We start from the raw sequence: 56,020 nt of genomic DNA, 5'->3' as shown, positions 1-56,020 counted from the left end.
GATGGTGCCGTGGCCGGAGCCGACCACATGGATGCGGCCGGCCTTGTCGGTGACCGCACTGAGGCCTTCCTGCACCTCGTCCGGGCCGCCGCCCGCGCCGTACTTCGCGCCGGGTCCCCCGCTGCGGGGCCCCTCGGCGAGGCCGCCGAGGCCACCGGGGCCGGCGTTGCCGGAGGCGTCGCGCCGGGGCGTCTGCTCCGAGTCCTCGGTCTCGCCGCCCACGCCGCCGGGCGCCGCGTCGGCGAGCTCCTTCCACTGGCTCCAGCTGCCGTCGGCCTCCTGCCGCCTGGTGCTCACGCCCTTGGCCGCGTTGCGCGCGAACACCTGGGCGCCGCCGTCGGCGTTGCGCGCCACCACCGGTGCGCCCGTGAGGCGGTCGCGCGCCGGGCCTGCGTCGGGCGTGCCGAGGGAGGTCCAGGATCCGAACGCACCACCGGAACGTTCCTGCTCCACCATGACGATCTCGCGGCGGTTGCTCTCCGGTCCGTTGCCCAGCCCGGCGATGCGCTCGCCGAACAGCTGCCAGCGGCCGTCCTTGGTCCGCGAGACCGCCAGGTGCGGCATGAGCGGGCCGCCGCCCAGCAGCTTCGGGTCGCCGAAGCGGCCGCTGCCGGCGGAGGTCTCGGTCCACATCGCCGCCTGCCGGTCGAGCACGCCGAACGCGGTGAGACGGCCGTCGGGGCCCTGCTGCAGCCACGTCGTGGTGCCGGGGTAGCGGTGGACCGTGCTCTGCAGCCAGCCGGTGCCGTAGCTGCGGTCGCGGCCGACGTCGTAGTCGCCGCAGCCCGCGGCGAAGCCGCAGCCCATGTCCGGGGAGCCGCCGTAGGCATTGAGCACGTCGCCCTTGCCGCGCACCGCGGCCGGGGTGAGATTGAACGGCCAGCGCTCGTTGTAGTAGCCGCGGTAGGCGGCGACGGTGAAGTGCTTGCCCCGGCCCGGGCCCTTGTAGCGGTCGAGCGCCGCGTAGGTGAACTGCGCGGCGGCCGTGTGGTCCGGGTGGTCGGAGAAGCCGGGCTGGTCGTGGTGCTTGCGGTTGCGGGCGTCGTGGACCTGCGCGTCCGGGTCCGGGTCCATGGTGCGCACCAGCGTCGGCTTGAACCGTTCCAGCACGGCGGCCAGCGCGTCGACGACCCCGGCGCCGGTGACAGGGGTCGACTCGCGCACGGTCGAACCGGTGGCCACCCGGGTACGGCCGACGGCCTTCGGGTCCGCCCACAGCTTCTGCAGGCGGACGTCGGAACCGGGCTGGTCCGCGGTGTGCTGGGCCACGCCCAGGAAGACCAGGGTGACGCCGGGGTGGTCGACGAGGCTGTCCGTCTCGGCCTTCCAGCCGCCGGGCAGCTCCAGCGTGCTGCGCTTCCACTCGGCCAGCGGCTTGCCGGTCGCCATCAGGGAGTACGCCTGGCGCAGCCCCTGCTGACGGGAGCCGGCGTACCCGCCGAAGTCCGGCTTGGGCTTCACCTTCTGCCCGGGCACGTTGTTGCGCCCGTCGGCCTCACCACTGGTCAGATAGACGCTGACCACACGGTGGTTGGCGTCGATCGACTGACGGACGTCGGGGTTCATGAAGTACAGGTCGTCGTCGGGGTGGGCGACGACCTGCAGGGTGACCGCGCCGGCGGTGCCGTCCTTGCGGGCGGAGACCTCCGCCCGCGGCACGCCGGCCGGGGCGGAGGGCTTGGGCTTGTCACTGCCGGAGGCCGAGCAGCCGGCGACGCTGAGGGCGAGCATGGCCGCGAGCACGCTCCTTCTGCTGGGGCCCGCCACCCCGGTCACCGTGCCCCGTGGACGAGGCGGCTGTTGCGGACCGAACCCTTCTCGTACTGCGAGGCGACCGGGAAGTAGCTTGCCAGGAACACCGCGAGGGCGTCCGCCTGCTCGTCCTCCGGCACGTCGCCGTCGTGGTAGTCGTTGATGCAGAACACGTCGTGGGAGCGGGCCGCCAGCAGGCGGTGCAGCCGGACGTGGTGGTCGCGCAGGCCGACGTTGACGAAGGCGGAGCTGACCGAGCCGGGCATGCTGCGCCCGGTGAAGAGCCCGTACCAGTGGTGCAGCGACGAGGCGACGGCCAGGTCGGTGCGGGCGCGGAACTGCGCGCCCGCGGTCAGCGCCATCTGCTCGGGGAAGCGCTCCTCCAGCTCCGCCAGCACGCTGCGGCGCAGCGGGTGGGGGGTGTGGAGGAAGGTGTTGGAGACGGTCTTGCCGAACTCCTTCTCGATCAGGGCGCGGTTGTTCTTGGCCGCGGCGAAGACGAGGTCGGAGTCGAGCGAGGGGTCGCCGGCCGGCACGGCGGTCGGCGACATGAAGCACTTGGCCGCGCCGGAGCCGTGGAAGAACGACTCGGGCTGCATCGGGCGGCCGAGGAAGACGTCGTCGTTGAAGTACAGGACGTGCTCGGCGAGGCCCTCGATGCGGTGGATGCGGCTCTCGATGGCGTGCGAGTTGAACGAGGGCAGGCGGCCGGTGTCGCCGAACGCCTCGCGGTGGCTGACCACGCGCACCCGGGGGTGGTCGGTGTCCAGCCAGTCGGGCGTCTGGTCGTCGGTCAGCAGGTAGATGTTGCGCACCCAGGGGGCGTGCAGGTCCAACGAGCGCAGGGAGTAGCGCAGTTCGTCGCGGCTGCGGAAGCGGGCGGAGGCGCCCGCGGACTCGGCGGCGAGGATGCCGTGCTCGGCCTGCGTGCGCTCCTTGCGGGCCATCCACGCGGGGTCGGTGCCGTCGACCCAGGTGTAGACGACGTCGATCGGGAAGTCGACCTGCTCCACGAACGTCTTGGTGTACGCCTCGAAGCTGGCGTAGTCGCGCTCGCCGAGCCGGATGGAGGCCGTCTTGGCGAGCTCGGCGCGGGGCAGGGTGCCGCCGTAGCGGTTGCCACCGGGGAAGGTCACCGTGGTCTCGTCGTCCTCGGTGTCCTTCCAGAAGTCGACGTTGCAGCCGTAGACGCCGCTGACGCGCAGCTGGCCGCCGCCGGTGAGGACCGGCTGGAAGACGCGGACCGTGGTGCAGGCGAGCGGGACGGTGTGCGGGCTGACGAAGCCGGCCAGGACGGTGCGCAGGATGGCGCCGCGGGCGTTGAGGAAGGCGACGTAGACGGGCTCGTCGCGGTAGCGCTCGGCCAGCGCCGTCAGGAAGGCGTCGCGGCGGGCGGAGTCGATGGCGATGCTGTGCCGCAGCTGGGTGGTGGGGGTCAGCGCGTAGGGGACGCCGAGGGACTCCAGGACGTCGACGGCGAGGTCGAGGTTGTCCTGCATCACCTCGAAGGGGGTGGTGTCCTCGCGCACCAGGCAGATCTGGCCGCCGGCCCGCTTGACGTCGGGGCGGGCCGCCTCGATGCGTACTTCCTGGGCCTTGTGGGCGACGTCGGACTGCCGGCGGTCGACGCCCTTGGGGACGGGGGCGGCGGGGATGCCGCCCTGGGCGTCGGCGGCGGCCTGGAGGGTGCGGCGGCGGGCCTTGTCGGCCGCGCGGTCGCCGCCGGCGCGGTAGGCGGCGAGCTCCTCGAGGAGGCGGTTCCACTCCTGGCCGACGGTGCTGTCGGTGAAGCGGCCGACGTTGGCGAGGGCGGCGGCGCCCATCTCGTGGCGCAGGGCGTCGTCGTCCATGAGGCGGGCGAGGGCGGCCGCGAGCTCCGTCTCCTCGCCGAGCGGGACGAGGATGCCGTCCTGGCCGTCGGTGAGGATCTCGGCCGGGCCGTTGGGGCAGTCGTAGGCGATGACGGGCAGGCCGGCGGCCTGGGCCTCGACGAGCACCAGGCCGAAGGCCTCGACGCGCGAGGTGAGCATGGCGATGGACGCCTTGGCCCACTCCTCGGCCATGTTGGGGGTGCTGCCGACGAGCTGGACCTGGTCGGCGACGCCGTACTGGCCGGCTATGCCCTTCAGGGCGCGCATGCGGGGGCCGTCGCCCAGGATGCGCAGGTTCCAGCGGGGGCGGTCGCCGGCGACGGAGGCGAAGGCGCGGATCGCGTGCTCGATCTGCTTCTCGGCGGCCAGGCGGGCGCCCAGGACCACGGTCCGCGTCTCCAGGGTGGAGCGGGGGCGGAAGCCGTCGGGCAGGGCGTTGCCGATGGTGGCCAGGCGGGGGGCGCAGTCACCGAGGGTGTCGGCGAACCACTCGCGGGTGCGCTCGGTGAGCGAGACCAGCCCGTCGATGGCCGAGGTGAACATGCGCAGCGGCTCGCCGGAGGTGCCGCGCAGCTCGGAGACGCGGTGGTCCAGGTGGACGGTGAGTACGTGCTCGGGGGCGTACTGCGCCATGTAGGCCATCAGCGCCGGGGTGGTGGAGATCAGCACGTCGGCGTCGATGGTGCGCAGGGCCTCGGCGAGCTCGAGGTCGGTCAGCCGGTTGAAGGCGGACTCCCACTCGGGGCGGATCAGCTCGCTGGGGGTGGCGGCGAGGCGCTTGTGGGCGGCCGTCAGGTCGGGGCCGCCGGCCGGGGCGCTGCGCACGGGGCGCTGCGGGCCCCGCTTGTCGACGAGGTTGCGGACGCGCACGGTGCCGCTGTCGAAGAACGCCTCGCTACGGGTGCGGAAGACGCTCAGGATCTCCACCTCGTGCTGCCGGGCGAGCAGCTCGGCGAGCGTCATGGTGGCGCGTTCCGTGCCGCCCATGGTGTCGGCGGAGGTCAGCAGAAAGGTGATTTTCACGTGCGGCCTTCGAAGTGTGCGGCGGTCCGGATGCGGTGGCCTCGGTGGACTAGACGGGCTGCTGGTCTGCTCGGTTGCCTCAAGGGGCGCCGAGGGCCCTCGGAGTGCAGACGAGCTGGAGCGCGCCGCGGCGGGTGTACTGGGGCTTGACCTGTACGAACGTGCCGTCCTCGGTCCGCACGGTGAACACCGGCGGGGTGAGGACCTTGCGGGGCGCGCTCAGGTCGTTCTCGTGGCGGCCGAGCTCCAGCGGCTTGGCGCCGCGGTGGCCGGGGACGTAGCGGAACGACCAGGTCTGCCGGCCGGAGCCTGCGGTCAGCAGCTTGCCGATCGGCAGGGTGACCTGCCAGGCGCTGTCGTCGCCGGGCAGCGGCTCGGCGGTGCGGCGCTGCACCTGGCGGTGCTGGTCGACCAGCTCGACGACGGGCGGTGCGGCATCGTCGCCGGCCGTGGCCGGCCCGTAGACCGCGAACAGCAGGCGGGCGCCGGTGAACGAACGGTCGATGCGCAGGATCTCGGCCCTGGGCTGGGGCGGTGCGACGGTCAGTCGCAGCTGGCCGGCGGTCGTGAGGCCGAGGCGGTGCCGGCGGCCCGTGCGCGGGCAGGTGGCCAGCGGGCGGGTGGGGCCGGAGTAGTCGGGCGGGCCGTCGCCGAGCAGGCGCAGCCGTACGGGCGCGGGGTGCTCGTCGCGCAGCTCCAGGGCGAGGGTCCAGCGGCCGGCGGTGACGGGCAGGCCGCCGATCTCCTCGCCGAGCAGGACGGTCGCGGCGACGGAGGCGCGGCCGGCGGCGTCGCGCTCGATGCGGGCCTCGGTCCGCAGGCGCGTGTCGCCGTTGACGAGGAGCAGGTGGGCGCGGGCGCCCGGCTCCTCGGCGGCCTCGGTGCCCGCGGGCAGGGCGGCGTGGAGGTTCAGCGTGTGGCCGTCGAGGACGGCGGCGTACTGGACGCGGGCCGCGGTGCCCTGGGAGGCGGGCATGAGGACGGAGTCGACGAAGGTGGTGCGGCCGCTGGCGAGGCCGGAGACGGCACGGCGGCGTACCGTCGCGCCCACCTTCATGACGGGGCTGCGGCGCAGTGCGATGCGTGCGGACTTTTTGATCACGCGCAGGGCGTGACGGGGCGCGGTCACCGGCGCACCCCTCGGCCGCCCGCCGCCGGCACACGGCCGGAATCGTCGCGCGGGCTTCGCCGGTCCCCGGGAGTCATGATCTGGAAGTACACCCAAACAGGGTAAACGGATCTCGGGTGCGCGTGCGGCAGACCGGCACCGTACCGCTGCGGCATTCGACCTCTACAGGCGGGTTACGGACAGGTGAATTTCTTCACAGGCGGCTGGAAATCGCTGATCCGGGCGGACACTGGAGAGGAACGGCCCGTCCCTTGGGGCCAGCGGTGACGCGGGCGCCGACCGGCTTTCGGCCTGTCCCGCTTTGCGGGCATGCGAGAGATTGCTTCCGCATAAATATCTCTGGTAGTTACTTAACTCTCTGTTTTCCGGCGCTGCCGGGTTTCACTGTCGGGCTGGTGACGTGCTGTTCTGAGCGTTCCGGGTAGGAGTTACACCGGGAGAGCGGATGGACACCCATCCAGGACGACCAAGGGGTTGAATCGATCATGTCACGGGAGCCGTCGACCCCAGCCGCCCACGGCGTGCACATTCCTGCCGCCGCAGGCAACGCGGACGCCCCGGCCGCCGTACCCGCCGCACGCACCCCCGCCCCGCGCGCCAACCCCGAGAAGTCCGGGCTGGTCAAGGCCTACCGCCGGGTCCTGCCGGCGAGCGCCCGCCGGGCGATCGCCCAGCGCGTGTCCGTGGAGACCCGCGGCGCCCTGATGCAGCACATGGCGAACTCCCTCGACCTCCAGCAGCGCCGCCAGAAGATCCGCGGCAGGCGGCTCAAGCGCCGCTACGCGAGCCACCTCGACGACGCCCTGCCGCGCGTGGTCCTCGTGGACGGCAAGGCGCACATCGCCCTGGTCGACCCCGCCCTCACCCCGCACGGCACCCGTGCCGACACGCTCGCCCTGGTCTGCTCCACGCTCGAGGACGCCGGCATCGCCCACTTCTGCGTGCGCACCGCGACCGCCGGCACCACTCCCGCCGTCGCCGTGGCCGCCGCCGACCGCCGCCGGGTCCTGCAGCAGCTCGCCCGCCTGTGCGGTCACATACCCGGCTATGTGGCGCCCGTGAACCGGGACAACGTCCCCGGTCAGGCGCTGCCCGGCTTCGTCGCGAACACCTGGCGCCAGGTCGAGAAGAGCGACGTCACCCGCGTCACGTGGTTCCGCACCACCGCCGACGGCGCCCTGGTCCTGGGCCAGGAGCACGGCTGCGACATCCAGTTCTGGACCCGCGAGGAGGGCCCCGGGGGCCCCGTGCTCGTCGCCCCGCGCCGCAACGGCGTGGTCGAGGAGGTGCCGGCCTTCGCGCCGGACGTCGAGGCGCCCATGGAGCTGTTCACGGGCCCGCTGGGGCACACAGCGGACGCGGCGGACGCCGCGCGCGAGTCCGACGGCCCGGCCCGTCGCACGGTCCGCACCCGCCCGGAGCTCACCCTCCGGCTGCCGCAGGACATCACCTTCCCCATCGACGTGGTCTACACCTGGGTCGACGGCAGCGACCCCGTCTGGGCGCAGCGCCGCGCCCAGGCCCAGCGCGACGCGGGCGGCGCGGAGACCCGCCACGAGGAGGCGGCGAACGACGCCCGCTACCTCAGCCGCGACGAGCTGAAGTACTCGCTGCGCTCGCTGCACCAGTTCGCGCCCTGGGTGCGTACGGTCTACCTGGTCACCGACGACCAGACGCCCGAGTGGCTGGACACCTCGGCCCCCGGCATCCGCGTGGTCAGCCACAAGCAGATCTTCTCCGACCCGAGCGCGCTGCCGACGTTCAACTCGCACGCCATCGAGAGCCAGCTGCACCACATCGAGGGCCTGTCGGAGCACTTCCTCTACTTCAACGACGACGTCTTCCTCGGCAGCCCGCTGACGCCGCACACCTTCTTCCTCTCCAACGGACTGACGAAGTTCTTCCCCTCCCCCGCGCTGATACCGCTGGGCGCCCACGACCCCGCCGACCCGCCGGTGGCGGCGGCCGCGAAGAACAACAGAGCGCTGGTGGAGGAGGGCTTCTCCACCACCTTCACGCAGAAGATGCGGCACGTTCCGCACGCCCTGAGCCGCAGTGTGCTCACCGAGATCGAGGAGCGGTACGCAGACGCCCACAAGGCCACCTCGCGCGCCCGCTTCCGCAGCCCCGAGGACCTCTCGGTGGCCTCCTCGCTGCACCACTACTACGCGTACCACCAGGCCCGCGCCATACCGTCCGAGATGCGCTACGTCTACATGGACCTGGCGCACCCGAACACCTCGCGCAGGCTCAACCGCCTGCTGGCGAACCGGGACATGGACGTCTTCTGCATCAACGACACAGTCTCGACGGCCGAGGACATGGAGCGCACCAACGCGCTCATCGCCCCCTTCCTTGAGGGCTACTTCCCCGTCCCGAGCCCGTTCGAGAAGCGCCCCTGAGGCAGGGGCGCCACCGCCCCGCTACTTGAACGGCACGTCGACGCAGGCCAGTCGGGCGCCCGCCATGCCGGCGTGCCCGGGTGCGGTCTCGGTGGCGTGTTCGTGGATGACCACCGAACGGGCCTCATCTGTACGGAAGTTCCACTTCACCGTCGACTCCGCACCGCCGTCGCCGTCCTTGTCGGTGGTCAGGTCCAGCCACACCTCGTTGCGGGCGTTGGCGTACGCCGGGTCCGTGGAAGGCTGCTTGGGGTCCTTGAGGTTCTGGTAGTGCGGCCCCGAGGCGTCGGGGACGGTGCCGCACGCCTGGGTGTGCACATGGGCGCCGAACGTCCGGTTCGCCTCCACCCCTTGCACGCGCAGCTCGACCTGCGTGCCGTCCCGGCCGGTGCGCTCCACCACGGAGACGCGGCTGCCCACCGGAATCGTCTTCGTATCGAACGTCACCGCGGGCTTCGTATCCTCCCCGGCCGCGGCCGACTTGAACTCCGCGTTCACCACCACCCCCGGACAGGCCATGCCGCCCGCGGGCGACGCGACGGCCATCGAGGCGGCGAGCACACACATGAGCAAGGACATCGTCCTGCCCCCTTCCGGCGCACGATCCCACTCTCGTTCCCCCGTGGTTGCGCCCTTCCATCCACCGTAGCCAGCCGGGCCGGACGATGCGCGGCGGGAGCGCGAGCCTTTCGCCTCCGCCGGGTTGAACGCGTTCAAAAACAGGTCTACAGTCACGACCAACAGGGTTTTGAACACGTTCAAGAAAGGGTCGGAACGTGGACCTCACAGTCGTCGCGTACGTCATCTACCTGCTGGTCAGCCTGGGACTCACGGTCTGGGTCGCGCGCACGCTCAGCCGCAACGGGCGGGTCTTCCTCGCCGACGTACTGCACGGGAACGAGAAGCTCGCGGACGCCGTCAACCACCTGCTGGTGGTCGGCTTCTACCTGGTCAACCTGGGATTCATCGCGCTCTACCTGCAGGACGACGCCACGATCGCCGACGCCCGCGGGGTGTTCGAGGCGCTGTCGCAAAAGCTCGGCGTCGTCCTGCTCGTGCTCGGCGTGATGCACCTCGGCAACGTCTACGCCCTCAACAAGTTCCGCCGGCGCGGAATGATGGAGCGCGAGCAGACCCCGCCGGTCGCACCGCAGGGCTACACCTGGGCCGCACCGGCCGGGAAGTGAGCCCCGTGGCCACCGTCGCCACCGCCGGCCGGGACGCCCAGGGCGTCCCGGTCCGCCGGCTGACCGTCCTGTACGACGCGCAGTGCGGGCTCTGTATCTTCCTGCGCGACTGGCTCGTGCGCCAGCGCCGACTCGTGCCGCTCGACCTGGTGCCGGCCGGGTCGCCCGAGGCCCGGCACCGCTTTCCGCGACTCGACCACGGCGCCACCCTCGAGGAGATCACCGTGGTCGGCGACGGCGGCCAGGTGTACCGGGGCGCCGGCGCCTGGGTCGTCTGCCTGTGGGCGCTCGCCGACTACCGGCCGCTCGCGCACAAGTTCAGCACCCCTTCCGGGCAGCGGTTCGCGCGCGGCGCGGTGCTGGCCGCGGCCAAGTACCGCGGGGCGCGGTGGCAGCGAAGCCCGGCGTCCTGCGACAGCGGCTGCGCCGTGCCCGATTAGGCTCTGACCGTGCCAGCAGAGAACGAGCCCCGACCGGCCAAGAGCGAGCAGACGCGCACCCTCATCCTGGAGACCGCGATGAGGCTCTTCCAGGAGCGTGGCTACGACAAGACCACGATGCGGGCCATCGCCAAGGAGGCCGGGGTCTCCGTCGGCAACGCGTACTACTACTTCGCCGGCAAGGAACACCTGATCCAGGGCTTCTACGACCGGATCGCCGCCGAGCACCAGGCGGCGGTCCGCGAAGTACTGGACCGGGAGACCGACCTGGAGGCGAGGCTCTCCGGGGTGCTGCAGGCATGGCTGGACATCGCCACGCCGTACCACGAGTTCGCCGCGCAGTTCTTCAAGAACGCCGCCGACCCGGAGAGCCCCCTCAGCCCCTTCTCCCCCGAGTCCGAGCACGCGCGCGAGGCGGCCATCGACGTCCACCGCGAGGTACTGGCGGGCTCCCGGGCCAAGGTGCCGGCCGAGCTCGCGGACGTACTGCCGGAGCTGCTGTGGCTGTCCCAGATGGGCCTCGTCCTGTACTGGGTCTTCGACCGCTCCCCCGACCGCGAACGCAGCCGCCGCCTGGCCGACCGCGGCGCCCGCCTGACCACCCGCGGCGTGTCCCTGGCCCGCTTCCGGGTGCTGCGCCCGCTCGTCCTCGAAGTGCACGAACTGTTCACGGACTTCCTGCCGGGCATGGCCCAGACGGTCACGGCCCGCAAGAGGCCGTCGGAATAGGGCAGGGCGGGGCCGACGGCCACCAGCCGTTTTCCGGGGCCCGGACCCGCGGTTCATTTCGCCATCGTGCGTGCGTTCGAGACCAAACCTGTCCACGGCCGCAAGGCGGAGATCGCCGGGGCCGCCGGCTTCTCCGACTCCCGCGTGCGCCAGATCCTCAACGAAGCCGCCAAGGCCGGGCAGGACAAGGGGCAGGCCGCGTGAGCGCCCACTCCGCAAGACAGCGGCCCGGTGTTCCCCCCATGCCCGAACGCAACCCGAAGGCTCTCCGGGAAGCGATCGCCGCCCACGCCCCACAGCTCCTCGCCGATTTCGACCGGCACTGGAAGCGGGACATCGCCGACACCTACGACCTCACACCGGTCCCGGCGTTCATGGCCCGCTGGTGGACCGAGTACGCGCTCGCCCGCGACCCGCGGCTGGACACCCGGAGCCCGGCCAGTGCCGTCGCACCGCGGACCCGCAGATCGTGATCGAAGAACTCTTCTGGCAGTGACCAGCGCCAAAAAGAAACCCCGTCGGGCCTGTTTTCACAGGTCAGACGGGGTAAGAGGCGGACGAGCCGGCCTGTACGCCGGGTTCTGTGCGCGCGGTCCCTTGCGGGAGTCGCGGCGGCGGCCATCCATCTAGGCCTGCCGTTGCCGACAGGCTCGTGCGGTCTACCCGCGGACTCGGGCGGGCAGCCCTCGATCGTCCGCGCAGGGCCGCCGCCGTGAAGCGACCGCCCCTCTTGACCTTGCTCCGGGTGGGGTTTACCTAGCCACCTGAGTCACCTCAGGCGCTGGTGGTCTCTTACACCACCGTTTCACCCTTACCGGAAATCCGAAGATCCCCGGCGGTCTGTTTTCTGTGGCACTGTCCCGCGGGTCACCCCGGGTGGGCGTTACCCACCACCCTGCCGTATGGAGCCCGGACGTTCCTCGGGAGATCCGTGAGGATCCCACGCGGCCGCCCGGCCGGCTCGTCCGCCGTGACGACCATGTTACCGGCCGCTCACGCGGGGGCGAACCACACCTTCTCGCGCCCCGGATTCGCCTGGATCGCCCGCACCCGCATGCGCTTGCCCAGCGGCAGCGGCGGCCCGTCGCCGTCACCCTCGACGTGGCCGACGACCGCCGGGTCGTACAGGTGCACCGTGCCCGCCGTCGGCCGGGATTCCACGACGTCGACCACGTACGCGTCGAAGACCTGCCCGATCCGGTCGCGCATCAGCGCCGCCTCCACCAGGTCCACGCACTCCCGCTCCGCCTCGCCGGCCCGCCGGGCGCCGCGTTCCATCTCGCCGGGCAGCTCGTCGAGCGCCGCCCGTACCCACTCGGGGGCGGCGAGCCCCGCCGCCGCCGCGACGCACAGTTCGCTGGTGTAGCGGTCGACCAGGCGCCGCAGCGGGGCGGTGCAGTGGGCGTACGGGGCGGCGAGCGCGGCGTGGCCGGGGTCGGCGGGGGCGGGGAGGGTGGTGGGGCGGTCGCGGTCGAAGGCGGCGTAGCCGGCGCCGCGCAGCAAGGTCGTGCACTCCTGCAGGAACGCGGCGTGCTGCGGGTTCTTCGGGTCGAGGGCCCGCACGACCACCGCGTACGGCATCTCCGCCGGCCATGCCACGCCCAGCGCCTTCGCCACCCGCCGCAGCCTCTCCACCGCGCCCTCGGGCGCGGCCGGCAGCGTGCGCAGGACGCCCGTGCCCGCGCCGAGCATCAGCCGCGCCGCGGCCATCCCCGTCATCAGCGAGATCTGCGCGTTCCAGCCGTCCGCCGGCAGCGGCACCCGGTACGCCAGCGCGTAGTGGCCGTCCCCCCGCCGCACCACCTCCTGCTCCGGCACGTTCAGGGAGATCCCCCCGCGCGTCCGCTCCAGCTCCTCCCGCCGCATGCCTATCTCCCGCAGCAGCGACAGCGGCTCCTCGGCCGTCCCCGCGTCGATGACCCGCTGCACCCCGGCGTACTCCAGCCGCGCCCGGCTCCGTACGACCGCCCGCCGCACGTCCGTCGCCACCACCTGCCCGTCCGTGTCCAGGTCCAGCCGCCACAGCACGGCGGGCCGGTCGTAGTCCGGCAGCAGGCTCGCGGCGCCCTCGCCCAGGCTCTCGGGATACAGCGGAATGCGGACGTCCGGGTAGTACAGGGTCATCACCCGGCTGTGCGCCTCCTCGTCCAGCGCGCCGCCGGGCAGGAGGAAGGCGCCCACGTCCGCGATCGCGTAGTGCACGCGGTAGCCGCCCCGCCGCCGGGCCAGGAACATCGCCTGGTCGAGATCCTTCGACCCCGGCGGGTCGATCGTGAAGAACGGCACGTCCGTCGCGTCGTACGCGGGCATGCGCGGCCGCCGCACGGCCTCTTCGGCCTCCTGCAGCACGCGCTCCGGAAACCGCTCCGGTACGTGCGTCCGCTCGCGCAGCGCACGCAGCGCCGCCAGAAGCGGGGTGCGCTCCGTGTCCGTCACATGGATCGGGCGGCGGGGCATGCCCCGAGCCTAGGGGCGCCACCGGCTCGCGGCACGGCGAGCGCGGCGGACGGCGTTAGGGTGCAGGAGTTGTCCACGCCGTGAGGAGACCGAACCGTGCTCGTGCTGTTGCCGCCGTCCGAGGGGAAGGCCACCGGTGGCGCCGGAAAGCCGCTGGCGGCCGGGGCGCTGTCCTTGCAGGGGCTGAGCGAGGCCCGGGAGGCCGTGCTGGCGGAGCTGGTGGAGCTGAGCCGCGGCGACGAGGACAAGGCCGCCGAGGTCCTGGGCCTGAGCCCCGGCCTGCGGGGCGAGATCGCGAAGAACGCCGAGCTGCGCACGGCGCCGACCCGCCCGGCCGGGGAGATCTACACCGGCGTCCTGTACGACGCCCTGGGCATCGCCACCCTGAGCGGGGCCGCCCGGCAGGCGGCCGACCGCTCGCTGCTGGTCTTCTCCGGCCTGTGGGGCGCGGTGCGCATCGGCGACGCCATCCCCTCCTACCGCTGCTCGATGGGCGTCAAGCTGCCCGGCCTGGGCGCGCTCGGCTCCTACTGGCGCGGCCCCATGGCCGACGTCCTCCCCGAGGCCGCCGGCGACGGGCTGGTCCTGGACCTGCGCTCGGCCGCGTACGCCACCGCCTGGAAGCCGAAGGGCGAGCTCGCCGAGCGCACCGCCACGGTCCGCGTCCTGCAGTCCAAGGTCGTCGACGGCGTCGAGAAGCGGTCCGTCGTCAGCCACTTCAACAAGGCCACCAAGGGGCGCCTCGTCCGCGACCTGCTCACCGCCGGCCACGAGCCCGCCTCCCCGCGCGAGCTGGCGGAGGCCCTGCGCGAGCTGGGGTACGCGGTGGAGGGCGACGCCCCGGCCAAGGGCGGCAAGCCCTGGGCGCTCGACGTCGTGGTGACCGAGCTGTAGCGCGATTGCGCGGAGCGCAACGCCCATTGCGATGACCGCGGCACGTCGGCAGGATGACCGGCGTGCCCGGTCTCCTGGATCTCGCGCCCGTCATCCCCGTCGTCGTCCTGCCCGACGACGCGGACCCCGACGACGCCGTCCCGCTCGCCCGGGCCCTCGTCGCGGGCGGCCTCCCCGCGATCGAGATCACCTTGCGGACGCCCACGGCGCTCACCGCGTTACGGGCGGTCGCGGACACCGTGCCGGAGGCGGTCGTCGGCGCCGGCACGGTCCTGCGCCCCGCGCAGGCGGAGGCCGCCGTCACGGCCGGGGCCCGCTTCCTGGTCAGCCCCGGCTGCACGGCACCCCTGCTCGACGCGGCACGCGCCACGGGAGTGCCCTACCTTCCGGGCGTCTCCACGGCATCGGAGGTGCTGGGCCTGCTGGAGCGCGGAGTACGCGAGATGAAGTTCTTCCCCGCCGAGGCCGCGGGCGGCGCCCCGTACGTACGAGCCCTCGCCGGCCCCCTGCCTGCCGCCCGCTTCTGCCCGACCGGCGGCATCGGACCCGAATCGGCCCGGGCTTATCTTTCGCTGCCGAACGTCGGATGCGTGGGCGGTACGTGGATGGTGCCGGACGAAGCGGTGCGGCGCCAGGACTGGGGGCGGGTGGAACGCCTGGCCCGCCGGGCCGCCGGGCTCGGGGGCTGAACAGCCTGCGCCAGCGGCCGTAGGGGTTCTATAGTGACGCTATGACATCCACGACGATTCAGGTGCCGCGCGAGACCCGCGACCACCTCGCGGAACTCGCGAAGGAGCGCGGCATGAGCATCGGCCAGCTGGTCGAGGCCCTGGCCGCCGGGCAGCCGACCGCCGCGCAGCGGGCCGAACAACTCGCCGCCGACCGGGAAGTCGCGCGGCAGGTCATGGGCGTCGACGTCAGCGACGAGGAGTTCGATCAAGCGCCCGACATTCTCGGCAACATCTACAAGATCGCTGCCGATAAGGTCCGGGCCGCCCGGGGCAGCGCCGCGTGATCATCCTCGACACCAGCGCCGTTGTGGCCCTCGCACAGGGCCACAAGACCCTGAACCTCCTCGCAAGCAACATGGCCCGTACCCCTGGCGAGCATCTCAATATCCCCTCCCTGTGTCTGATGCAGGCGGAAGCGGACGAGGAGAACGCCTCCAGACACGCGCTCGCCTATTCCTCCGTAGCCGTCGACAGCCTCGACACAGTCGCCTCCGTCGGCGTCGGCACGATGATTCGCGACGGCTACGGCAGCCCGGACACGTGCCACGCCCTGTACTGCGCGCTGCCGCGCCCTGAATTCACCGGCATGTCGATCCTGCTGACCGGCAACGAAGGCGCGTACCCGCCCGGCGTGGTCACCGTGGACATCGACTCGCCCGGCATGCTGGGCTTCTACTGACCGTGGGGGCAGGGCGAACTCACAACCCCAAAGAGCGGATCAGGTCGCGCATCTCCTCTCGGTAGAGCCGCTCCGCGTCCCGCGCCTGCCAGCGCAGCCGGCCGTAGACGTCCAGCGACACCAGCCCGTGCATGCGGCCCCACACCCGCAGCGCCAGCGCGACCGCGTCCGGCGGAAGGTCCGGGAACCCCTCACGCACCGATTCCGCGAGCTTGGGGTCGAAGTCCGACCATGCGTACCCCGCCCCGCCGTGCAGCGCCTCCGCCTGCGGCCACGCCGCCGCGACGAGCCCGCTGAGCCCCGCACACGCCCGGTGCTCCGGGCCGGCCGCCGGTCCGTCCCCGGGCGGCTGGTAGCCCGGCACCGGATCCCCGTAAATCAGCCGGAAGCCTTCGGGGTTGGCCAGTGACCAGTCCCTGAACGCCTGCCCCCAGGCCATGATCCGGCCCGCCACGTCCGCGGCCGGCAGCGCGTCGCGCGCGGCCTCCACCGTGTCGACGAGCGAGGTGTAGACGTCGTCGATCAGCGCGGTGACCAGATCGTCGCGGGTCGGGAAGTACCCGTAGATCGCGCCCGCGGTCATGCCCATCTCGCGGGCGATGGCGCGCAACGAGATCGCCCCCGGCCCGCCCTCGGCCATGAGCGCGAGCGCAACCGCCTTGATTTCCGCGGTGGTTTCCGCCCGTAGGCGTTCTCGGCGGGTCTGCGTCGGGGCTCCCATGGGTTGACACTCTACAGGGTTGCGCTACTGTGCGGCGTGGCAAAACTGAACGGTGTGTAGTTTTCCAACGCACCATCACGAAGGGGAGTTCTCCGATGAGTTCAGACAGCCTGTCCCGCCGCGGCTTACTCCGTGGCGCGGGCGGCGCGGGACTGGCCGCGCTGCTCGCCTCCTCCACCCTGCTCTCCCCCGCCCACGCCGCAACCGCACCCCCCATCCGGCACCGCCACATCCGCGTCAACGGCCTGCGCATGCACATCGCCGAGGCCGGCTCGGGGCCGCTGGTCCTGCTGCTGCACGGCTGGCCCGAGTCCTGGTACTCCTGGCGCCACCAGATCCCCGCACTCGCCGCCGCCGGCTACCGCGTCGTGGCCCCCGACCAGCGCGGCTACGGCAGTACGAGCCGCCCGGACCGGGTCGAGGACTACGACATCGCCCACCTGGTCGACGACGTCACCGGCCTCATCGACGCCCTGGGCGAGCAGCGCGCCACGGTCGTGGGCCACGACTGGGGAGCCATCGTCGCCTGGCACACCGCGCTGATGCGCCCGCGCCGGGTGAGAGGCGTGGCAGGGCTCAGCGTTCCGCACCGCTGGGCGGAACCGAAGGGGACGTCGACCCCCGTCGAGGCCCTGCGGGCCGCGAACGGGGACCACTTCTACATCGTCTACTTCCAGCAGCCGGGCCTCTCCGACGCCGACTTCGCCCGCGACCCGCGCGGCTTCCTGCGCGGAATCCTCTACACCGGCTCCGGCGACGGGCCGGGCTGGAACGCCACCATCCCCGCCAGCGGCAGGATCGTCGACTCCCTCACCCAGCCCGACCGGCTGCCCGCCTGGCTGACGGAGCGCGACATCGACACCTACGTCGCGGAGTACCGGCGCTCAGGGTTCACCGGCGGCCTGAACTGGTACCGCAACTTCGACCGCAACTGGGAACTGACCGCGCGGTGGCGTGACGCCCCCATCCAGGTGCCGGCGCTGTACGTCGTCGGCGACCGCGACGGCGTCTTCCACGCCCCCGAGGCCCAGGCCATGCTCGCCGGACCCACGGCGTCCGTTCCGCGCCTGCGACCCGCGGTCCTCCTGAAGGGTGCCGGGCACTGGGCCCAGCAGGAGCGACCTGAGGAGGTCACGGATGCGCTGATCCGGTTCGCGCGGTCGCTGTAGACCTGGTCGCCGCGACGAATGCGTTCCACGCGGGGGCGGAGAAGACCAGGGCGGGGCCGCGAGAGCGCTTACTGTCCCTTACGGGGGCGAAGCCGGGGATATGGGGGGCTATTGCTATGCAGTTCCCGGCGTCGTGCCCAACTCTGGATCGACAACCGGTAGTTGGTCACCCACATGGGGTGTTTCAACGTCAAGCACGAGGAAACCGATGGCGCCCATCCCCTACCCCACCGCCCCCACCCCTCCCCCTCTCGCCCTCCGACGCCGACCTGCGCCGCATCTCCGCCGCCATGGCCGCCGCCATGGGGCGACACCAACGGGCGGCTCATTGACCACATGTGAACGCGGGTGACCGGCGGGGCGATAACCTGCAGCCGCCATGAACGATTTCGTTGACGAAGCACGCTCGCGAGTCGCACATCTGCTCCGGATGGCCAATACGAACGATGACCGCCTCAGGGCGCAGCTCATCGAATACGCGGACACGACCCCGGAACCGCCCGTCATAAGCCCCCGGGCCGGGATCGTGACCAGTGGCTGCTCCCGGTGTCAGCGGACCGCGTGGCGCCAGCACGACTGCGAGGGCCCGCTGTGGGTCTGCGGGACGTGCGGTCACGTGGAGCCGGTCACGGTGGAGTGCCCGCACTGCGCGGTGCCCATGACGCCGCCGGCCCTCGGCACGCCGGACCTGTGGGAGTGCCCCACCTGTCCGAGGGTCGCAGCCACCGGGGACCGCCCGCAGGACATCGAGGACCGGGAACGCAAGCGGCTGGGGGCGGCACGGGTGGGCCCCGCGTGATCGCGGGGCGCACCCGTGCCGGCTACCGCAGGTGCGAGGTGTCGTTGAGCAGCCGCAGCGAGGCGTTGCCGTCCGCGTAGTAGGCCACCGCCGACAGGGAGGCCGCCGAGAGCTCCATGCGGAACAGCGACTCCGGCGGTGCGCCCAGTGCCAGCCGCACCAAGGTCTTGACCGGCGTCACGTGCGTCACGAGCAGGACCGTGCGGCCGGCGTAGCGGGCGAGCATCTTGTCCCGTGCGAGGGCGACCCGCCGGGCCACCGTCGCGAAGCTCTCGCCGCCGCCGGTGGGGGCGGCCTTCGACGAGGCGAGCCAGGCGTCGAGGTCCTCGGGGAAGCGCTCCTTGACCTCGGCGAAGGTCAGGCCCTCCCACGCGCCGAAGTCGGCCTCGCGCAGGCCCTCCTCGACGCGGACCTCCAGCCCGAGCCGGTTCGCGATCGCGTCGGCGGTCTCCCGGCAGCGCCGCATCGGCGAGGTGACGACGGCCTGGATGGTGCCCCGGGCGGCCAGCGCGGCCGCTGCCGCATCGGCCTGCCGGCGGCCGGCGGCCGACAGCTCCGGGTCCGTACCGCCGCTGCCGGAGAAGCGCTTCTGCGGCGTCAGGGCGGTCTCGCCGTGCCGGAGCAGGACGAAGGTCGTGGGCGTGCCGAGGTCGGCCGCGGTGCCCCAGCCGACCGGAGCGGCCTTGGGCTCCGCCAGCGGCTCGGCGGCGGGGACCTCGAGAGCCGCCGGGGCGGCGGCGGAGGCCGCCACCGCGAGTGCGGCCGACGAGCGGCCCGGCTCCCACGTCCGGCCGGCCTTGCCCGCGTCCATGGCCTCGTTGGCCAGCCGGTCCGCGTGCTTGTTCTGCTCGCGCGGGATCCACTGGTACGCGACCCGGCCCGCGGGGAAGATCCCCTGTGCCCGGGCGGCGAGCGGCTTCATGTCCGGGTGCTTGATCTTCCAGCGGCCGGACATCTGCTCGACCACGAGCTTGGAGTCCATGCGGACCTGGATCTCGGCGCCCGGGTCGAGCGCCTTCGCGGCCTCGAGGCCGGCGATCAGGCCCTTGTACTCGGCGACGTTGTTCGTCGCCGTGCCGATGTACTCCGCCGCCTCGGCCAGCGCCTCGCCGGTGGCGGGGTCGAGCACCACCGCGCCGTAGCCGGCGGGGCCCGGGTTGCCCCGGGAACCGCCGTCCGCCTCGACGATGAAGCGATTCGCCATGGTGCTTACAGGCCGGACTCGGGCGTACGGACCAGGATGCGGCGGCAGTTCTCGCACCGGACGATGGCATCGGGGGCGGCCGCGCGGACCTCGTTGACCTCGGTGATGTTCAGCTCCAGGCGGCAGCCCTCGCAGCGGCGCTGGTAGAGGCGGGCCGCGCCGACGCCGCCGGACTGGGCGCGGAGCTTGTCGTACAGCTTGATGAGGTCGGCGGGGATGGAGGCGGCGACGACCTCGCGCTCCTTGGTGACGGTGGCGACCTCGGTGTCGATGACCTCGGTGGCGGCGTCCCGGCGGGCGACGGCGTCGTTGACCTTGGCCTGGACGGACTCGACCCGGCCGGTCAGCTCCTTGACCCGCTCCTGGGCGGCCTCGCGGCGCTCCATGACCTCGAGGACGACGTCCTCCAGGTCGCCCTGGCGCTTGGCGAGGGAGACGACCTCGTGCTGGAGGTTCTCCAGGTCCTTGGGGGACATGCCGGCGCCGGAGTCCAGGCGCTGCTGGTCGCGGGCGGCGCGCTGGCGGACCTGGTCGACGTCCGTCTCGGCCTTCTTCTGCTCGCGGGCGCAGTCGCTCTCCTCGGTCTGCGCGGCGACGAGGAGGTCGCGGTGCTGGGCGAGGTCGCCCTCGAGGGTGGTGATCTCGGCGTGCTCGGGCAGGCTCGTGCGCTTGTGCGAGAGCTGGGTGAGGCGGACGTCCAGGGCCTGGAGGTCGAGAAGGCGGATCTGGTCGGCGGGCGCGGCGTTTATTTGGGGGCTCCTCTTAGTGGTGATGGGCGGACGACGCCGCGTGGGCGGTCCAGGGGTCGGTGACCGTACGGGAGACATGGGTGCGCAGGCCCCAGCCGTGGCGGTCGGAAATCTCGTCGAGCTGGGCCGCGGCCTGCTCGGTCCAGGGCCATTCGGTGGCCCAGTGCGCGGCGTCCACCAGGGCGAGCGGGCTGTGCTGCTGGGCCTCGGAGGCGGGGTGGTGGCGCAGGTCGGCGGTGACGTAGGCGTCGACGCCGGCGGCCCGTACCTCCGCGAAGAGGGAGTCGCCGGAGCCGCCGCAGACGGCGACGGTGCGGACGGTGCGCTCGGGGTCGCCGGCCACGCGGATGCCCTGCGCGGTGGCGGGCAGGCGCTTGGCGGCGCGCTCGGCGAACTCGGCGAGGCTCATCGGCGGGTCGAGCTCGCAGATCCGGCCGAGGCCGCGGCGCCCGGCGGGGTCGCTCGCGTCGGGCACGAGGGGGCCGGTGACGCGCAGGTCGAGGGCGCCGGCGAGGGCGTCGGAGACGCCGGGGTCGGCGCGGTCGGCGTTGGTGTGCGCGACGTGCAGGGCGATGTCGTGCTTGATCAGGGTGTGCACGGCGCGGCCCTTGAACGTGGCGGCCGAGACCGTCGTCGTACCGCGCAGGTACAGCGGATGGTGGGTGACGAGCAGGTCGGCGCCGAGCCGTACGGCCTCGTCGACGACCTCCTGGACGGGGTCGACGGCGAACAGGACCCGGCCGACGGTGGCGTCGGGGTCGCCGCAGACCGTACCGACGGCGTCCCACTGCTCGGCCCGCTCCGGGGGCCACAGGGCGTCGAGGGCGGCGATGACTTCAGACAGTACGGGCACGGGGAAAGGCTACCTGGCTCCCGTGCCCGTACGGCTCTCGCTGTTCGCCGGATCCGTGGGATCCGGTGCGGCGGCCTACTTCACGAGGAAGCCGCGCAGGTCGTCGAGGACGCTGTTCGCGGCCGTGACGCCCAGGCCCAGGTACCAGGTCTCGTCGGGGACGTCCTTGGCCTGGCCCTTCTTGACCGCCTCGAGGTTCTTCCACAGCGGGTTCTCCTCGGCGGAGTTCCGCTTGGTCTTCTCGACGTCGCCGTAGACGCCGGTGAAGATCCAGTCGCCGTCGGCCTTGTCGATGTTCTCGGGGCTGATCTCGACCGCGAGCTTGTCGGCCTGCTGGATCTTGGGCCGGGGCAGGCCGGCGTCCTTCAGGACGGTGCCGATGAAGGACTGCTGGGCGTACAGACGGGTGAACTGCGGGAGGTAGCGGACCATGCTGATGGTCGGCTTCTTCTCGCCGAGGTCCTCGCCCAGCTTCTTCGCCTTGGCCTCGTAGGCGGCGAGCTGCTTCTTGGCGTCGGCCGTCTTGTCGAGGGCGGCCGCGTTGAGGAGGTAGTTCTCCTTCCACGTGAAGCCGGGGCGGACGGAGAAGACGGTCGGGGCGATCTTGGAGAGGTCCTTGTAGCTCTTCTCCGCGCGCAGCTTGCTGCCGAGGATCAGGTCGGGCTTGAGCTCGTTGATGGCCTCGAGGTTGAGGTTGTTGATGGTGCCGACGCTCTTGGGCTCGCCGATGTCCTTCTTCAGGTACTCGGGGATGTCCTTGCTGCCCTCGCTGGGGGCCCAGCCGACGGGCTTGATGCCGAGGGAGACGACGTTGTCGAGCTCGCCGACGTCGAGGACGACGACGCGCTTGGGCATCTCCTTGATCTCGGTCTTGCCGAGCGCGTGGGTGACGGTGCGCGGGAACCGGCCCGGCTGGGCGTCCGTGCCCATCTTCGCCGTCTCCTCGGCGGCCTTGCCGAAGTCCTTGCCGCCCTGCGCGACGCTCTTGGAGCCCGCGCCGCCGTCCTTGCCGGCCTTGTCCTCCGCGTCGCCCGACGATCCGCAGGCGGTGAGCGCGAGCGCGGTGGCTATGGACAGGGCGACGGCGGCGGTGCCGCGGCGGCGCAGGGGCATCGGGGACTCCTGGGGTGGTGCATGAGTGGGGGGATGGCCACTTAGGCTCGCCTTACCTTAAACAGCCGGAACGGACGCAGCACACCCACCCCCCGCCCCTCAGGCGAACCGGCCAAGCAACACCCTTACGCGTGAAGCGCCGGGGGTGGCGGGGTGGAGACGGAGCCGCGATAACTACGTTCTGTGCCGGAGGTGACGTTTCTCATGACGGTCTGTGCTCCCCACAGCGCCCAGAGCGCCGCTCAAACCACCCTGCGGAGTGGCCCGCCGGTGGACGCGCGGCGCCCGGCGTTCACCGTCACCGTGGACGGCTCGTACGCGGCCTGGCTGGCCCTCGGACACGGCACGGACGGCTGGTTCCCGGAGCGCTGGACCCTCGACGGGCCCGAGCCCTACGCCGTGTCCCTGCCCGGCACCCAGCCGGAGGAGCCCGACAGCGAGGTGCTGCCGCTGTCCGACGGCCGGGTGCTGATCCGGCGCCGCGTCGCCGAGCGCTACGCGCTCTCGCTGCTCTACCCCACCGGGCCGGGCACCGGCGAGCTGCCGCTGGGGGCGATCGAGTGCCCCCGGCTGTCGTTGCTGCCGCCCGCGCCCGACGGCTCCTCGGCCTTCGCCCTCGTGCACGGCGAGCGGCAGACCACGCTCTGGCGGGTCTACGGCTGCGTCGGCGGACCCGAGCTGCTGGCCACGGTGCCGGGCCGGTGCGAGGGCGGGGCCTGGCTGGACCGCTCGGGGCGGCTGCTGGCGCTGGACCGGGAGCTGGAGGGGCTGACGAAGGCCGTGGTCGTGGACCTGGGCCGGGGCGGCGAGACCAGCCCGCTGCTGCAGATCACGGAGAAGAGCAACGACCGGCTGCTGCTGGCCGAGCCGGACAGCGGCCTGCTGGTCGTACGCTCCGACGCGCCGGGCATCGACCGGGTGGGCTGGGGCGTGCTCGGCTCGGCCCGGCCGGTGCGCTTCCCCGAGTGCCTGCTGCTGCCGGACGCGACGCTGACGCCGTTCGCGGCGCAGCCCGGACAGGGGCTGGCGCCGGAGGCCAGCTCGGTGGCGTTCCGCATCGACCGGGGGCCGGTGAGCAGCTGGCTCGGGGTGTGGCGGCCGGCGAAGAAGCAGCTGCAGCAGTTCCAGGGCCCGGCGGGCTGGCTGGCGGGGGCGGGGCTGTGGACGGCGGAGGGGGAGCTGAAGCTGCCGTTCGTCACGCCGGGCGTGCCGTGCGGGCTGGCGCGGCTGCGGCTGTCGGAGGACGGCGACGTCCTGGTGGCCGGGGCCGAGGGGCGGACGGCGACGGACACGGACGCCGGCGCGGAGACGGACGCGGATCCGGGCGAGGCCGAGGGGGAGCGCACGGTGCCGGCGCCGCGGCCCGTGCCGCTGCAGCAGGCGCCCTGCGCCCGTACGTCGTGACGACCCGTACGCCGTAACGAGCGGACACACCTGCGAGTGCGGGTGGCTCGGTGATCAAGGTCCCGTTAGACTTGGGCGGGGGCCGCACAGCCGTACCGTCCGGGCACCCGGGTGAACCGAGGTGAGTGGAACGGTCATGCGTGGAAGGCGTGTTGACATCCGGGTTTCCGGTGTTGCCCGCGCCGCCGTGCGCCACTGCTGTGGCCCCGACGCGCAGTGCACGCATCCCCATCCGACGGAGTGACTTTCCCCATGCCCGATGCCCGATCCGACACGACCGAGGCGCGCCCCCTCGAGGCGTCCGCCCAGGCCCCGGCCGCCGGCACCGGCAGGCACCGCGGTCCGGCGTCCCCGGACGAGAACCGCGCCCCCGCCCCCGGCAAGCACCGCCGCGCCGACGCCGGCTGATTCCTTCGAACGCCGGACGGGCTGCGATCGCGGCCCGTCCGGCGTTCGAGGTCTCACCCCCGTCTCAGGCCCAGTACCTCCGGCGCCGCGAAGCCCTCGTGCGACGGCCGCGCCGCGTAATAAGGCGTCAGAGCAGCGTCCAGCTCCGCCACTTCGAACACCTCGCCCTTCGCGTCGAACCTCGCCGCCACCCGGGGGCGCTCCATGACGGCGACCATCCCCCCGTGCACCACGAACACCTGCCCGCTGACGCCCGCCGCGCCCGGCGCCGCGAGATAGGCCACCAGCGGTGACACGTGCTCGGGTGCGAGCGGATCGGTTCCGCCGTCCGCGGGGGCCGCGGTGCCCGCGAAGACGTCCTGCGTCATCCGCGTCCGCGCCCGCGGGCAGATCGCGTTCACCGTGACGCCGTACTTGCGCAGTGCCTCGGCGGTGGAGGTGGTGAGCCCGATGATGCCGCCCTTGGCCGCGGCGTAGTTCGGCTGGCCGGCCGAGCCGGCCAGGAACGCCTCGGAGGAGGTGTTGACGATCCGTCCGTAGACCGGCGCGCCGCCCGCCGCCTTCGACTGTTCCCGCCAGTGCGCGGCCGCGAAGCGGATGGTGTTGAAGTGGCCCTTGAGGTGCACCCGGACGACCGTGTCCCACTCGTCCTCGGTCATGGAGAAGACCATGCGGTCGCGCAGGATGCCGGCGTTGTTGACGAGGACGTCGAGGGAGCCGTAGGTGTCCAGGGCCAGCCGGATCAGCTCCCGGGCCCGGTCGAAGTCGGCCACGTCGCCGACGTGGGCCGTGGCGCGGCCGCCCGCCGCGCGGATCTCCTCGACGACGGCCTCGGCGGGGGCGGCGGACGCCTCGCCGGAGCCGTCGCGGCCCGGCCGGCCGTAGTCGTTGACGACGACGGCGGCGCCGAGGCGGGCGAGGGCGAGGGCCTCGGCGCGGCCGAGGCCGCGTCCGGCGCCGGTGACGACGGCGGTCCGGCCGTGGAGCGGCGGGGCGCCCGCCGTATCGCGGCCGGTCACATCGTGATCCAGGTGCGGAGCGCCTCGCCGGTGCGCATCTGGTCGACGGCGTCGTTGATGTGGGCGAGCGGGACGCGGTGGGTGATCAGCCCTTCGAGGTCGACGCGGCCGGCCCGCCAGAGGGCTATGGCGCGTTCGTAGGCGCGCAGCACGTCGCCGCCGCCGTACAGCGACGGCAGGATCTTCTTCTCGTCGAAGAACAGCTCGAACATGTTGACCTGGAAGTGGTCGTCCATGGCCCCGGCGCCGACGACGCACAGCGTGCCGCCGCGCCGTGTGGCCTCGTAGGCGCTGCGGGCGGTGGCGGACTTGCCGACGGCCTCGAAGACGTAGTCGAAGCCCTCGCCGCCGGTGATGCGCGCCCGGGTGTCCGCGAGGCCCTCGGGCGCGACGGCCTCGGTGGCGCCGAAGCGCAGGGCGGCCTCGCGGCGGGAGGCGACGGGGTCGACGGCGACGATCCGGGCGGCGCCCGAGACCCGTGCGCCCTGGACGGCGGAGATCCCGACGCCGCCGCAGCCGATGACGGCGACCGAGGAACCGGCGGCGACGCGGGCGGTGTCGAGGGCGGCACCGAGGCCGGTGGTGACGCCGCAGCCGATGAGGGCGGCTATCTCGTACGGCACGTCGTCGGGGATCGGCACGGCGCATCCGGCGCCGACGACGACCTCCTCGGCGAAGGCGCCGGTGCCGGCGAAGCCGAAGACGTCGGTGTCGTGGCGGCGGAAGTTGGGGGTGCCGGAGTTCATGAAGCCGGCGAGGCAGAGCCGGCCCTGGCCGCGCCGGCAGGAGGCGCAGCCGCCGCAGGCGGGCAGCCAGCACAGCAGGACCCGGTCGCCGGGCCTGACGTGCGTGACGCCGTCGCCGACCTCAACGACGTCGCCGGCGCCCTCGTGGCCGGGGACGAAGGGCGCGGGCTGGGGCAGGACGCCGGACATCGCGGAGAGGTCGGAGTGGCACAGCCCGGCGGCCCGGATCCGCAGTCTGACCTTGCCGGGGCCGAAGCCCACGGCTTCGACGTCGTCGAGGACCTCGAGCTTGTCCTGTCCTGTCTCGAGCTGTACGGCGGCGCGCATGGGGTGCTCCCTTCGCGGGCGAAGCGGGCTGCGTCAGGGGTGCTGTCAGGGGTGGGGTGCTGGCAGGGGTGCTGTCAGCTGTGCTCGACGACGGTGTCGGTGAGGACCGGCGCGTCCGCCCGCTCGACGGCGGTGACGCTCACCTGGATGCGGCCGGGGCCGGGTGCGTCGCGCCACATGCGCACGCGCAGGGTCTCGCCGGGGTAGACGACGCCGGCGAAGCGGGTGGTGTACGAGCGCACGCGGGCGACGTCGCCGTCGAGCGCGGTGTCGACGACGGCCTTGAGGACGATGCCGTACGAGCACAGGCCGTGCAGGATCGGCTTCTCGAAGCCGGCGAGCTTGGCGAACTCCGGGTCGGCGTGGAGGGGGTTCCAGTCGCCGGAGAGGCGGTAGAGGAGGGCCTGGTCCTCGCGGACGTGCCGCTCGACCGTCAGGTCGGGTGCCGTGGCGGGGGTTTCGGGCCGCGGCGGCCGTGCGGAGGGGCCGCGCTCGCCGCCGAAGCCGCCCTCGCCCTTGACGAAGATGTCGCTGACGCTGGTCCACAGCGGCTGCCCGTCGTCGTCCGTGACGTCCGCGCGCAGCACGATGACCGCGGCCTTGCCCTTGTCGTAGACGGCGGCGACGCGTGAGGTCCGGGTGGCGGCGGTGGCGCGTACGGGCAGGGGGCGGTGGAGGGTGACGGTCTGTCCGCCGTGCAGGACGGCCGAGAGGTCGACGTCGATGCCGGGGGTGCTCAGGCCGGAGCCGGCCATGCCGCCGCCGGCCACGGTCGCGAAGGAGGGCAGGACGTGGAGCCGGCTCTCCAGGGTGTAGCGGAGCTCGTCGGGGTCGGTGGCGGGGATGCCGGCGCCGATGCCGAGGTGGTAGAGCAGGATGTCCTTCGGGCCCCAGGCGAGGGGGGCGACGCGGGGGGCGGCGGCGGTGGCCTTGGCGGGGTCGATGGGCATGGAGGTCCGTACTCCCGTCTGACGGCGACTAGAACGCGTTCTACCCAATCGCCCATGTATAGCCCATGGCACGGGGCGGGGGAAGACAAATGTCAGGCGGGGGAAGACAAATGTCATGAGCAACCGGGGACATACGCGACTGCCCCGCGCCGGTCCCGTTCCTTAGGGTCGAAGCATGAAACACAGCGTGGAGAGGCCCGGGCGCGGCAGGCCCGGCCTCGGGGGGACCGGGCGGCTGAAGTCGCCGACCTGGCGGACGTTCTGTCCCTGGATGTTCATCCTGACCGGGGACGTGATCGATCTCTTCCAGGGGGAGGTGGCACTGCCGTGGCTCGCGGGCGCGGGGGTACTGGCCTTCCTCGCGCTCTACTTCGTCACGGTCGTCACCGGGCTCGACAAGCAGCGCCGCGAGAGCCGCACTCCGCTGTTCACGCTGGGCGCTCTGGCCCTGGTCACCTACGCGATGGCCATCGGCTACGGCGGCGACTGGCTGCTGTGCTTCCCGCTGCTGTCGCTGGCGGCGGGGGTGGTGCTGCGCGACAGGGGCCGCTGGCTGTCGGTGGCGATGGGCTTCTTCGGCACCACGGTCGGGGTCATCCTGTCCGTCCAGAGCGGCACGCAGAACGTCCTGGCCATCGCCTGGGGCACCTCGCTGTCCGGGCTCGTCGCCGCTGCCATCCTCAATCTCTCCGAGATCGTCGCCGAGCTGTCGGCCACGCGCGAGCGGCTGGCCCACGCCGCCGTCGAGCGCGAGCGCCTGCGCTTCTCCCGCGACCTGCACGACCTGCTCGGCCACACCCTGTCCGTGATCGTGGTCAAGGCGGAGGCCGTACGGCGCCTGGCGCCCCGCGATCTGGACGCGGCGCTGGGCCAGGCCGCGGACATCGAGGCCGTGGGCCGCCAGGCCCTCACCGAGATACGCGAGGCCGTGACCGGCTACCGCGAGGGCAGCCTGACCACCGAGCTCGAGCGCGCCCGGTCCCTGCTCGACGCCTCAGGGATAACCGCCGACATCCGTCAGTCCGGTCCCCCGCTGCCGCCCCAGACGGCCGCCCTGCTCGGGTGGGTGGTGCGCGAGGGCGTCACCAACGTCGTACGGCACAGCGGTGCGCAGCGGTGCGCGATAGAGGTGCGGGGTGCGCAGGACCGGGTCCATCTGGAGATCAGCGACGACGGGTGCGGCGTAGGGTCGGACGGGCCCTCCGGTGCGGCGGCCGGCAACGGCGGCAACGGCCTGAAGGGCCTGACCGAGCGCCTGGCCGCGGCCGGTGGCTCCCTGATGTCCGGCCCCGACGGGCGGCGCGGTTTCCGCCTCGTGGCGGAACTTCCGGTGGACGAGAACGACGAGGAGGAGCGGGCCGCGTGAGCAGCGAACTGATCAAGGTACTGCTGGCGGAGGACCAGGGGATGATGCGTGGCGCGCTCGCGCTGCTGCTCGGCCTGGAGGAGGACATCGAGATCGTCGCCCAGGTCGGCAACGGCGACGACATCCTCCCCCAGGCCCTGGCGACGGGCCCCGACGTGGCCCTGCTGGACATCGAACTCCCCGGCCGCAGCGGCCTCGACGCCGCCGCCGACCTGCGCTCCCGGCTGCCCGGCTGCAAGGTGCTGATCCTCACCACCTTCGGCCGCCCCGGCTATCTGCGGCGCGCCATGGAGGCGGGCGCGACCGGCTTCCTGGTCAAGGACGGCCCCGTGGAGGACCTCGCGGCCGCCATCCGCCGCGTGCTGGCCGGCGAACGCGTCATCGACCCCGCCCTGGCCGCCGCCGCCCTGAGCGCCGGCCCCAACCCCCTCACCCAGCGCGAGCGCGACGTCCTCAGCGCCGCGGTCGACGGCGCCACGGTCGCCGACATAGCCGCCCGGGTCCATCTCTCCCCCGCGACCGTCCGCAACTACCTCTCGGCGGCCATAGGCAAGACCCAGACCCGCAACCGCATGGAGGCGGTGCGGGCGGCCCGTCAGAACGGCTGGCTGTAGGGGAGCGGCGGCCCCGCCCCCGCCTCCTCGGGCGCGGTGCGGCAGCATGGGCGGCGTACGCACCCCCCACGCAGCCGGAGGACAGGACAGCCATGGCTCCCACGCCCGAGATACTCGCCGCCTTCGAGACGGCGAAGGGGTTCATGCCCGTGGACGAGGGGCTCGCCCTCTACGCGGCGGCCGAGGAGGCCGGGCGGCTGGGGCTGCCGCTGGTGGAGGTGGGGACCTACTGCGGGCGCTCGACGATCCTGCTCGCCGGGGCCGCCCGCGCCGCGGGCGGCGTGGTGGTGACCGTCGATCACCACCGCGGCAGCGAGGAGCAGCAGCCCGGGTGGGAGTACCACGACGCGTCCCTGGTCGACGACGCGCCGGGGGTGGGGCTGATGGACACGCTGCCGACCTTCCGGCGGACGCTGTACCGGGCCGGGCTCGAGGAGCACGTCGTCGCCGTGGTCGGTCGCTCGCCGCAGGTGGCGCGGGTGTGGGGCCGGCCCGTGGGCCTGGTGTTCATCGACGGCGGGCACACCGACGAGCACGCGAGCGCCGATTACGAGGGCTGGGCCCCGCACGTCGCGCCCGAAGGGCTGCTCGTCATCCACGACGTCTTCCCCGATCCGGCCGACGGCGGCCAGGCCCCGTACCGCGTGTACCGCAGGGCCCTGGAGTCGGGTGCGTTCACCGAGGTCTCTGTGACGCGCTCGCTGCGCGTACTGCGGCGTACGGGTCTCGGAATCTGAGCGGCAGCGCTAGCATCGCCCGCGTGTCCAACGCCAGCGGTTCCCAGATGACCCCGCGTCTCGTCGCCGGGGCGGCAGTGCTGTTCCTGGCGGCCGGGCTGGCGGGCTGTTCCAACGGCTCCGGCGAGGGGGGCGCCGATGACCGGCAGCCCGCGGCCGCGTCGTCCCCCACGGCGCGCCCCGCGCCCCGCCCCCAGCCCTCGCAGTCGCCGGAGCCGATAGCCTCGGCGATTCCTTCGGCATCCGAGCGGACGGAGCCGACGCAGGCCGCGTCGCCGCGGGAGGCCGCCGCGCCCGCCGCCGACGGGCCGCTCAAGGGCAAGGTCGTCGTGGTCGACCCGGGCCACAACACCCGCAACGCCCAGCACACCGCCGAGATCAACCGTCAGGTCGACATCGGCACGGGCCACAAGGAGTGCGACACCACCGGCACCGAGACCAACTCGGGTTACTCCGAGGCCGCCTTCACCCTCGACGTGGCGCACCGGCTGCGCTCGGCCCTGCAGGCGCAGGGTGCCAAGGTCGTGCTGACCCACGACGGGGACCGGCCGTACGGGCCGTGCGTGACCGAGCGGGCCGAGATCGGCAACACGGCGCACGGCGACGCCGCGGTGTCCCTCCACGCCGACGGCGCCGGCGCCGGGGACCGGGGCTTCCATGTGATCCTGCCCGCATCCGTGCGGGGCGGACGGGCCGACACCTCGGCCATCGTCGGGCCGTCGAAGGAACTGGGGGCGCGTATCGCGGGGAACTTCGTCCGCACCACCGGCAGTGCCCCGTCGAATTACATCGGCAAGGGCACGGGACTCGACACGCGCGGTGATCTCGGCGGGCTCAATCTGTCGACGATTCCCAAGGTTTTCATCGAATGCGGCAATATGCGCAACGCGCAGGACGCGGCCCAGCTCACCGACGCGGCATGGCGCGAGAAGGCGGCGCAGGGAATCGCGGACGGCATCAGGGACTTCTTGCGCGGGTAAGTACGGCGGGTAAGTACCGGCAGGCCACGGCCGTGTCACGAGGGTGATACGAAGGGGACGCCCGGGCCGTCCAGGAGATAGGTTCCCCGTACGATGGGTGGCCGCCACCCCCGCGCCCCCGCATCTCGCGTACCGGCGACAGCGACGAATACCGACAGCCCCGACAAGCACTGACAAAGGATTTTAGGTGAACATCCGCTCCCTCACTCGAGGCGACGGCGTGGTGATCGGAGCAGCGGTGTTGCTGTTCATCGCCTCGTTCCTCAGCTTCCGCTCGTACGACTGCGGGTCGGCGATCAACTGCCCCAAGGAGCCGATCGGCTGGAAGCCTGAACTCTTCCCCGTTCTGCCCTCGATCTTCCTCGCCGGAATCATCGCCGCCGCTCTGGTCGTCGTCGCCCGTTTCCAGCCCGAGGGCCGCAAGGTCATCGGTCTGGGCCTCGACCAGTGGGGCATGGCGCTCGCCGTGTTCGCCGCGTGGTCCTCGCTGTGGACGATCTTCGGTGGTCCGGACGTGGACCAGATCTCCCCCGGCGTCGGTCAGATCCTCGGCCTGATCGCGAACCTGGTGCTCGCCGTCGTCGCCGCGCTCACGCCGCGCACCCCGGCGCTCAAGGCCCCGCTGATGGGCGCCCCGCAGCCGGCCGCCGCGCAGCCGTACGGCATGGCCCCCAACCAGGGCTACGGCTACCCCGGTCCGGGCGGTGTGCAGCCGGGTGCCGGCGCGCCCTACGGTGCGCAGGCCCCGCAGCCGTACGGCGGCCAGCCGGCCCCGGCGCAGGCCCAGCCCCAGCAGGGCGGTGCCGCTCCCGCGCCGCAGCCCGCCGCCGCGGGTCAGCCGGCGCCGGCCGCCGGTGGCGACTTCGCCCCGTTCTGGTTCGCGGTGCCGGTCAGCCGTCCGCTGTTCGCGGAGGACGGCTCCGCCGGCCAGATCGCCGAGCTCGCGCCCGGCACCTGGTACCTCGCGGTCGACCAGCGCGGCCCCGCGCTCGTCGCGCAGACGCAGGACGGCCGCCGAGGTCTCCTGCAGGACACCTCGGGGATCCAGCGCGGCTGACGCGTCGCGCTCTTCCCGTACGGCGGCCCGCCGGGTTCTTCCCGGCGGGCCGCCGTCTTGTCGCCCCGCGCCCGGCGGGCCTACCCTCACGAAACTGACGTACCGTCAGATCAATGAGGGAGGCTCCATGCGGCTCGGTCTCGCCCTCGGCTACTGGGGCCGCCGGCCCGGCCCGCGCGACCTGGCGCTCGCCCGGCAGGCCGAACGGCTCGGCTACCACTCCGTGTGGACCTCCGAGTCCTGGGGCTCGGACGCCTTCACCCCGCTGGCCTGGATCGCCGCGCACACCAGCCGCATCCGGCTCGGCACCGCCGTGGCCCAGATGGCGGCCCGTTCGCCCACCGCCACGGCCATGCACGCGCTGACCCTCGACCACCTCTCCGGCGGCCGCGTCCTGCTCGGACTGGGCCTGTCGGGCCCTCAGGTCGTCGAGGGCTGGTACGGACGCCCGTTCCCCCAGAGCCCGCTGACGGCGACCCGGGAGTACGTGGACGTGGTCCGGCAGGTACTGCGCCGGGAGGCCCCCGTGGCCCTCGACGGGCGCTTCCACCCCCTGCCCTACACCGGGCCCGGCGCCACCGGACTCGGCAAGCCGCTCAAGTCCATCACCCACCCCCTGCGCCCGGGGCTGCCCGTCCTGCTCGGCGCCGAGGGGCCCCGCAACGTCGCCCAGACCACCCGCATCGCCGACGGCTGGCTGCCCCTGTACTGGTCGCCCGCGCGCGCCGGCCTCTACGCCGCCGCCCTCGACGGCGTCCCCGAGGGCTTCATGGTCGCCCCGATGGCCCAGGCGCGCCTGTGCGACGACCTCGCCGAGGGGCTGCGGCCGGTGAAGACGATGCTGGCCCTCTACATCGGCGGCATGGGCCACGCCGCCCGCAACTTCCACGCCGACCTCATGGCACGCATGGGGTACGAGGAGGAGGCGCGCCGCATCCAGCGGCTGTTCCTGGCCGGGAGGCGGGAGGAGGCCGTCGCGGCCGTGCCCGACGCCTTCGCCGACGAGATCTCCCTGGTGGGTCCCCGCGAGCGCATCGCCGAGCGGCTGGCGCTGTGGCGCGAGGGCCCGGTCACCGACCTCCTCGTCACCGCGCCGGACCCCGCGACCCTGCGCCTCCTCGCGGAGCTCAACGCCTGACGGCGGGCTTGCCCTTGCCGTACAGCCAGACGTCGAAGACGTCGCCGACGTCCGCCGCGTCCTTGCAGAACTCCACGAACCGCTGCGTTGAGACGTTCTGATGGCGGTACCGCTGCGCCCAGTCGCGCACCAGGGCGAAGAAGGCACGGTCGCCGACCTTCTCGCGGAGCTTGTGCAGCACCATGGCGCCCCGGCCGTACACGGGCAGGTCCGAGACCGTATCCGCCCGGGGGTCGGCCGGCGGGAAGTCCCAGATGCTCTCCCCGTCCTCGCCCCTGCTCTCGGGGTCCTTGCCGTCGTAGTAGTCGTCGAAGATCTGCCGCACGGACCGCCCGCCCCGCTTCTCCTCCCACATCCACTCGGAGTACTGCGCGAAGCCCTCGCTGAGCCACATGTCCCGCCAGGTCGCCGGCGTCAGAGAATTGCCGAACCACTGGTGCGTCAGCTCGTGCACCACGAGCTTGTCGGTGGGGGCGCCGTGGAAGTACGGCTTGGGCTGCGTCTCCAGTTCGTAGCCGACGTACGGATTGCGGTCGACGACCGCGCCCGTCGACGAGAAGGGGTACGGGCCGAACAGGCCGCTCTGCCACTCCAGGACCTCGGGGATCAGCGCGGCCACCTTCGCCGCCGCCTCGCTCTCCTTCGGGTGCGCGGCGACGTACACGGGCAGGCCGCCGCGGGTCCTGGAGGTCGTCACCCGGAACTCCCCCACCGCGACGCTGGCCACATGGCTGGCCACCGGCTCGCCGCTGTGCCAGCTGAAGGTGGTGCGCCGGTCGTCCTCGGGGCCCTTGTCCCGCGTGTCCTTCAGCTCGCCGTTGGCGACGGCCGTGAAGCCCTTGGGCACGGTGATCGCGATGTCGTAGGCGGCCTTGTCGGAGGGGTGGTGGTTGCCGGGGAACCAGGCCATCGAGCCCGTCGGCTGGCCCAGGCCCACCGCGCCGTGGTCGGTCTCGACCCAGCCCTCCGTGGAGCCGTCCGCGTCCTTGACGGGCTGCGGCCGCCCGTCGTAGACGACCGTCGTCTTGAACGTACGGTGCTTGGCCACCGGCTCGGCCGGCTCGACGGTCAGCTCGGTGCCCTTGCGCTCGAAGCGGGCCGGCTCCCCGTCGACGCGGACACCGCGGACGGTCAGGCCCTTGAGGTCGAGGTTGAACGCGCTGAGGTGCTGCGTGGCCCGGGCGGTGATGACGGCGGTGGCGCCGAGGCGGTTGCCCTCCGGCTCGTAGTCGAGCGTCAGGCCGTAGTGGGCGACGTCGTAGCCGCCGTTGCCCAGGCGGGGGAAGAGCGGGTCGTGGGCGCCCGCGGCCCCGGGGCGGGCGCCGCCCCCACCGCCTGTGCCGCATCCGGAGCCGCCGAGCACGGCGAGGAGCAGCAGGGCGGCGGGCAGCGCGGCGCGGCGGGGCAGCGGACGTCCGGTCGCCATCAGAAGCTGGCCCGCTCCAGCCAGGCGTCGAGCACCTCGCGGTCCCCGAGCACCTCGACGCCGCCGTCGTCGACGGACGAGCGCCGGTACATCACCCGCAGGACGGCCGTCATCGGGCCGCGCACCGCGACGGCCGCCTTCTCATGGGTGTTGCGCCAGGTGACCGGCGTCCGGCGGGCGTCGATGAACCACTCGGCGTTCAGCTCGGGGTCGGTGTCCGTGGCGTGCAGGTGCAGCGTGCGGCCCGGGCCGGCGAGCTCGCCGTACGCCGGGCGGTACGCGATCGCCTGCGGGGACGTGACGATCTCCAGCCACTCGTCGAGGCAGTCGGCGGCGAGGACGGCGTCGACGGTGTACTCGGCGCCGACGGCCGCGAAGACGTCGGCGCGGTGCATCACCGTCTCCAGCGTCATGCGACGGGCCCAGAAGGCCGCCGTCTGCTCCGCCCCGAAGGTCCACACCTCCGTCTCGGGCCCCGCCTCGCGCAGCGTCTCCACCAGCTGCCGGGCGCCCTCCGCGAGGTGGGCGTCGAGCGAGTCCGCGTCGAACGCCTCGGCCCCGGCCGTACCGGCGGTCTCATCGGTCGGAACCGTGAATTCCTTGACCCGGTCGCGCACGATCTTCTCGACGCCGCGCTGGGCGCTGGAGACGTGCAGCGCGAGCTGGGCGAGGGTCCAGTCGGGGCAGGTGGGGGTCTTGGCGGTGAGGTCGCCGTGGCGGAGCGCTTCGCGGAGGAGGTCGGTCTGGGTGAGGATCTCTTCGCAGTAACGGTCGTAAGAAAGGCGCGTCATGACGCCACTTTAGGTTGCCGGGCAGGGGGGTTCGAAGGAATTTGCCCCGCCGGACGGGCTGGAAAATCCAGCCCGTCTGGGGGCACCTCCCAGCGGTAGCTGGGGGAGATTGAGGACCGGGGGTCCGGGGGCGGAGCCCCCGGTTACAGCGGGCGGCAGTCGCAGTCCGGCTCCAGCCCCAGCGGCAGGCGTTCGCCGCCGAACACCGCTGTCGTGGCCTCGTCGCCGCCGAGGGCGGCCGTGGCCAGGAGGAGGGAGCCCGCCGTCCAGGTGGTGAGCTCCTCGGGCCAGACCGCCTCGTCCTCGAAGACGTAGCCGGTCCAGTACATGCCGTTCTCGGCGCGCAGGTGCTGGATCCACTGGAGGATCTCCACCGCGCGGTCGGACTCGCCCATCACCCACAGCGCGAGGGCCAGCTCGCAGCTCTCGCCGCCCGTGACCCAGGGGTTGGGCAGGACGCAGCGCACCCCGAGGCCCGGTACGACGAAGTCGTCCCAGTGCCGTTCGATGCGCTCCTTGGCGGCCGTGCCGGTGACGGCGCCGCCGAGGACGGGGTAGTACCAGTCCATGGAGTAGCGGCTCTTGTCCAGGAACCGCTCGGGGTGGTGGCGGATGGCGTGGGCCAGCTGGCCCACGGCCAGCTCCCAGTCGGGCTGGGGCTCCTCGCGGTGCTCGGCGATGGCCAGGGCGCAGCGCAGCGCCTGGTGGATGGAGGAGCAGCCGGTGAGGAGGGCGTCGGCGACGTCCTCGCCGCCGTCCTCGGCGGCCTCGCGCTTCCAGCCGATCTGGCCGCCGGGCTGCTGGAGTTGGAGGACGAACTCCACGGCCGCGAAGACGGTCGGCCACATGCGGTCGAGGAAGGCGTCGTCGCCGGTGGAGAGGTAGTGGTGCCAGACGCCGACGGCGACGTAGGCGACGAAGTTGGTCTCGCGGGCGCGGTCGGTGGGCTCGTCGGCGTCGCCGTCGGCGTAGGCGGCGTACCAGGAGCCGTCCGGGTTCTGGTGGTCGGCGAGCCAGCGGTAGGCGGCCGCGGCGCGCCCGTGCTCGCCGGCCGCGTCCAGGGCCATGGCGGCCTCGACGTGGTCCCAGGGGTCGAGGTGGTGGCCGCGGAACCACGGTATGGCGCCGTCGGGGCGCTGGGCGGCGGCGATGCCGGCCACGGTGCGCTCGGCCTGTTCGGCGGTGAGGACTCCGGGCAGGACGAGGCGTTCGGTGCGGCCGGGGCCCCGGCTGAAAGCGGTCACTCGGCGGCGCCCGCGGGCAGGTGCGGCTTGGTCGCGTAGGCGACGAAGCTCTTGCCGATGACGGGGTTGAGGAGTTGCTCGGCGATGCGCGTGGCCTTGGGCTTCTTCATGATGTCCCAGACGAGCAGCTTGTGGTACGCGCGAACGGGCAAGGCCTTGTCGTTGTCGACTCCGAAGGCGCACTTGAGCCACCAGTAGGGGCTGTGGAGGCCGTGGGCGTGGTGGGTGCCGTAGGGCTTGAGGCCGGCCTCCTCCATCTTGCGGAGCAGTTCGTCGCCCCGGTAGATGCGGATGTGGCCGCCCTCGACCTCGTGGTAGGCGTCGCTGAGCGCCCAGCAGACCTTCTCCGGCCCGTAGCGGGGGACGGTGACGGCTATGCGGCCGCCGGGCTTGAGGACGCGCACCATCTCGGCGAGGACGCCCTTGTCGTCGGGGATGTGCTCCATGACCTCGGAGATGATGACGACGTCGAAGCTGTCGTCGGGGAAGGGCAGCGCGAGGGCGTCGCCCTCCATGGCGGTGGCGGTGGCGCCTTCGGGGGCCTCGCCGGCCTCCTTCATGGCGGCGAACCACTTGGCGACCTCGCGGATCTCCTCGCCGTTGCGGTCGAGGGCGACGACCCGGGCGCCGCGCCGGTAGCACTCGAAGGCGTGCCGGCCCGCGCCGCACCCCAGATCGAGGACGCGGTCGCCTGCGGCGAGCGGGAAGCGGGAGAAATCGACGGTCAGCACGTTTTTGCTTTCGTCCGGCGGGACAGGGTGATGACCCTCGATCGCCGGGCGGGCCGGAATTCAGCCCGTCCGGCGATCGAGGACAAGAAACGGTGAAAGGGAGGGGCAGGGCCTACCCGGGCGGCCACTACGCGCCACCGAGCCGGCGGGCGGCACCCGACCGGGCCATCGCCTCGCGGTAATGCTCGGCCGTACCGATCGCCGCCTGGCGCCAGGTGAACCGGGCGAGCACGCGCTCGCGGCCGGCGGCGCCCAGGCGCCGGCGCAGGTCCTCGTCGCCGAGCAGCCGGGACAGCGCGGCGGCCAGCGCTCCCGCGTCGCCCGGCGGGACGGCGAGGCACGTCTCGCCGTCGGGTCCGGCGACCTCGGGGATGGCGCCGCCGGTGGTGGCCACCAGCGGGGTGCCCGTGGCCATGGCCTCGGCGGCGGGCAGGGAGAAGCCCTCGTACAGGGACGGGACGCAGGCGATCTGGGCCGAGCGGACCAGGTCGACGAGTTCGCGGTCCGTGATGCCCTTGACGAACTCGACGGCGCCCTCGAGCCCGTGCCGCTCGATGGCGGTGGCGACGGGGCCGTTCTCGGCGCGCTTGCCGACGACGACGAGGTGGGCGCCGGGATGGTCCGTACGGACCCGGGCCAGCGCCTCGACGAGGTGGACCAGGCCCTTGAGGGGGACGTCGGCGCTGGAGGTGGTGACGATGCGGCCGGGTATCTCGGGGACGGCGGGGTCGGGCGAGAACAGGCCGGTGTCGGCGCCGATGTGGACGACGTGAATTCGGCCGGGATCCACCCCCAGGTGGTCGACGATCTCCTGCCGGGAGGAGCCGGAGACCGTGAGCACGGACGGCAGCCGCCGGGCGACGCGCTTCTGCATGCGCGTGAACCCGTACCAGCGGCGCACGGAGGCCCGGCGCTTCCAGTCCTGCGCGGCGTCCAGCTCCAGCTGCCGGTCGACGGTGATGGGGTGGTGGATGGTGGTGACCAGGGGGGCGCCGAGGACGCCGGGGCCGCCGAGGAGGCCGTAGCCGAGGGTCTGGTTGTCGTGGACGACGTCGAACCGGCCCCGGTGGGCGGCGAGGTGGCGGCGGGCGCGCAGCGAGAACGTCAGCGGCTCGGGGAAGCCCCCGGTCCACATCGTGCCGACCTCCAGCGCGTCGATCCAGTCGCGGTACTCGTCGCGCCCCGGGGTACGGAAGGGGTCGGGCTGGCGGTAGAGGTCGAGGCTGGGCAGCTCGGTGAGCGTCACACGGCCGGGCGCGTCCTTGACCTCGTCCTCGTCGAGCACGGGGTACGGCTGGGCGCCGATGACCTCGACGGTGTGGCCGAGGCGGGCGAGTTCGCGGGAGAGGTGGCGTATGTAGACGCCCTGACCGCCGCAGAAGGGGTTGCCCTTGTAGGTGAGCATCGCGATGCGCAGCGGTCGTTCGCCGTCCCCGCCGTCGCCCCTGTCCCGGAGGCTGCTGCGGTCTCGCGTGAGCGATGCCTCCGTGGCCTCAGCGGTCACTCCGGCCTCCTTCTCGCTGGCTGTTCCGCCGGAGCGTAACGGGTCGCGCTAATCTAGAACAAGTTTCAGACTGGGTCGTTCAGAGGCTTGAATCTACCGGCATGTCAGAGGGCCGAAAGAGCCGTGCCGGGTGATTCGCGCCACGGCCCGACCCCTGCCATGCTGTGCCGTCCGGGCCGTAGAGGCACCGCTGGATGGATTGCCACGGAATGGGACATACGGACATATGACGACGGAACCCAAGTCGGCCATGGCATCTGTCGCCCCCATGACGGCCGCCGCCCCCTTGACGGCGCGTCAGGAGGCGCGGCGCCGCCGGATCCTGCACGCCACCGCGCGGCTCGCGAGCCGCGGCGGCTTCGACGCCGTGCAGATGCGGGAGGTGGCCGAGTCCTCGAGCGTCGCGCTCGGCACGCTCTACCGCTACTTCCCCTCGAAGGTCCATCTCCTGGTCGCCACCATGCAGGACCAGCTGGAGCACCTCCACGAGACGCTGCGCAAACGCCCGCCGACGGACGAGAACCCCTCGGCCCGCGTCGCCCAGACGCTGATGCGGGCGTTCCGCGCGATGCAGCGCGAGCCGCACCTGGCCGACGCGATGGTGCGCGCCCTCACCTTCGCCGACCGCTCGGTGAGCGCCGAGGTCGACACGGTCTCCCGGCTCACCACCGCGATCATCCTGGACGCCATGGGCCCGGTGGGACCGCCCACCCCCGAGCAGCTGTCGGCCGTGCGCGTCATCGAGCACACCTGGCACTCCGCACTGATCACCTGGCTGTCGGGGCGGGCGTCCATCGCCCAGGTGAAGATCGACATCGAGACGGTCTGCGGACTCATCGGCCGGCCGCCGGTGGCGGTGGCGGGCCCTCGGTAGGCGCAAGACCTCCGGAGTTGAGGCGGGCCACGGTAGCCGACCGCGTCCTTGCGCCCCCGGCGGACGGGGTAACCGCCCCCGTGACAGTGGGTCGCGCCGGTATGAATTTATCGACGTGCCCGAGGTTGCTTGCTACATGAAGCGGGGAGAGACGTACGTGACCCGAGTTCTGCTGATACACGACACCTATCTGCTGCGCATGGCTCTGGCGGTACTGATCGGCAGAGAGCCGGACCTCGAGGTCTCCTCGGCGTCCTGGCCGGGAGCCGTCGCCACCTCCCGGGCGCTGCGCCCCGATGTCTGCGTGGTGGACATGGACAGCCCGCAGGCGGGTGAGGAGTGCGGGATCGGGGAGTTGGGGAGGCGATGTCGTGAGGGAGGCGAGGGGGGCGAACCCGGTGCGCTGCTGGCGCTGGCGACCGCCGGGCGGCCCGGCCCACTGCGTCGGGCCTATGAGGTGGGGGCCTTGGGCTACTTGAGCAAAAACGCTTCGCCGGACCGGCTCGTCGACGGCATACGGCATGTGGCGAAGGGGGAGCGTTTCATCGACGAGTCGCTCGGGTTCGGCTTTCTGCAGGCCGCCGAGATCCCGCTGACGCGGCGGGAGTTAAGCGTGCTCTCACTCGCGGCCGAGGGCGCTTCCGTCGGCGAGATCGCCCGGAGCCTGCACCTGTCCAACGGGACGGTGCGCAATTACATGGCCGCCATCACCCGCAAGACCGGGGCCCGCAACCGCGTCGACGCGATCCGCATCTCGCAGGGGGCCGGGTGGGTGTGAGGGGGTGACGGGTGAGGGGTGCGCACAGCAGGCCGCCGGCCTCGGGTGTCCTTCCGCCGTCGCGCACGCCTCCCCCACCAGGTCGCGGTAGAGCGCCGAGCGCGCCGGCAGATCCCGGTGCGTTCCGGCGAGCGTGCCGGGGCCGTCCATGACCAGCACGCGATCCGCGCGGCGGGCCGAGCCCGCGCGGTGGGCGATGACCACGAGCGTGCCGCCGGGCCGCGCCGCGAAGGCGCGCTCGGCGCGCGCTTCGGCGGCCGGGTCGAGATGACAGGCCGCCTCGTCGAGCAGCGCCACGGGAGCGGGCGAGAGGTACGCGCGAACCAGCGCGATCAGCTGCCGCTCCCCCGCCGACAGCTCGCCCGGCACCACGAGGGCTTCCAGTCCGCCGTCCGCCCGGCGCAGGAGTGCGCCGGCGCCGATCGCCCCGACGGCGGCCATGACCTCGTGGTCGGGGACGGGATCGGCGCGCAGGTAGCGGAAGTTGTCGCCGAGGGTGCCGGAGAAGACGTACGCCTCCTGCGGGATCAGCACCCGGCGCCGCGCCGCGTCCCCGGCCCGGGCCGCCGCCCCGCCCACGCTCACCTCGCCGGCCGAGGGCACCAGCAGGCCCGCGATCAGAGCGGCGAGCGTGGACTTCCCCACGCCGCTCGGCCCGACGACCGCCAGGTGCGTGCCGGGCGCGAGGCTCAGGTCCAGCTCCCGCACGACGGGCTCGGCGTGTGCGCCGTACCCGAAGGTGACGCCGCGCAGCTCGACGGCGGGGGCGGCGGCCGGGACGGGACACCGGTCCGGGCGGGGTGATGGTGGCGGCGGCAGTGGCGGTGCGGCCGGGGGCGCGGTGAGGCGGCGTACGACCACGGCCAGCCGGGCGCCGCTCGCGCCCAGGCCGTGGATGAGGCCCTGCAGGGCGGGAAGCAGCGACTGCGTCAGATAGGCGAGGGCGCCGACGAGCGCGCCCGCCGAGACGCCGTGGTCGAGCAGCCACGGCGTGGCCACCAGGAGCGGGACGACGGGGAAGCGGCCGGCGACGGCGAGCGCCGCGACGCGGACGACCGACCAGCGGGCGAGGGCGTTCGCGGCGCGCAGCTCGGCGTCGACCAGGGCGCCCGCATCGGCGCGCACGGCCCGCTCGGCGCCGCCGGCGGCGATGTCGCGCAGCCCGGCGCAGACGTCGCCCAGCGACTGGGCGACGGCCTCGTCGGCGGCCAGGAACGCCTCCTGGCGGCGGGCCATCGGCCGCAGCGTGGCCAGGAACAGGGCCAGGCCCAGCACGAGGGGCGGCACGACGACCGCCAGCAGCACGGGGGCCAGCAGGAACAGCCCCACCAGGGCCCCGGCGGCGGTGAAGACGAAGGAGCGCGCCACCATCACGAGGCCGGCGAACGCGTCGCGGGCGATCTCCACCTGGTGGGTGAGCCGGGACACGGCGGCGCCGTCCCCGTCGCTCAGCGCCCGCCCGACCACGCGCCGCACGAGCGCGTCCCGGAACGGCTCCACGAGCGCGGCCACTCCCCCGTACGTCCGCCCCGTCCCATAGGCCCCGACGGCCACGGCGACGGCGGCGACACCCAGCCAGCCGAGCCCCGTGCCGGCCCGCCCCACGAGGAACCCGGCGTCCAGCGCCCGCGCGAGCGCGTACCCGGTGGCGAACGTCTGCACCGCCTCGACAGCCGACCACCCCACGAGCCCCAGGAGCACCCGCCGCCGCCTCAGCAGGAAGGCGAGCCCTTGGCGGATCATCCTTCGAACACCGCCCTGTACTCCGGCAGGTGCCACAGCTCCTCGTGGCTGCCCACCGCGCGGATGCGGCCGTCGTCGAGCCAGGCGACGCGGTCGGCGCGGGATGCCGTGGCGGGGCGGTGGGCGACGATGAGGCGGGTGTGGGGGGTGAGGTCGTGGAGGAGGGCGTGGGAGACCTTGCGTTCGGTGGCCGAGTCCAGGCTCGAGGTGGCGTCGTCGAGGATGAGCAGCCGTCCCGCGTGGGCGAAGGCGCGGGCCAGGCCCAGGCGTTGGGTCTCGCCGCCGGAGAGGGGGGCGGCGGTCAGGGGCGTGTCGTAGCCGTCGGGCAGGCGGCGTACGAAGTCGTCGGCGCAGGCCGCGCGCGCCGCGGCCGTCATGGCGCCCGGCGCCGGGGTGAAGGAGCCGAAGGCGACGGTGCCGCCGATCGTGCCGCCGAGCAGCGCGGGGCGTTCGAAGGCGTACCCCACCTCGCGGCGCAGCTCCTCGTGGGTGAGGTCGCGCAGGGCGACGCCGTCGAGCGTGACGTCGCCGGCGTCGGGGTCGGCCAGGCGCCCTGCGACGGCGGCCAGGACGGACTTGCCGGTGCCGGAGCGGCCCACGAGGGCCAGGGTCGTGCCGCCCGGCACGGTCAGGTCCACGTCGTGCAGGACCTGCCGTCCGCCCCGCCGGGCGCAGACGCCGCGCAGCCGCAGCGTGCCGTCGCCGGGCGGCAGCCGCCGGGTGCCGTGGCGGGTCGGGGCGAGGGCGTGGACCTCCGCCAGGCGGCGGACGGCGGTGCGGCCGTGCACGAGGGCGTTGAGGTGGCCGACCAGCATGCCGACGCCCGCCGCCAGCACCGCGTAGCGGGAGGCCGCCAGCAGGTCGCCGACGCTGAGCCGGCCGCGGGACAGTTCGAGCCCGGCGACGGCGAGGACGGCGATCTGCAGCAGCGGTACGAGCGTGGCGGCCTGGGCGGTGGCGCGGCCCTGCACCTTCCATATGCGGTGCCCGTGGCGCGCGAGGGAGGCCAAGGGCTCCAGGATGCGGGCCCGTTCGCGGCCGGCGGTGCCGGCCGCGGCGATGGTGCGGGCGCCGGCCAGGGCCTCGACCAGGCGCCCGGCGATCTCGCCTTGGAGCCGCTGGTAGCCGGTGAGGCTGTCGGTGGAGGCGCGGGTGAAGGACCGCAGCAGCAGGGCGAGTACGGGGGCGCCGGCGAGGAAGGCGGCGGCGAGCCAGGGGTCGATCAGGGCGAGGGCGGCGATGCCGCCGAGCGGTCCGGCGACGGCGGCGACGGTCCCCGCGAGGGAGCCGGGGGCGGTGCCCGCGTGGGCGGCGTTGCCGACGAGGCGGGTGACGAGGTCGCCCTGGGGGATGCGGGCGGTGGCCCGCGGGCCCGTCGCGAGGACGTGGCGCAGCGCGCGGTGGCGCAGCCACGCCGTGGTGCGCGCGGCGGTGGTGGCGGTGAGCAGTTCGTCGCAGGCGTCCAGGACGACGGGGGCGCAGACCAGGCCCGTGCACAGCAGGACCCACCGCGTCGCGTCGGCGCCGCGGCGGGCGAGCAGCAGGTCGAGGGTGTGGCCGAGAACGGCCGGCAGCAGCAGCGCGGCGGCGGTGCTCGCGGTGGCGACGAGGGCGAGGGCGACGGTACGGGCGGCGCTGTGCCGGACGGCGCCGGACAGGATCCCGCGGCCGGTGGGGGCGGCGGCGTCCGGGCTCGGTTCGCGGGGCGGGGCCGTAACTGCCATGGGTGAGGGACCTCGTGAAGTCGTGCCGGCTTCCGTGGCCGAACCGGTGGGCCCTCCCCGCGGGGAGGGCCCACCAGGAGCGGTTACCCGCGGGGGTGGATCACAGACACAGCGCGACGCTGGCCGTGCTCCAGCACAGGAGCAGGCTCACGTTGCTGCCGCCACCGCCTCCGCCGTGGGACAGCTCGTCGGACTCCATGCTCTGCAGGTCGAGAAGCGCCATGGTTCTTCCTTTCATGGGGACGGAACTGAGGTGATTGGTTGGGTCACGGCTCCACGACGCGGTGGAACCGGCTCTGGGGCGCCCGCAAGGGCGGCAGGAAGGGCAGCTGTGCGGGCCGTTCCGACGAGCGACCGCCGCCGAGGGCGGCGCCGAGCGCGAGCAGGCAGCCTGCCGTTCCGGTGGCGAGGTCCATGGACAGCCGCATCATCTGGTGTCCGGGGAAGGCGAGGTGCCCTTGGTAGGGCATGGCGTGCCAGGACAGGGCGGCGATCTGGTCGGCCGTCCACGCGCCGGTGTCGTCCGCGGCGGTGGTGCGGCTCAGGTGCCAGATCATTCCGGCGCGGCCCTGGAGGAGGCCGGGCTGGGCGTAGAACCGGGACCGGGCGGTCAGCAGGATGGCCTCGCGCGCCTCGGCGAGGTCCTCGTCGCCGGCGGCGCCGCCGCGGTGGGCGAGGTAGTCGTCGAGCACCGCACCGATCCCGACGCTGCCGTCGCCGAGGTACGGCATGGTCCGCCAGCCCTCGTCGACGTCGAGGGAGCCGGCCGGGGTGCGCACGCAGCGCTCGAGGTCCGCGCGCAGGGCCGTGCCGGCCAGGTCGAGGAGGTCGGGCGCGCCGGTGCGTTCGTACAGCCTGAGGAAGAGCAGCGCCGGCCCGGTGGCTCCGTGCATCAGCCCGGCGCGCCGGTGGGCGGTGGGGGCGGCGCGGTCGGCGGCGAGCCGGTCGGCGAGGACCTGGGCGGCCTCGACGGCCCGTTCGTGCAGGGCACGGTCGCCGGTGGCGTCGCCGAGGTGGTCCAGGACGAGGCCGACGCCGGCCAGGCCGCCGTGCAGGCCGGGGGCCAGGCGCTGCCACTTCTCCGCGAGCAGCGAGCCGGTGATGTCGAGGGCGCGCCGGGTGTGGCCCAGGCGGTGGAGGCCGTAGGCGATGCCGGCGAGGCCGTCGTAGAGGCCGAGGGGGGTGCCGGGCGGCACCGGGTCGGTGCGCTCCAGCAGCCACTTCTCGCCCTCTTCGTAGGGCTCGGCGCCGGTTTCCGCCAGCGCGTAGAGCACTCCGGCGGCGCCGTGCGCCAGGCCCAGTCCGCCGCCGTCGGTGAACTGGGCGATGTCGCCCGGGAAGAGCCGGTCGTCGCGCCCGGGTGTGGCGGAGGCGAGCAGGGCCCGGACCATGGAGTCCCGGCTGCGCGGCCAGTCGGCCGGCTCGGGCACGCCGCCGGGAAGGCCGCGGGGACGGCTCGCCGCCGCCCGCGCGCCGCGGTCCGCCGGCTCGCCCCGCCGGTCCGTGCCGCGGGTGATCTCGGCGACGGCCTCGTCGAGGAACTCGCCCGGCACGGGGAAGTATGCGGCGATGACGTCGGCCAGGTGCGCGGCCTTGGCCCGGTCGATGGCCAGGAGCGTGGTGACGGGCAGGAACAGGGCCAGCCGCAGGCAGGCCAGCGCGTACCGGTCGACGTCGGTGCCCGTGCGGTCGGGCGGGGCGACGAAGCCGGGGTGGGCGACGATCTGCCGGCCGCGCTCGGAGGCGGGGGCGGCGGCCTCGAAGTCGATGAGGGTGACGGACTGTTCGTCCGGTGCGACCAGGATGTTGAACATGTGCAGGTCGTTGAAGACCACTCCCCTGGCGTGCACCGCCTCGACCGCTTCCTCGACGGCCCGGTGGATGCGCAGCGCCCACGCGGTGTAGCCGGCGAGGGCGCCGGGGTCGGGGTCGGCGGTGAGCAGCGGGTGGCGCTCGGCGAAGAAGGAGTTCAGGGGGCGGCCCTCGACGAAGTCCATGACGAGGAAGCGGTGGTCGCCGACACTGAACCAGTCGCGGACGCCGGGGGCGACGCCGAGGCCGGCGAGCTTCTCCAGCGCGTCCTTCTCCCGCTTCAGCCGGGCGATGGCGTCGGCGCCGTCGGCCGCCAGCCCGGCGTGCGGCCGGCCTTCCTTGAGGACGACCGCGCCGCCGTCGCGGCTGTCGGTGCCGCGGTAGACGCCGCCGCCGTTGGAGAAGTGCAGGGCCTTCTCGATGCGGTAGGGCAGTTCGCCGACGGTGGTGGCGTTGCGGGCGGCCAGGTGGGGCTCGAGGAAGGCGGGCAGGGTCACCCACTCGGGCGTCTGGAAGGCGGGGTTGCGCAGGTCCGGCACGAGGGTGCCGGTGGGGTCCTCGACCGCGGGGACGAGCGCGCCCCTGGCGTCGGCGCAGTAACGGCGGGCGAAGGCGCCGTAGCGTACGTAGAGCGGGCCTTCGTGCCAGCGCAGGTCGGTGAGGATGTAGGGGCCCGGGCCGCCGCCGAGGACGGCGTGGAGGTCGGTGAGGACGGTGTGCAGGCCGTCCTCGTCCGCTGGGTAGATGGTGACGAACTTTCCGCTGCCGTCGCGGGCGGCGTACTTGCTGTTGCGCAGGTGCAGCTGGTGCGGCGCGGGGACGAACTTGAACGGCACGGCCCGCGGTACGCAGTAGTCCCAGACGGCGGCGGCTGTCCGGTCCGCGGTCTCCACGGTGGCGGACACATGGATCTTCCAGCCCTGCGGCGGCTGCCCGGGGCGCGGGGCGCCGGTGGCGTCCACGGGGGTGAGGCTGAGCCAGTCCCCGCTGCGGGAGCTCTTCCAGCCCTCGGGCACGGGGCGGCGCGCCGTCTCGAACAGGACGCTGCCGCCGTGGGCCCCGGCCGGGGCGGACAGCCGCTCGGGGATCTCGTAGAAGTGCCTGTCTGCCAGGCAGTAGACCTCGTACCGCTTCTCCATCGAACCCCCCTCGGCGGCGACGGGAAGAGATTTCCACGCCGCAGGGGGCCGGGACAGTCACATGTGTCATGAACAGTCCGTGCGGAACGCATGAGTAAACAAATGTACGGACCAGTTGTTCGAAAGGACGTTACTCCTCGGGCGGGAACACCGCCTCGCCCGTTTTGGCCAGATGGATGGAGACGGCCTCGGTGGGGCAGTTCTCGGCCGCCTCCAGCACCTCCGGACAGGCCTCCGTCTCCTCCGCCACCGGGCGCGCGCGGCGGGCGGCGTCGAGCCGGAACGCGCCGGGCGCGGCGGCGGCGCACATGCCCGAGCCGACGCACACGCTCCGGTCGACCGCCACCCGCCAGCGCCGCTCCCCGCTCACCGGCCGGCCCCGGGCTGCCGGCCGTACCCGGCGGGCAGGTGGATCGTCTTCTGCTCGAGGTACTCGGCGTAGCCCTCCGGCCCGCCCTCCCGGCCCAGGCCCGAGTCCTTGTAGCCGCCGAACGGGCCGAACATGTCGAGGCTGAAGGTGTTCACGCAGTAGGTGCCGGTGCGCACCCGGCGGGCGACGGCGATGCCGCGCTCGACGTCGCCCGTCCACACGCTGCCGGAGAGCCCGTAGTCGGAGTCGTCGGCGATCCGGACCGCCTCCTCCTCGTCCTCGTACGGCAGGAGGCAGACGACGGGGCCGAAGATCTCCTCGCGGGCGATCCGCATGGTGTTGGCGACGTCGCCGAACAGCGTCGGCTCGACGTACCAGCCGGTGTCCCTCCCGGCCGGGCGGCCGCCGCCCGCCAGGACCTTGGCGCCCTCGCGCTGTCCGAGGGCGATGTACTCCAGCGAGCGCTCGCGCTGGCGGCGTGCGACGAGCGGGCCGACCTGGGTGGCCGCGTCGAGCGGGTCGCCGACGACCAGCGCGGAGGCGGCGGCGGCCAGGCGGTCGGCGAGCTCGTCGTAGTGCGAACGCGGGGCGAGGACGCGGGTCTGGGCCACGCACGCCTGGCCGTTGTTCATCCAGGCGCTGGGGACGATGCCGGCGACGGCGGCGTCGAGGTCGGCGTCCGGCAGGACGATGGCGGCGGACTTGCCGCCCAGTTCGAGGGTGACCCGGGTCAGGTTCCGGGCGGCGACCTCCATGACGCGCCGGCCGGCCGCGACGGAGCCGGTGAAGGAGACCTTGTCGAGGCCGGGGTGGCCGACCAGGTACTCGCCGACCTCGCGGTCGGCGGGCAGGATCGACAGCACGCCTTCGGGCAGGCCCGCGGCCGTGACGATCTCGGCGAGGAGGTAGGAGTCGAGCGGCGTCTCCGGTGACGGCTTGAGCACCACCGAGCAGCCGGCCAGCAGCGCGGGCGCCAGCTTCGCGGCCGCGACGAACTGGGGCACGTTCCAGGGCACGACGGCCGCCACGACGCCGACCGGCTCGCGCCGTACGAGCAGGGGGCCGAGGACGCCGGCGCGCCGTTCCTCGTGGGGGAAGTCCCGCGCGACGGCGATGGCGGAGTCCCACACCATCACGGCGCCCAGGGCCTGGGCCAGGACGCTCCAGGAGTACGGGGAGCCGTTCTGGGCGGAGACGAGCCGGGCGATCTCCTCGTACCGGGCGGCGAGGCCGTCCTTGATGCGGGTGACGACCTCGATCCGCTCCGCCAGGGGCAGCCCCGCCCACACCTCCGACTCGAAGGACGCGCGGGCCGCGGCCACGGCCCGGTCGACGTCCGCGCGCGAGGCGTGCGGGACGCGCCCGATGACGGCCTCGGTGTGCGGCGAGACGACCTCGATGACGCCCCCGCCGGGGCCGGCGGCCGGGGCGGCGTACCTGCCGCCGATGAAAAGGTGTCCGTACTCGACGAGTTCGCTCATCGCGGTGGCCTCCCCGCCCGATTCTGACGCTGTATCAGAAATGCTTTGGATTCCGTTGTAGTGCGCGAACGCGGGCACCGGAAGGCGGGCGGCGCGGCAGGATGGTCATACACATGTCCGCATCACCGGCGGTGCGCGGGCATGTACCCGGCGGTATGAGTCGCCGGAAATGGGCCGGATAAAGTGTTCAGCCCCCGCCAAAGCGACCCTCGGCACCCCGCCGGGAACCCACCGAGAGGCACCACTCACATGGCCCCCTCCTTCGCCGTCCACGCGCGCCGCGGCGCCGCCGCCCTGGCCACCGCCGCCGTCCTGGGCACGGCCGTGGCCCCCGCCGCCTTCGCCGACGGCTCGCCGTCCCCGGCCACCACGGGCCTCTACGGCGCGGGCGACCCGAAGTTCGACGGTGTGTTCCGGCAGTCCCTCGCCTTCCTCGCGCAGGACGCCATGGGCGTGCGCCCGGCGAACTCCGCCGTGGACTGGCTCACCGGGCAGCAGTGCGCGGACGGCGGCTTCCCCGGCTACCGGGCCGACACCTCCAAGGCGTGCGACCCGAAGAAGGACGAGTTCACCGACGCGACCGCCGCCGCCGTGCAGGGCCTGGCGGCCGTCGGCGGCCGCGGCGAGGCGGTGACGAAGGGCCTCGACTGGCTCAAGGCCCACCAGAACGACGACGGCGGCTGGGGCTACCAGGCCGGCAGCCCCACCGACGCCAACTCCACCTCCATCGCCCTCGGCGCGTTCGCGGCCGCGGGCCAGGACCCGGCGAAGGCGGCCGTCAAGAACGGCAAGAACCCCATGGAGGCGCTGCTCGCCTTCCAGCTCGGCTGCGACGCGAAGGAGGGCGAGCGCGGCGCCTTCTCGTACCTGAAGGACAAGGACAACCTGCGCGCCGACAACCTCGCCGGCGCCGCCGCCGGCCTCGCCACGCGCGGCAAGGGCTACCAGGTCGAGCCGCTGAAGAAGGGCTCCGACGTGGCCCTGAAGCCGCTGGACTGCGCCGGGGACGACAAGGCCCGCCCGCAGAACGCCGCGGCCGCCGCCGAGGCCGTGGACGGCTACCTCTCGGCGACCCTCGCCAAGAACGGCGGCTACCTCCTGCCCTCCATGCCCGGCGCCCCGGCCAAGCCCGACCACGGCAACACCGCCGACGCCGCGCTCGCCCTCGCCGCGGGCGGCCACCGCGAGGCCGCGGAGAAGCCGCTGACGTGGCTGCGTTCCAAGGAGAGCGGCACCGCCGAGTGGGCCAAGGGCAACCCCGGCAAGCTCGCCAAGCTGATCCTGGCCACCCGCGCCGCCGGAGACGACCCGCGCGACTTCGCCGGCACCGACCTGGTGGCGCAGCTGAACGAGACCGGCCCCAAGCCGGAGGCCGCCGCGTCGGGCTCCGCCGAGAAGGACGACGAGAAGAAGAAGGACAGCGACGACGGCCTCGGCATCTGGTGGTTCGTCGCCGTCTTCTTCGTCGCGAGCGTCGGCGTCGGCTTCCTGATCAGCGGCCGCAAGAAGAAGACCCAGCTGTGACCCGTACGGGCACCCGCACCTCGGTCGCCGTCCTGCTCGCCGGCCTGCTGGCCGCGCTCGGCGCGGCGCCCGCGCACGCGGACGGCTACCGCTACTGGTCGTTCTGGCAGCAGGCCGCCGGCTCCGGCCAGGACTGGGCGTACGCCACGCAGGGCCCGGCCACGCTGCGGCCCGGCGACGGCAAGGTCGTCGGCTTCCGCTTCGCGGTGAGCAAGGACTCCGCCGAGGCCGCCAAGCCGCGCGCGGCGGCCGACTTCGGCGCGGTGTGCGACCGCACGCCCGCCAAGGACGGCACCAAGCGCGTCGCCGTCGTCCTCGACTTCGGCACCCCGTCCGACGCCCCGGGCGGCGAGAACCCGCCCGCGGCCCGTACGGCGTGCGCCCTTCTCGCCCCGGACGCGAGCGCCGCCGAGGCGCTCGCGGCGGTCGCGAAGCCGCTGCGCTACAACTCCGACGCCCTGCTGTGCGCCATCGCGGGGTACCCGAGGACCGGGTGCGGGGAGAAGGTCGACGGCGGAAGCGGTACGTCCACGCAGCGGCCCGCGGAGAAGAAGGACGGGCCGGAGGCGGACGACGAGGGCGACGGCGGCCCGTCTGCCGGCCTGATCGGCGGCATCGCGGTCGTGGCCGCGCTCGGCGCCGCGGCGGTGTGGCAGACACGGCGGCGCCGGCGCGGATGAGCCGCGCGAGCGGGCCCTGCGGGGCCCGGCAGGACGGAACGGGCGGGACGAGTGGCCGGACAGGCGAGGCAGGTCGGGCGAGCCGGGCGGACCGGCATGGCGGGGCAAGCCGAATGGACGGGCCGGGCAGGTGGGCGGGACGAGCAGGGCGAGTGAAGTGAGCGGTATGGGTGGGGTGAGCGGGGCCGGGGCGGCCGCGCCGGCGGCCGTACGCGCCGGCGCGCTGCACGCCGGGGCGTGGTGGGTGTGGGCCCTGGGCCTGGCCACCGCCGCCTCGCGCACCACCAACCCGCTGCTGCTGGCGCTGCTGGTCGGCGTCGCCGGGTACGTCGTCGCCGTCTGCCGCACGGACGCGCCGTGGGCGCGCTCGTACGGGGCGTTCCTCAAGCTCGGGCTGGCGGTCATCGGCATCCGGCTCGTCTTCGCGATCGTCCTCGGCTCGCCCATCCCCGGCACGCACGTCCTGGCCACCCTCCCGGAGGTTCCGCTGCCGGAGTGGGCGCGCGGGGTGCGGATCGGCGGCCGCGTGACCGCCGAGGGGCTGGTCTTCGCGCTGTACGACGGCCTGAAGCTGGCCACGCTGCTGGGCTGCGTCGGCGCGGCCAACGCCCTCGCCAACCCGGCCCGGCTGCTGAAGTCGCTGCCGGGCGCGCTGTACGAGGCGGGCGTGGCGGTCGTCGTCGCGATGACGTTCGCCCCGAACCTCGTCGCGGACGTCCAGCGGCTGCGCGCGGCACGGCGGCTGCGCGGCCGCCCGGACCGGGGCCTGAAGGCCCTGCTCCAGGTGGGGCTGCCGGTGCTGGAGGGCGCGCTGGAGCGCTCCGTCGCCCTGGCGGCGGCCATGGACGCCCGCGGCTACGGCCGCACCGCCGAGGTCCCGCGCGCCGTACGGCACACGACGAGCGCGCTGACGCTGGGCGGGCTGCTGGGCGTGTGCGCGGGCACGTACGGCCTGCTCGGCGACACCGGGGCCGGGTACGGGACGCCGCTGCTGGTCGCGGGCCTGGCCGCCGCGCTGGCCGGCCTCCGGCTGGGCGGCCGCCGCTCGGTCCGTACGCGCTACCGCCCGGACCGCTGGGGCGCCCGGGCCTGGCTGGTCTCGGCCTCGGGCGCGGCGGTGGCGGCCCTGATGATCTGGGCCGGCGCCTACGCCCCGGCCGCCCTCCACCCCCCGGCAGTCCCCCTGACACCCCCGACCCTCCCCCTATGGCCGGCGGCCTCGATCCTGATCGGGCTGCTGCCGGCCCTGGTTGTGGGCAATCGTTCCGCAGGGCGGAACGGGTGGGCACAACCGGAACGCGGCGCCCAGCCCGCTCCCCAAGCCACCACGGACGTCAAGGAGACCCTCCGGTGATCCACTTCAAACAGGTCTCGGTCTCCTACGACGACGCCGCCCACCCAGCCATCGCCGACGTAGACCTCACCGTCCCCGAAGGCGAACTGTGCCTCCTGGTCGGCCCCTCGGGCGTCGGCAAGTCGACCCTGCTGGGCACCGTCAGCGGCCTCGTCCCCCACTTCACGGGCGGCACCCTCCACGGCAGGGTCACCGTCGCCGGCCGCGACACACGCACGCACAAGCCGCGCGAGCTGGCCGACGTCGTCGGGACCGTCGGGCAGGACCCGCTGGCCCACTTCGTCACCGACACCGTCGAGGACGAGCTCGCCTACGGCATGGAGTCCCTCGGCATCGCACCCGCCACCATGCGCCGCCGCGTCGAGGAGACCCTGGACCTGCTGGGCCTGGCCTCCTTGCGCGACCGCCCCCTGGCCACCCTCTCCGGCGGCCAGCAGCAGCGCGTCGCCATCGGGTCCGTGCTGACCACGCACCCGAAGGTGCTGGTCCTGGACGAACCGACGTCGGCGCTGGACCCGGCGGCGGCCGAGGAGGTCCTGGCCGTGCTGCAGCGCCTGGTCCACGACCTGGGCACCACCGTGCTGCTCGCCGAGCACCGGCTGGAGCGCGTGGTGCAGTACGCGGACCAGGTGATCCTGCTGCCCGCTCCCGGCGCCGCCCCCGTCGTCGGGGAGCCCGCCGAGGTCATGGCCGTCTCGCCCGTGCACCCACCGGTCGTCGACCTCGGCCGGCTCGCCGGCTGGTCGCCGCTGCCGCTGTCCGTGCGGGACGCCCGCCGCAAGGCCGCCTCCCTGCGGGAGCGGCTGGCGCCGCTGACCCCGCCGGACGGAGCCCCGCCCGCCGCCGGCGCCCCGGAGCCGGCTCCGCGCCCCCGCGGGGCCCGGCTGCTGCGCGGGGCCGGCCGGCCCGCCCCGTCCGCCGGGGCCGCGCCCGCCGCCGCGGCCGTGGACGGCCTGGCCGTCCGGCACGGCCGCGTCGACGCGCTGCGCGACGTCACGCTGTCCGTACGCGGCGGGGAGACCATCGCCCTCATGGGCCGCAACGGCGCCGGAAAGTCCACGCTACTGCGCACCCTCGTCGGCATGCACCGGCCGGCCCGCGGCTCGGTGCACGTGGGCGGCGCGGTCCCGCACCGCGCGGGCCCGCGCGAGCTGCTGCGGCACGTGGGCCTCGTCCCCCAGGAGCCGCGCGACCTGCTGTACGCCGACACCGTCGCCGCCGAGTGCGCGGCGGCCGACCACGACGCGGGCGCCGATGCCGGCACCTGCCGCACCCTGGTCGGCGAGCTGCTGCCGGGCGTGGCGGACGCGACGCACCCACGCGACCTGTCCGAGGGCCAGCGTCTGGCGCTCGCGCTCGCCGTGGTCCTCACGGCCCGCCCGCCGCTGATCCTCCTGGACGAGCCGACGCGCGGCCTCGACTACGCGGCGAAGGCCCGCCTCGTCGAGATCCTGCGCGACCTGGCGGGCCGGGGCCATGCGATCGTCCTGGCCACGCACGACGTGGAACTGGCCGCCGAGCTGGCCCACCGGGTGGTGATCATCGCCGAGGGCGAGGTGGTGGCCGACGGCCCGACGGCGGAGGTCGTGGTCTCCTCCCCGGCCTTCGCCCCCCAGGTGGCCAAGGTCCTCTCCCCCCTCCCCTGGCTCACGGTCCCCCAGGTCCGGGACGCGCTGGAGACGACCTCGTGACCCGGGTTGTGGGCAATCGTCCCGCTGGGCGGGACGGGTGGGCACAACCCACCCACGGCCGCACGCGCGCGATCCGCCTCGGCCCCCGGTCCGTCATCGCCCTGGCACTGATCACCGCCATAGGCGTAGCCGCATTCGGCTGGCCCCTGCTAGCCGACTCCGCATCCGGCCTAGCCCACTCCCAGGACGCCCCGTACCTGTTCGCGGCCCTGCTGCCGCTCCTGCTCGCCGTCGTCGTCGCGACGATCGCGGACGCGGGCCTGGACGCCAAGGCCATCGCCATGCTCGGCGTCCTCGCGGCGGCCGGGGCCGCGCTGCGGCCCCTCGGCGCGGGGACGGCCGGCATCGAGCCGATGTTCTTCCTGATGGTGCTGTCCGGGCGGGTGCTCGGCCCCGGGTTCGGGTTCGTGCTCGGGGCGGTGTCGATGTTCGCGTCCGCGCTGCTGACCGGCGGGGTCGGGCCGTGGATGCCGTTCCAGATGCTGGCCATGGGGTGGGTCTCCATGGGTGCGGGCCTGCTGCCGGGCCCGGACCGGCTGCGGGGGCGGCGCGAGCTGGCGATGCTCGCGGGGTACGGGGCCGTGGCCTCCGTCCTCTACGGGACGGTCATGAACCTCCAGGGCTGGCCCTACATCGGCACCCTCGTCTCCGGCGTCGCCTTCGTGCCCGGCGACCCCGTGCCCGAGAACCTCGCCCGGTTCATCGCGTACTGCCTGGCCACCTCCCTGGGCTGGGACCTGCCCCGGGCCCTGGTCACGGTCGTCGCCACCCTCACCGTGGGGCCCACCGTGCTCAAGGCGCTGCGCCGGGCCACGCGGCGGGCGGCCTTCGACGCGCCGGTGGCCTTCAAGGACGCGTGACCCGCTCCACACCCGCCACCCTCAGTAAGAGATCAAAGGGCAACCGCCCCTTACGCATCCGGTGAGGCGGGGCACATGGCCCCCGTCACATACGATCGCGGGCCGTAGCCGCGCGCCCCATGCCCGCCCCGGAAGGCCCGGCCGCCACGGCCCCGGTGCGAAGGTCCTTCGTGCACAGGGGTCGTTGCCATCGCTTCCCGCGTCGGTCAGGTTGGTTGAGCCGCCAGGGAGCACGACTCCCCGGCGGCGCGCTACTGCCCCCGACGGAAGGTCCTCCTTCGTGACGTTCTCGACCATCAGCCGTATCGCCTCCCGCAAGCTCGTCGCCGTCGCCGGCGCCGCCCTGGCCCTCGGTACCGCGGGTGCCGTCCTGACCGCCGTTCCGGCGCAGGCCGCCGCCCCCTCGACGAGCGCCACGCAGGAGATCGCGCGGAAGATGATCTCGAACGAGGCGCAGTTCCAGTGCTTCAGCAAGATCGTCGAGCATGAGAGCGGCTGGAAGCACACCGCCACCAACGCCTCCAGCGGTGCGTACGGCCTGGTCCAGGCCCTGCCCGGCTCGAAGATGGCCTCGGCCGGCGCCGACTGGCAGACCAACCCCGCCACCCAGATCAAGTGGGGCATGGACTACATGAAGGACCGCTACGGCAGCCCCTGTGGCGCCTGGGCCTTCTGGCAGGCCCACAACTGGTACTGATCGAACCGATCGGCCCACTGACACGCGAGCGGCCGGCACCCCTTCCCGGGGTGCCGGCCGCTTCCGTGTGCCCGCGGCGTGCCCGCGGCCCCTCCTGGAGCCGCCGGCCCTAGAGCCGCTGGATGATCGTCGCCGTCGCCTGCGCCCCGCCCGCGCACATCGTGATCAGCGCCAGCTCCCCGTCGCGGCGTTCCAGCTCGTGCAGCGCGGTCGTGATCAGCCGTGCGCCGGTGGCCCCGACCGGGTGGCCGAGCGCTATCGCGCCGCCGTTGACGTTGACCTTCTCCAGGTCCTGCTCGAAGACCTGGGCCCAGGAGAGCACCACCGAGGCGAAGGCCTCGTTGACCTCCACCAGGTCGATGTCCCGCAGGGACATGCCCGCCTTGCCCAGCACGGCCCGGGTGGCGTCGATGGGGCCGTCCAGATGGAAGTGCGGATCGGCGCCGACGAGCGCCTGGGCGACGATGCGGGCCCTCGGGCGCAGCCGCAGGGCCCGGGCCATGCGTTTGGAGGCCCACATCAGGGCCGCGGCGCCGTCGGAGATCTGGGAGGAGTTGCCGGCGGTGTGGACGGCGGTCGGCATGACGGGCTTGAGGCCCGCCAGGGCCTCCGTGCTCGTGTCGCGCAGTCCCTCGTCGCGGTCGACCAGCCGCCACATGCCCTGGCCGGCGAGCTGCTCCTCCTCGGTCGTGGGCACCTGCACGGCGAAGGTCTCCCGCTTGAAACGTTCCTCCGCCCAGGCGCGGGCCGCCCGCTCCTGGGAGAGCAGGCCGAGCGCGTCGACCCGCTCGCGGGTCAGGCCGCGCCTGCGGGCGATGCGCTCGGCGGCCTCGAACTGGTTGGGCAGGTCCACGTTCCACTCGTCGGGGAAGGGCTTGCCCGGCCCGTGCTTGGAGCCGCTGCCCAGCGGCACCCGGGACATGGCCTCGACGCCGCAGGCGATGCCGAC

Annotated in this window: 51 protein-coding genes, 1 other RNA gene and 3 pseudogenes (2 of these 55 cut by a window edge); 28 read left to right on the top strand and 27 right to left on the bottom strand. The window is 73.6% G+C overall.

Going from position 1 to position 56,020, the window contains the following annotated elements; all coding sequences use genetic code 11:
* From ACIGXW_RS21870 to ACIGXW_RS21860, 3 genes are all read right to left on the bottom strand, one after another.
* Positions 1-1,731, bottom strand: the 5' portion of a protein-coding gene (locus ACIGXW_RS21870) for a PIG-L family deacetylase (RefSeq protein WP_399574549.1). The gene continues 462 nt to the left of window position 1, outside the view; the window shows 1,731 of its 2,193 coding nt (coding positions 1-1,731); it begins with the start codon at positions 1,729-1,731; the stop codon falls past the left edge of the window.
* A 41-nt stretch (positions 1,732-1,772) separates the two neighbouring features.
* Entirely contained in the window at positions 1,773-4,646 is a 2,874-nt protein-coding gene (locus tag ACIGXW_RS21865) for a stealth conserved region 3 domain-containing protein (protein WP_399574546.1), read from the bottom strand.
* A gap of 79 nt (positions 4,647-4,725) precedes the next feature.
* Positions 4,726-5,775 (bottom strand): hypothetical protein, encoded by a 1,050-nt coding sequence (locus ACIGXW_RS21860; protein ID WP_360914393.1) that lies wholly within the window; start codon positions 5,773-5,775, stop codon positions 4,726-4,728.
* 485 nt (positions 5,776-6,260) lie between these two features.
* On the opposite strand from ACIGXW_RS21860, the gene ACIGXW_RS21855 reads away from it, so the two are divergent.
* Entirely contained in the window at positions 6,261-8,177 is a 1,917-nt protein-coding gene (locus tag ACIGXW_RS21855; protein WP_399574544.1) for a stealth family protein, read from the top strand.
* A 21-nt stretch (positions 8,178-8,198) separates the two neighbouring features.
* Here ACIGXW_RS21855 and ACIGXW_RS21850 read toward each other — a convergent pair whose 3' ends face one another.
* Positions 8,199-8,756, bottom strand: coding sequence for a superoxide dismutase family protein (locus ACIGXW_RS21850; protein ID WP_399574542.1), 558 nt, complete (start codon positions 8,754-8,756; stop codon positions 8,199-8,201).
* A gap of 197 nt (positions 8,757-8,953) precedes the next feature.
* Here ACIGXW_RS21850 and ACIGXW_RS21845 point away from each other — a divergent pair, with 197 nt between their 5' ends.
* From ACIGXW_RS21845 to ACIGXW_RS21825, 5 genes and pseudogenes are all read left to right on the top strand, one after another.
* Positions 8,954-9,364 carry a hypothetical protein gene (locus tag ACIGXW_RS21845; protein ID WP_399574540.1) on the top strand — a complete coding sequence of 137 codons (411 nt, stop codon included), beginning with the start codon at positions 8,954-8,956 and terminating at the stop codon, positions 9,362-9,364.
* 5 nt (positions 9,365-9,369) lie between these two features.
* Positions 9,370-9,804, top strand: coding sequence for a thiol-disulfide oxidoreductase DCC family protein (locus ACIGXW_RS21840; protein ID WP_399574538.1), 435 nt, complete (start codon positions 9,370-9,372; stop codon positions 9,802-9,804).
* Positions 9,805-9,882: 78 nt separating this feature from the next.
* Positions 9,883-10,533: a TetR family transcriptional regulator gene (locus ACIGXW_RS21835; RefSeq protein WP_399574666.1), complete on the top strand. Its 651-nt coding sequence runs from the start codon at positions 9,883-9,885 to the stop codon at positions 10,531-10,533.
* 66 nt (positions 10,534-10,599) lie between these two features.
* Positions 10,600-10,737, top strand: a complete 138-nt coding sequence (locus tag ACIGXW_RS21830) for a hypothetical protein (protein WP_399574536.1) — start codon at positions 10,600-10,602, stop codon at positions 10,735-10,737.
* Positions 10,738-10,775: 38 nt separating this feature from the next.
* Positions 10,776-10,958 (top strand): annotated as a pseudogene (locus ACIGXW_RS21825) (hypothetical protein); the annotation flags it as partial.
* Between the two features lie 129 nt (positions 10,959-11,087).
* Here the strand turns inward: ACIGXW_RS21825 and rnpB are convergent.
* Positions 11,088-11,497, bottom strand: an RNA gene (rnpB, locus tag ACIGXW_RS21820) — RNase P RNA component class A.
* Between the two features lie 29 nt (positions 11,498-11,526).
* The gene (locus ACIGXW_RS21815; RefSeq protein ID WP_399574534.1) at positions 11,527-12,990 is read right to left on the bottom strand and encodes an RNB domain-containing ribonuclease; all 1,464 of its coding nucleotides are present in this window, start codon (positions 12,988-12,990) and stop codon (positions 11,527-11,529) included.
* Between the two features lie 96 nt (positions 12,991-13,086).
* On the opposite strand from ACIGXW_RS21815, the gene yaaA reads away from it, so the two are divergent.
* Genes yaaA through ACIGXW_RS21795 form a run of 4 tightly spaced genes read left to right on the top strand, consistent with a single transcriptional unit; the run spans position 13,087 to position 15,294 of the window.
* Complete coding sequence (yaaA, locus tag ACIGXW_RS21810) at positions 13,087-13,884, top strand: peroxide stress protein YaaA (RefSeq protein ID WP_399574532.1); 798 nt, start codon at positions 13,087-13,089, stop codon at positions 13,882-13,884.
* 53 nt (positions 13,885-13,937) lie between these two features.
* Positions 13,938-14,573 carry a bifunctional 4-hydroxy-2-oxoglutarate aldolase/2-dehydro-3-deoxy-phosphogluconate aldolase gene (eda, locus tag ACIGXW_RS21805; protein WP_399574530.1) on the top strand — a complete coding sequence of 212 codons (636 nt, stop codon included), beginning with the start codon at positions 13,938-13,940 and terminating at the stop codon, positions 14,571-14,573.
* 41 nt (positions 14,574-14,614) lie between these two features.
* Positions 14,615-14,899 carry a hypothetical protein gene (locus tag ACIGXW_RS21800; protein ID WP_399574528.1) on the top strand — a complete coding sequence of 95 codons (285 nt, stop codon included), beginning with the start codon at positions 14,615-14,617 and terminating at the stop codon, positions 14,897-14,899.
* The gene (locus tag ACIGXW_RS21795) at positions 14,896-15,294 is read left to right on the top strand and encodes a hypothetical protein (RefSeq protein WP_399574526.1); all 399 of its coding nucleotides are present in this window, start codon (positions 14,896-14,898) and stop codon (positions 15,292-15,294) included. The genes ACIGXW_RS21800 and ACIGXW_RS21795 overlap by 4 nt, the downstream gene beginning before the upstream one ends.
* A gap of 19 nt (positions 15,295-15,313) precedes the next feature.
* Here the strand turns inward: ACIGXW_RS21795 and ACIGXW_RS21790 are convergent, their stop codons facing one another.
* Positions 15,314-16,015 (bottom strand): TetR/AcrR family transcriptional regulator, encoded by a 702-nt coding sequence (locus tag ACIGXW_RS21790; protein WP_399574524.1) that lies wholly within the window; start codon positions 16,013-16,015, stop codon positions 15,314-15,316.
* A 251-nt stretch (positions 16,016-16,266) separates the two neighbouring features.
* On the opposite strand from ACIGXW_RS21790, the gene ACIGXW_RS21785 reads away from it, so the two are divergent.
* Positions 16,267-17,184, top strand: coding sequence for an alpha/beta fold hydrolase (locus tag ACIGXW_RS21785; RefSeq protein WP_399574665.1), 918 nt, complete (start codon positions 16,267-16,269; stop codon positions 17,182-17,184).
* Here the strand turns inward: ACIGXW_RS21785 and ACIGXW_RS21780 are convergent.
* Positions 17,147-17,317, bottom strand: a pseudogene (locus ACIGXW_RS21780) (DUF397 domain-containing protein); the annotation flags it as partial. The gene ACIGXW_RS21785 and the pseudogene ACIGXW_RS21780 sit on opposite strands and share 38 nt — an antisense overlap.
* Positions 17,318-17,614: 297 nt before the next feature.
* Between ACIGXW_RS21780 and ACIGXW_RS21775 the strand changes: the two are divergent.
* Positions 17,615-17,983, top strand: a complete 369-nt coding sequence (locus ACIGXW_RS21775; RefSeq protein ID WP_399574522.1) for a hypothetical protein — start codon at positions 17,615-17,617, stop codon at positions 17,981-17,983.
* A gap of 22 nt (positions 17,984-18,005) precedes the next feature.
* Here ACIGXW_RS21775 and ACIGXW_RS21770 read toward each other — a convergent pair whose 3' ends face one another.
* The 4 genes from ACIGXW_RS21770 to ACIGXW_RS21755 all read right to left on the bottom strand — a co-directional run bounded on the left by ACIGXW_RS21770 (position 18,006) and on the right by ACIGXW_RS21755 (position 21,902).
* Complete coding sequence (locus ACIGXW_RS21770) at positions 18,006-19,187, bottom strand: bifunctional RNase H/acid phosphatase (protein ID WP_399574520.1); 1,182 nt, start codon at positions 19,185-19,187, stop codon at positions 18,006-18,008.
* Positions 19,188-19,192: 5 nt separating this feature from the next.
* Positions 19,193-19,936, bottom strand: coding sequence for a zinc ribbon domain-containing protein (locus tag ACIGXW_RS21765; protein ID WP_399574662.1), 744 nt, complete (start codon positions 19,934-19,936; stop codon positions 19,193-19,195).
* Between the two features lie 13 nt (positions 19,937-19,949).
* Positions 19,950-20,789 (bottom strand): Nif3-like dinuclear metal center hexameric protein, encoded by an 840-nt coding sequence (locus ACIGXW_RS21760; RefSeq protein ID WP_399574518.1) that lies wholly within the window; start codon positions 20,787-20,789, stop codon positions 19,950-19,952.
* 75 nt (positions 20,790-20,864) lie between these two features.
* Positions 20,865-21,902: an ABC transporter substrate-binding protein gene (locus tag ACIGXW_RS21755; RefSeq protein ID WP_399574516.1), complete on the bottom strand. Its 1,038-nt coding sequence runs from the start codon at positions 21,900-21,902 to the stop codon at positions 20,865-20,867.
* Between the two features lie 204 nt (positions 21,903-22,106).
* On the opposite strand from ACIGXW_RS21755, the gene ACIGXW_RS21750 reads away from it, so the two are divergent.
* Positions 22,107-23,306, top strand: coding sequence for a hypothetical protein (locus ACIGXW_RS21750; protein WP_399574514.1), 1,200 nt, complete (start codon positions 22,107-22,109; stop codon positions 23,304-23,306).
* A gap of 252 nt (positions 23,307-23,558) precedes the next feature.
* On the top strand, positions 23,559-23,714 hold the full coding sequence (locus tag ACIGXW_RS21745) for a hypothetical protein (RefSeq protein ID WP_177338559.1): 156 nt from the start codon (positions 23,559-23,561) through the stop codon (positions 23,712-23,714).
* Between the two features lie 53 nt (positions 23,715-23,767).
* On the opposite strand, the gene ACIGXW_RS21740 is transcribed toward ACIGXW_RS21745, so the two are convergent.
* From ACIGXW_RS21740 to ACIGXW_RS21730, 3 genes are all read right to left on the bottom strand, one after another.
* Positions 23,768-24,733 (bottom strand): 3-oxoacyl-ACP reductase, encoded by a 966-nt coding sequence (locus ACIGXW_RS21740; RefSeq protein WP_399574512.1) that lies wholly within the window; start codon positions 24,731-24,733, stop codon positions 23,768-23,770.
* Positions 24,730-25,806, bottom strand: a complete 1,077-nt coding sequence (locus ACIGXW_RS21735; RefSeq protein WP_071966708.1) for a Zn-dependent alcohol dehydrogenase — start codon at positions 25,804-25,806, stop codon at positions 24,730-24,732. The genes ACIGXW_RS21740 and ACIGXW_RS21735 overlap by 4 nt, the downstream gene beginning before the upstream one ends.
* 74 nt (positions 25,807-25,880) lie before the next feature.
* Positions 25,881-26,756: a MaoC/PaaZ C-terminal domain-containing protein gene (locus ACIGXW_RS21730; protein ID WP_399574510.1), complete on the bottom strand. Its 876-nt coding sequence runs from the start codon at positions 26,754-26,756 to the stop codon at positions 25,881-25,883.
* Between the two features lie 175 nt (positions 26,757-26,931).
* Here ACIGXW_RS21730 and ACIGXW_RS21725 point away from each other — a divergent pair, with 175 nt between their 5' ends.
* The 6 genes from ACIGXW_RS21725 (at position 26,932) to ACIGXW_RS21700 (ending at position 32,648) form a co-directional block, all read left to right on the top strand.
* Positions 26,932-28,122 carry a sensor histidine kinase gene (locus ACIGXW_RS21725; RefSeq protein WP_399574508.1) on the top strand — a complete coding sequence of 397 codons (1,191 nt, stop codon included), beginning with the start codon at positions 26,932-26,934 and terminating at the stop codon, positions 28,120-28,122.
* An 8-nt stretch (positions 28,123-28,130) separates the two neighbouring features.
* Positions 28,131-28,736 carry a response regulator transcription factor gene (locus ACIGXW_RS21720; protein ID WP_071966741.1) on the top strand — a complete coding sequence of 202 codons (606 nt, stop codon included), beginning with the start codon at positions 28,131-28,133 and terminating at the stop codon, positions 28,734-28,736.
* A 92-nt stretch (positions 28,737-28,828) separates the two neighbouring features.
* Positions 28,829-29,473, top strand: a complete 645-nt coding sequence (locus ACIGXW_RS21715) for a class I SAM-dependent methyltransferase (RefSeq protein WP_079274507.1) — start codon at positions 28,829-28,831, stop codon at positions 29,471-29,473.
* A gap of 47 nt (positions 29,474-29,520) precedes the next feature.
* Positions 29,521-30,453, top strand: a complete 933-nt coding sequence (locus tag ACIGXW_RS21710; protein WP_399574660.1) for an N-acetylmuramoyl-L-alanine amidase — start codon at positions 29,521-29,523, stop codon at positions 30,451-30,453.
* Positions 30,454-30,640: 187 nt separating this feature from the next.
* Positions 30,641-31,510 (top strand): hypothetical protein, encoded by an 870-nt coding sequence (locus tag ACIGXW_RS21705; RefSeq protein WP_399574506.1) that lies wholly within the window; start codon positions 30,641-30,643, stop codon positions 31,508-31,510.
* A gap of 127 nt (positions 31,511-31,637) precedes the next feature.
* Positions 31,638-32,648 (top strand): LLM class F420-dependent oxidoreductase, encoded by a 1,011-nt coding sequence (locus tag ACIGXW_RS21700; protein ID WP_399574504.1) that lies wholly within the window; start codon positions 31,638-31,640, stop codon positions 32,646-32,648.
* On the opposite strand, the gene ACIGXW_RS21695 is transcribed toward ACIGXW_RS21700, so the two are convergent.
* The 5 genes from ACIGXW_RS21695 to ACIGXW_RS21675 all read right to left on the bottom strand — a co-directional run bounded on the left by ACIGXW_RS21695 (position 32,638) and on the right by ACIGXW_RS21675 (position 38,344).
* Positions 32,638-34,074, bottom strand: coding sequence for a M1 family metallopeptidase (locus tag ACIGXW_RS21695; RefSeq protein WP_399574502.1), 1,437 nt, complete (start codon positions 34,072-34,074; stop codon positions 32,638-32,640). The two genes, ACIGXW_RS21700 and ACIGXW_RS21695, sit on opposite strands and share 11 nt — an antisense overlap.
* Positions 34,074-34,865, bottom strand: coding sequence for a maleylpyruvate isomerase N-terminal domain-containing protein (locus ACIGXW_RS21690; protein WP_399574500.1), 792 nt, complete (start codon positions 34,863-34,865; stop codon positions 34,074-34,076). The genes ACIGXW_RS21695 and ACIGXW_RS21690 overlap by 1 nt, the downstream gene beginning before the upstream one ends.
* Before the next feature lie 143 nt (positions 34,866-35,008).
* Entirely contained in the window at positions 35,009-36,109 is a 1,101-nt protein-coding gene (locus ACIGXW_RS21685; RefSeq protein WP_399574498.1) for a prenyltransferase, read from the bottom strand.
* Positions 36,106-36,840, bottom strand: a complete 735-nt coding sequence (locus tag ACIGXW_RS21680; RefSeq protein ID WP_071966701.1) for a class I SAM-dependent methyltransferase — start codon at positions 36,838-36,840, stop codon at positions 36,106-36,108. Before ACIGXW_RS21680 ends, ACIGXW_RS21685 begins: the two co-directional genes overlap by 4 nt.
* Before the next feature lie 127 nt (positions 36,841-36,967).
* Positions 36,968-38,344 (bottom strand): glycosyltransferase family 4 protein, encoded by a 1,377-nt coding sequence (locus ACIGXW_RS21675; RefSeq protein ID WP_071966700.1) that lies wholly within the window; start codon positions 38,342-38,344, stop codon positions 36,968-36,970.
* Between the two features lie 226 nt (positions 38,345-38,570).
* On the opposite strand from ACIGXW_RS21675, the gene ACIGXW_RS21670 reads away from it, so the two are divergent.
* Positions 38,571-39,218, top strand: coding sequence for a TetR family transcriptional regulator (locus tag ACIGXW_RS21670; RefSeq protein ID WP_360914299.1), 648 nt, complete (start codon positions 38,571-38,573; stop codon positions 39,216-39,218).
* Positions 39,219-39,354: 136 nt separating this feature from the next.
* Positions 39,355-39,912: pseudogene (locus tag ACIGXW_RS21665) on the top strand (LuxR C-terminal-related transcriptional regulator); the annotation flags it as partial.
* Here the strand turns inward: ACIGXW_RS21665 and ACIGXW_RS21660 are convergent.
* From ACIGXW_RS21660 to ACIGXW_RS21635, 6 genes are all read right to left on the bottom strand, one after another.
* Entirely contained in the window at positions 39,838-41,739 is a 1,902-nt protein-coding gene (locus ACIGXW_RS21660; RefSeq protein WP_399574496.1) for an ATP-binding cassette domain-containing protein, read from the bottom strand. The pseudogene ACIGXW_RS21665 and the gene ACIGXW_RS21660 sit on opposite strands and share 75 nt — an antisense overlap.
* Positions 41,736-43,463 carry an ABC transporter ATP-binding protein gene (locus ACIGXW_RS21655; protein WP_399574495.1) on the bottom strand — a complete coding sequence of 576 codons (1,728 nt, stop codon included), beginning with the start codon at positions 43,461-43,463 and terminating at the stop codon, positions 41,736-41,738. The genes ACIGXW_RS21660 and ACIGXW_RS21655 overlap by 4 nt, the downstream gene beginning before the upstream one ends.
* A gap of 100 nt (positions 43,464-43,563) precedes the next feature.
* The gene (locus ACIGXW_RS21650; protein WP_071966696.1) at positions 43,564-43,686 is read right to left on the bottom strand and encodes a SapB/AmfS family lanthipeptide; all 123 of its coding nucleotides are present in this window, start codon (positions 43,684-43,686) and stop codon (positions 43,564-43,566) included.
* Positions 43,687-43,729: 43 nt separating this feature from the next.
* Positions 43,730-46,414 carry a class III lanthionine synthetase LanKC gene (gene lanKC, locus ACIGXW_RS21645; protein WP_399574494.1) on the bottom strand — a complete coding sequence of 895 codons (2,685 nt, stop codon included), beginning with the start codon at positions 46,412-46,414 and terminating at the stop codon, positions 43,730-43,732.
* A 130-nt stretch (positions 46,415-46,544) separates the two neighbouring features.
* Positions 46,545-46,724, bottom strand: coding sequence for a ferredoxin (locus ACIGXW_RS21640; RefSeq protein WP_399574659.1), 180 nt, complete (start codon positions 46,722-46,724; stop codon positions 46,545-46,547).
* Between the two features lie 56 nt (positions 46,725-46,780).
* Positions 46,781-48,265 carry an aldehyde dehydrogenase gene (locus tag ACIGXW_RS21635; RefSeq protein ID WP_399574493.1) on the bottom strand — a complete coding sequence of 495 codons (1,485 nt, stop codon included), beginning with the start codon at positions 48,263-48,265 and terminating at the stop codon, positions 46,781-46,783.
* Positions 48,266-48,514: 249 nt separating this feature from the next.
* Here ACIGXW_RS21635 and ACIGXW_RS21630 point away from each other — a divergent pair, with 249 nt between their 5' ends.
* The 6 genes from ACIGXW_RS21630 to ACIGXW_RS21605 all read left to right on the top strand — a co-directional run bounded on the left by ACIGXW_RS21630 (position 48,515) and on the right by ACIGXW_RS21605 (position 55,071).
* A complete protein-coding gene (locus ACIGXW_RS21630) occupies positions 48,515-49,789 on the top strand; it encodes a prenyltransferase/squalene oxidase repeat-containing protein (RefSeq protein WP_399574492.1) in 1,275 nt (424 codons plus the stop codon).
* On the top strand, positions 49,786-50,469 hold the full coding sequence (locus ACIGXW_RS21625) for an SCO2322 family protein (RefSeq protein WP_399574491.1): 684 nt from the start codon (positions 49,786-49,788) through the stop codon (positions 50,467-50,469). The genes ACIGXW_RS21630 and ACIGXW_RS21625 overlap by 4 nt, the downstream gene beginning before the upstream one ends.
* A gap of 166 nt (positions 50,470-50,635) precedes the next feature.
* Entirely contained in the window at positions 50,636-51,823 is a 1,188-nt protein-coding gene (locus tag ACIGXW_RS21620) for a CbiQ family ECF transporter T component (RefSeq protein ID WP_399574657.1), read from the top strand.
* A complete protein-coding gene (locus ACIGXW_RS21615; protein WP_399574490.1) occupies positions 51,820-53,514 on the top strand; it encodes an ABC transporter ATP-binding protein in 1,695 nt (564 codons plus the stop codon). Before ACIGXW_RS21620 ends, ACIGXW_RS21615 begins: the two co-directional genes overlap by 4 nt.
* An 8-nt stretch (positions 53,515-53,522) precedes the next feature.
* Positions 53,523-54,374, top strand: a complete 852-nt coding sequence (locus tag ACIGXW_RS21610) for an ECF transporter S component (protein ID WP_399574656.1) — start codon at positions 53,523-53,525, stop codon at positions 54,372-54,374.
* 280 nt (positions 54,375-54,654) lie between these two features.
* The gene (locus tag ACIGXW_RS21605) at positions 54,655-55,071 is read left to right on the top strand and encodes a transglycosylase SLT domain-containing protein (RefSeq protein ID WP_071966685.1); all 417 of its coding nucleotides are present in this window, start codon (positions 54,655-54,657) and stop codon (positions 55,069-55,071) included.
* A 109-nt stretch (positions 55,072-55,180) separates the two neighbouring features.
* Here ACIGXW_RS21605 and ACIGXW_RS21600 read toward each other — a convergent pair whose 3' ends face one another.
* On the bottom strand, positions 55,181-56,020 hold the 3' portion of the coding sequence (locus tag ACIGXW_RS21600) for a steroid 3-ketoacyl-CoA thiolase (protein WP_071966684.1). The gene runs 330 nt beyond the window's last position; the window shows 840 of its 1,170 coding nt (coding positions 331-1,170); its start codon lies off the right edge, out of view; its stop codon occupies positions 55,181-55,183.

The sequence above is a fragment of the Streptomyces sp. NPDC053079 genome (assembly GCF_044546695.1).
GTDB lineage: Bacteria > Actinomycetota > Actinomycetes > Streptomycetales > Streptomycetaceae > Streptomyces.
This window is presented reverse-complemented; position numbering and strand designations above follow the sequence as displayed.

Coding starts and splice junctions, on each gene's coding strand:
- ACIGXW_RS21715 (WP_079274507.1), top strand. CDS start 28,829: ATGGCTCCCACGCCCGAGATACTCGCCGCCTTCGAGACGGCGAAGGGG.
- ACIGXW_RS21635 (WP_399574493.1), bottom strand. CDS start 48,265: ATGAGCGAACTCGTCGAGTACGGACACCTTTTCATCGGCGGCAGGTAC.
- ACIGXW_RS21850 (WP_399574542.1), bottom strand. CDS start 8,756: ATGTCCTTGCTCATGTGTGTGCTCGCCGCCTCGATGGCCGTCGCGTCG.
- ACIGXW_RS21775 (WP_399574522.1), top strand. CDS start 17,615: ATGGCCAATACGAACGATGACCGCCTCAGGGCGCAGCTCATCGAATAC.
- ACIGXW_RS21655 (WP_399574495.1), bottom strand. CDS start 43,463: ATGGCAGTTACGGCCCCGCCCCGCGAACCGAGCCCGGACGCCGCCGCC.
- ACIGXW_RS21755 (WP_399574516.1), bottom strand. CDS start 21,902: ATGCCCCTGCGCCGCCGCGGCACCGCCGCCGTCGCCCTGTCCATAGCC.
- ACIGXW_RS21670 (WP_360914299.1), top strand. CDS start 38,571: ATGACGACGGAACCCAAGTCGGCCATGGCATCTGTCGCCCCCATGACG.
- ACIGXW_RS21730 (WP_399574510.1), bottom strand. CDS start 26,756: ATGCCCATCGACCCCGCCAAGGCCACCGCCGCCGCCCCCCGCGTCGCC.
- ACIGXW_RS21695 (WP_399574502.1), bottom strand. CDS start 34,074: ATGGCGACCGGACGTCCGCTGCCCCGCCGCGCCGCGCTGCCCGCCGCC.
- ACIGXW_RS21735 (WP_071966708.1), bottom strand. CDS start 25,806: ATGCGCGCCGCCGTACAGCTCGAGACAGGACAGGACAAGCTCGAGGTC.
- ACIGXW_RS21650 (WP_071966696.1), bottom strand. CDS start 43,686: ATGGCGCTTCTCGACCTGCAGAGCATGGAGTCCGACGAGCTGTCCCAC.
- ACIGXW_RS21630 (WP_399574492.1), top strand. CDS start 48,515: ATGGCCCCCTCCTTCGCCGTCCACGCGCGCCGCGGCGCCGCCGCCCTG.
- ACIGXW_RS21800 (WP_399574528.1), top strand. CDS start 14,615: ATGACATCCACGACGATTCAGGTGCCGCGCGAGACCCGCGACCACCTC.
- ACIGXW_RS21785 (WP_399574665.1), top strand. CDS start 16,267: ATGCACATCGCCGAGGCCGGCTCGGGGCCGCTGGTCCTGCTGCTGCAC.
- ACIGXW_RS21640 (WP_399574659.1), bottom strand. CDS start 46,724: ATGTGCGCCGCCGCCGCGCCCGGCGCGTTCCGGCTCGACGCCGCCCGC.
- lanKC (WP_399574494.1), bottom strand. CDS start 46,414: ATGGAGAAGCGGTACGAGGTCTACTGCCTGGCAGACAGGCACTTCTAC.
- ACIGXW_RS21710 (WP_399574660.1), top strand. CDS start 29,521: ATGACCCCGCGTCTCGTCGCCGGGGCGGCAGTGCTGTTCCTGGCGGCC.
- ACIGXW_RS21700 (WP_399574504.1), top strand. CDS start 31,638: ATGCGGCTCGGTCTCGCCCTCGGCTACTGGGGCCGCCGGCCCGGCCCG.
- ACIGXW_RS21750 (WP_399574514.1), top strand. CDS start 22,107: ATGACGGTCTGTGCTCCCCACAGCGCCCAGAGCGCCGCTCAAACCACC.
- ACIGXW_RS21790 (WP_399574524.1), bottom strand. CDS start 16,015: ATGGGAGCCCCGACGCAGACCCGCCGAGAACGCCTACGGGCGGAAACC.
- eda (WP_399574530.1), top strand. CDS start 13,938: ATGACCGGCGTGCCCGGTCTCCTGGATCTCGCGCCCGTCATCCCCGTC.
- ACIGXW_RS21745 (WP_177338559.1), top strand. CDS start 23,559: ATGCCCGATGCCCGATCCGACACGACCGAGGCGCGCCCCCTCGAGGCG.
- ACIGXW_RS21815 (WP_399574534.1), bottom strand. CDS start 12,990: ATGCCCCGCCGCCCGATCCATGTGACGGACACGGAGCGCACCCCGCTT.
- ACIGXW_RS21770 (WP_399574520.1), bottom strand. CDS start 19,187: ATGGCGAATCGCTTCATCGTCGAGGCGGACGGCGGTTCCCGGGGCAAC.
- ACIGXW_RS21620 (WP_399574657.1), top strand. CDS start 50,636: ATGGGTGGGGTGAGCGGGGCCGGGGCGGCCGCGCCGGCGGCCGTACGC.
- ACIGXW_RS21725 (WP_399574508.1), top strand. CDS start 26,932: ATGAAACACAGCGTGGAGAGGCCCGGGCGCGGCAGGCCCGGCCTCGGG.
- ACIGXW_RS21835 (WP_399574666.1), top strand. CDS start 9,883: ATGAGGCTCTTCCAGGAGCGTGGCTACGACAAGACCACGATGCGGGCC.
- ACIGXW_RS21690 (WP_399574500.1), bottom strand. CDS start 34,865: ATGACGCGCCTTTCTTACGACCGTTACTGCGAAGAGATCCTCACCCAG.
- ACIGXW_RS21855 (WP_399574544.1), top strand. CDS start 6,261: ATGTCACGGGAGCCGTCGACCCCAGCCGCCCACGGCGTGCACATTCCT.
- ACIGXW_RS21660 (WP_399574496.1), bottom strand. CDS start 41,739: ATGATCCGCCAAGGGCTCGCCTTCCTGCTGAGGCGGCGGCGGGTGCTC.